This is a genomic window from Stenotrophomonas acidaminiphila, from assembly GCF_001431595.1.
In the GTDB taxonomy this organism is placed as follows: domain Bacteria; phylum Pseudomonadota; class Gammaproteobacteria; order Xanthomonadales; family Xanthomonadaceae; genus Stenotrophomonas; species Stenotrophomonas acidaminiphila.
The window spans coordinates 55293-112963 of the sequence record NZ_LDJO01000012.1 but is presented as its reverse complement, the minus strand read 5'-3'; the positions used below and the strand labels follow the sequence as shown (position 1 = coordinate 112963).

General features: G+C 69.5%; 50 protein-coding genes (2 of these 50 cut by a window edge). 24 read left to right on the top strand and 26 right to left on the bottom strand.

What is annotated here, in order from left to right; all coding sequences use genetic code 11:
* Positions 1-1535: the 3' portion of a copper resistance system multicopper oxidase gene (locus ABB33_RS03165; protein WP_056931106.1), read on the top strand. 238 nt of this gene lie to the left of the window's left edge; the window shows 1535 of its 1773 coding nt (coding positions 239-1773); its start codon lies off the left edge, out of view; its stop codon occupies positions 1533-1535.
* A gap of 131 nt (positions 1536-1666) precedes the next feature.
* On the opposite strand, the gene ABB33_RS19025 is transcribed toward ABB33_RS03165, so the two are convergent.
* Positions 1667-1993: a hypothetical protein gene (locus tag ABB33_RS19025; RefSeq protein ID WP_225546678.1), complete on the bottom strand. Its 327-nt coding sequence runs from the start codon at positions 1991-1993 to the stop codon at positions 1667-1669.
* 36 nt (positions 1994-2029) lie between these two features.
* Between ABB33_RS19025 and ABB33_RS03160 the strand changes: the two genes are divergently transcribed.
* The 3 genes from ABB33_RS03160 to gloA all read left to right on the top strand — a co-directional run bounded on the left by ABB33_RS03160 (position 2030) and on the right by gloA (position 3990).
* Complete coding sequence (locus tag ABB33_RS03160; RefSeq protein ID WP_225546677.1) at positions 2030-2797, top strand: copper resistance protein B; 768 nt, start codon at positions 2030-2032, stop codon at positions 2795-2797.
* Between the two features lie 70 nt (positions 2798-2867).
* Positions 2868-3365: a DUF411 domain-containing protein gene (locus ABB33_RS03155; RefSeq protein WP_380610047.1), complete on the top strand. Its 498-nt coding sequence runs from the start codon at positions 2868-2870 to the stop codon at positions 3363-3365.
* Positions 3366-3471: 106 nt separating this feature from the next.
* Positions 3472-3990, top strand: coding sequence for a lactoylglutathione lyase (gloA, locus tag ABB33_RS03150; protein WP_056931105.1), 519 nt, complete (start codon positions 3472-3474; stop codon positions 3988-3990).
* 95 nt (positions 3991-4085) lie between these two features.
* Here gloA and ABB33_RS03145 read toward each other — a convergent pair whose 3' ends face one another.
* From ABB33_RS03145 to ABB33_RS03120, 6 genes are all read right to left on the bottom strand, one after another.
* Positions 4086-7517: an SbcC/MukB-like Walker B domain-containing protein gene (locus tag ABB33_RS03145; RefSeq protein WP_056931104.1), complete on the bottom strand. Its 3432-nt coding sequence runs from the start codon at positions 7515-7517 to the stop codon at positions 4086-4088.
* Positions 7504-8130: a DUF4194 domain-containing protein gene (locus tag ABB33_RS03140; RefSeq protein ID WP_056931103.1), complete on the bottom strand. Its 627-nt coding sequence runs from the start codon at positions 8128-8130 to the stop codon at positions 7504-7506. Before ABB33_RS03140 ends, ABB33_RS03145 begins: the two co-directional genes overlap by 14 nt.
* Positions 8127-9587: a Wadjet anti-phage system protein JetA family protein gene (locus ABB33_RS03135; RefSeq protein ID WP_225546676.1), complete on the bottom strand. Its 1461-nt coding sequence runs from the start codon at positions 9585-9587 to the stop codon at positions 8127-8129. Before ABB33_RS03135 ends, ABB33_RS03140 begins: the two co-directional genes overlap by 4 nt.
* 149 nt (positions 9588-9736) lie before the next feature.
* Positions 9737-12352 (bottom strand): TonB-dependent receptor plug domain-containing protein, encoded by a 2616-nt coding sequence (locus ABB33_RS03130; RefSeq protein ID WP_056931102.1) that lies wholly within the window; start codon positions 12350-12352, stop codon positions 9737-9739.
* Positions 12353-12411: 59 nt separating this feature from the next.
* The gene (locus ABB33_RS03125; RefSeq protein WP_056931101.1) at positions 12412-13332 is read right to left on the bottom strand and encodes a helix-turn-helix transcriptional regulator; all 921 of its coding nucleotides are present in this window, start codon (positions 13330-13332) and stop codon (positions 12412-12414) included.
* Positions 13333-13593: 261 nt separating this feature from the next.
* On the bottom strand, positions 13594-13989 hold the full coding sequence (locus ABB33_RS03120; protein WP_056931100.1) for a hypothetical protein: 396 nt from the start codon (positions 13987-13989) through the stop codon (positions 13594-13596).
* Positions 13990-14361: 372 nt separating this feature from the next.
* Between ABB33_RS03120 and ABB33_RS03115 the strand changes: the two genes are divergently transcribed.
* The gene (locus ABB33_RS03115; protein ID WP_211260858.1) at positions 14362-16599 is read left to right on the top strand and encodes a winged helix-turn-helix domain-containing protein; all 2238 of its coding nucleotides are present in this window, start codon (positions 14362-14364) and stop codon (positions 16597-16599) included.
* Positions 16600-16801: 202 nt separating this feature from the next.
* A complete protein-coding gene (chrA, locus tag ABB33_RS03110; protein WP_056931098.1) occupies positions 16802-18028 on the top strand; it encodes a chromate efflux transporter in 1227 nt (408 codons plus the stop codon).
* A gap of 63 nt (positions 18029-18091) precedes the next feature.
* Here chrA and glmS read toward each other — a convergent pair whose 3' ends face one another.
* Positions 18092-19924 (bottom strand): glutamine--fructose-6-phosphate transaminase (isomerizing), encoded by a 1833-nt coding sequence (glmS, locus tag ABB33_RS03105; protein ID WP_056931097.1) that lies wholly within the window; start codon positions 19922-19924, stop codon positions 18092-18094.
* Between the two features lie 217 nt (positions 19925-20141).
* Here glmS and ABB33_RS03100 point away from each other — a divergent pair, with 217 nt between their 5' ends.
* From ABB33_RS03100 to ABB33_RS03040, 13 genes are all read left to right on the top strand, one after another.
* Entirely contained in the window at positions 20142-21410 is a 1269-nt protein-coding gene (locus tag ABB33_RS03100) for an efflux RND transporter periplasmic adaptor subunit (protein ID WP_056931096.1), read from the top strand.
* 46 nt (positions 21411-21456) lie between these two features.
* Positions 21457-22179, top strand: coding sequence for an ABC transporter ATP-binding protein (locus ABB33_RS03095; protein WP_056931095.1), 723 nt, complete (start codon positions 21457-21459; stop codon positions 22177-22179).
* An 18-nt stretch (positions 22180-22197) separates the two neighbouring features.
* Positions 22198-23511: an ABC transporter permease gene (locus tag ABB33_RS03090; RefSeq protein WP_056931117.1), complete on the top strand. Its 1314-nt coding sequence runs from the start codon at positions 22198-22200 to the stop codon at positions 23509-23511.
* Positions 23512-23519: 8 nt separating this feature from the next.
* Positions 23520-24737, top strand: a complete 1218-nt coding sequence (locus ABB33_RS03085) for an ABC transporter permease (protein ID WP_056931116.1) — start codon at positions 23520-23522, stop codon at positions 24735-24737.
* Between the two features lie 20 nt (positions 24738-24757).
* Positions 24758-26062, top strand: coding sequence for an ABC transporter permease (locus ABB33_RS03080; RefSeq protein ID WP_056931115.1), 1305 nt, complete (start codon positions 24758-24760; stop codon positions 26060-26062).
* 93 nt (positions 26063-26155) lie between these two features.
* Positions 26156-27379 (top strand): ABC transporter permease, encoded by a 1224-nt coding sequence (locus tag ABB33_RS03075; protein WP_056931094.1) that lies wholly within the window; start codon positions 26156-26158, stop codon positions 27377-27379.
* Between the two features lie 90 nt (positions 27380-27469).
* Entirely contained in the window at positions 27470-28783 is a 1314-nt protein-coding gene (locus ABB33_RS03070; RefSeq protein ID WP_056931093.1) for an ABC transporter permease, read from the top strand.
* A 14-nt stretch (positions 28784-28797) separates the two neighbouring features.
* Positions 28798-30015 (top strand): ABC transporter permease, encoded by a 1218-nt coding sequence (locus tag ABB33_RS03065; protein ID WP_056931092.1) that lies wholly within the window; start codon positions 28798-28800, stop codon positions 30013-30015.
* Between the two features lie 19 nt (positions 30016-30034).
* Complete coding sequence (locus ABB33_RS03060; RefSeq protein ID WP_056931091.1) at positions 30035-30517, top strand: nuclear transport factor 2 family protein; 483 nt, start codon at positions 30035-30037, stop codon at positions 30515-30517.
* A complete protein-coding gene (locus ABB33_RS03055; protein WP_056931090.1) occupies positions 30514-31848 on the top strand; it encodes an ABC transporter permease in 1335 nt (444 codons plus the stop codon). The genes ABB33_RS03060 and ABB33_RS03055 overlap by 4 nt, the downstream gene beginning before the upstream one ends.
* An 11-nt stretch (positions 31849-31859) precedes the next feature.
* On the top strand, positions 31860-33074 hold the full coding sequence (locus ABB33_RS03050; protein ID WP_056931089.1) for an ABC transporter permease: 1215 nt from the start codon (positions 31860-31862) through the stop codon (positions 33072-33074).
* Positions 33075-33116: 42 nt separating this feature from the next.
* Positions 33117-34457, top strand: a complete 1341-nt coding sequence (locus ABB33_RS03045) for a sigma-54-dependent transcriptional regulator (RefSeq protein ID WP_056931088.1) — start codon at positions 33117-33119, stop codon at positions 34455-34457.
* Between the two features lie 10 nt (positions 34458-34467).
* On the top strand, positions 34468-35814 hold the full coding sequence (locus ABB33_RS03040) for a sensor histidine kinase (RefSeq protein ID WP_082394262.1): 1347 nt from the start codon (positions 34468-34470) through the stop codon (positions 35812-35814).
* A 182-nt stretch (positions 35815-35996) separates the two neighbouring features.
* Here ABB33_RS03040 and glmU read toward each other — a convergent pair whose 3' ends face one another.
* Positions 35997-37364: a bifunctional UDP-N-acetylglucosamine diphosphorylase/glucosamine-1-phosphate N-acetyltransferase GlmU gene (gene glmU, locus ABB33_RS03035; protein ID WP_054662002.1), complete on the bottom strand. Its 1368-nt coding sequence runs from the start codon at positions 37362-37364 to the stop codon at positions 35997-35999.
* 300 nt (positions 37365-37664) lie between these two features.
* Between glmU and ABB33_RS03030 the strand changes: the two genes are divergently transcribed.
* The gene (locus ABB33_RS03030; RefSeq protein WP_054661999.1) at positions 37665-38048 is read left to right on the top strand and encodes a GtrA family protein; all 384 of its coding nucleotides are present in this window, start codon (positions 37665-37667) and stop codon (positions 38046-38048) included.
* A gap of 135 nt (positions 38049-38183) precedes the next feature.
* On the opposite strand, the gene ABB33_RS03025 is transcribed toward ABB33_RS03030, so the two are convergent.
* The 9 genes from ABB33_RS03025 to ABB33_RS02985 form a co-directional block, all read right to left on the bottom strand.
* Positions 38184-38606, bottom strand: a complete 423-nt coding sequence (locus ABB33_RS03025) for a F0F1 ATP synthase subunit epsilon (protein ID WP_054661996.1) — start codon at positions 38604-38606, stop codon at positions 38184-38186.
* An 83-nt stretch (positions 38607-38689) separates the two neighbouring features.
* A complete protein-coding gene (atpD, locus tag ABB33_RS03020; protein ID WP_054661993.1) occupies positions 38690-40096 on the bottom strand; it encodes a F0F1 ATP synthase subunit beta in 1407 nt (468 codons plus the stop codon).
* A gap of 37 nt (positions 40097-40133) precedes the next feature.
* Entirely contained in the window at positions 40134-40997 is an 864-nt protein-coding gene (gene atpG, locus ABB33_RS03015; RefSeq protein ID WP_056931087.1) for a F0F1 ATP synthase subunit gamma, read from the bottom strand.
* A 78-nt stretch (positions 40998-41075) separates the two neighbouring features.
* The gene (gene atpA, locus ABB33_RS03010; protein ID WP_054661987.1) at positions 41076-42623 is read right to left on the bottom strand and encodes a F0F1 ATP synthase subunit alpha; all 1548 of its coding nucleotides are present in this window, start codon (positions 42621-42623) and stop codon (positions 41076-41078) included.
* A 44-nt stretch (positions 42624-42667) separates the two neighbouring features.
* A complete protein-coding gene (locus ABB33_RS03005; protein ID WP_054661984.1) occupies positions 42668-43195 on the bottom strand; it encodes a F0F1 ATP synthase subunit delta in 528 nt (175 codons plus the stop codon).
* 3 nt (positions 43196-43198) lie between these two features.
* The gene (locus ABB33_RS03000) at positions 43199-43669 is read right to left on the bottom strand and encodes a F0F1 ATP synthase subunit B (RefSeq protein WP_056931086.1); all 471 of its coding nucleotides are present in this window, start codon (positions 43667-43669) and stop codon (positions 43199-43201) included.
* Between the two features lie 111 nt (positions 43670-43780).
* Positions 43781-44083, bottom strand: coding sequence for a F0F1 ATP synthase subunit C (atpE, locus tag ABB33_RS02995; protein ID WP_054661978.1), 303 nt, complete (start codon positions 44081-44083; stop codon positions 43781-43783).
* A 74-nt stretch (positions 44084-44157) separates the two neighbouring features.
* On the bottom strand, positions 44158-44955 hold the full coding sequence (atpB, locus tag ABB33_RS02990; protein ID WP_054661975.1) for a F0F1 ATP synthase subunit A: 798 nt from the start codon (positions 44953-44955) through the stop codon (positions 44158-44160).
* A gap of 27 nt (positions 44956-44982) precedes the next feature.
* A complete protein-coding gene (locus ABB33_RS02985) occupies positions 44983-45348 on the bottom strand; it encodes an ATP synthase subunit I (RefSeq protein ID WP_192301415.1) in 366 nt (121 codons plus the stop codon).
* 411 nt (positions 45349-45759) lie between these two features.
* On the opposite strand from ABB33_RS02985, the gene ABB33_RS02980 reads away from it, so the two are divergent.
* Positions 45760-46584 (top strand): hypothetical protein, encoded by an 825-nt coding sequence (locus ABB33_RS02980; protein WP_056931084.1) that lies wholly within the window; start codon positions 45760-45762, stop codon positions 46582-46584.
* A 100-nt stretch (positions 46585-46684) separates the two neighbouring features.
* Here ABB33_RS02980 and lpdA read toward each other — a convergent pair whose 3' ends face one another.
* From lpdA to ABB33_RS02965, 3 genes are all read right to left on the bottom strand, one after another.
* Positions 46685-48832 (bottom strand): dihydrolipoyl dehydrogenase, encoded by a 2148-nt coding sequence (lpdA, locus tag ABB33_RS02975; protein ID WP_082594962.1) that lies wholly within the window; start codon positions 48830-48832, stop codon positions 46685-46687.
* A gap of 17 nt (positions 48833-48849) precedes the next feature.
* On the bottom strand, positions 48850-50226 hold the full coding sequence (locus tag ABB33_RS02970; RefSeq protein WP_225546675.1) for a dihydrolipoyllysine-residue acetyltransferase: 1377 nt from the start codon (positions 50224-50226) through the stop codon (positions 48850-48852).
* Positions 50227-50386: 160 nt separating this feature from the next.
* Positions 50387-50962 (bottom strand): DNA-deoxyinosine glycosylase, encoded by a 576-nt coding sequence (locus ABB33_RS02965; protein ID WP_056931083.1) that lies wholly within the window; start codon positions 50960-50962, stop codon positions 50387-50389.
* Between the two features lie 197 nt (positions 50963-51159).
* Between ABB33_RS02965 and ABB33_RS02960 the strand changes: the two genes are divergently transcribed.
* Positions 51160-51801, top strand: coding sequence for an OmpW/AlkL family protein (locus ABB33_RS02960; RefSeq protein WP_056931082.1), 642 nt, complete (start codon positions 51160-51162; stop codon positions 51799-51801).
* Between the two features lie 90 nt (positions 51802-51891).
* Here the strand turns inward: ABB33_RS02960 and ABB33_RS02955 are convergent, their stop codons facing one another.
* The 5 genes from ABB33_RS02955 to ABB33_RS02935 all read right to left on the bottom strand — a co-directional run bounded on the left by ABB33_RS02955 (position 51892) and on the right by ABB33_RS02935 (position 56310).
* Positions 51892-52650, bottom strand: a complete 759-nt coding sequence (locus ABB33_RS02955; RefSeq protein ID WP_054661959.1) for a YiiX/YebB-like N1pC/P60 family cysteine hydrolase — start codon at positions 52648-52650, stop codon at positions 51892-51894.
* Positions 52651-52760: 110 nt separating this feature from the next.
* Positions 52761-53561: a MetQ/NlpA family ABC transporter substrate-binding protein gene (locus ABB33_RS02950; protein ID WP_054661956.1), complete on the bottom strand. Its 801-nt coding sequence runs from the start codon at positions 53559-53561 to the stop codon at positions 52761-52763.
* A gap of 28 nt (positions 53562-53589) precedes the next feature.
* A complete protein-coding gene (locus tag ABB33_RS02945) occupies positions 53590-54279 on the bottom strand; it encodes a methionine ABC transporter permease (RefSeq protein ID WP_054661953.1) in 690 nt (229 codons plus the stop codon).
* Positions 54276-55283 (bottom strand): methionine ABC transporter ATP-binding protein, encoded by a 1008-nt coding sequence (locus ABB33_RS02940; protein WP_056931081.1) that lies wholly within the window; start codon positions 55281-55283, stop codon positions 54276-54278. Before ABB33_RS02940 ends, ABB33_RS02945 begins: the two co-directional genes overlap by 4 nt.
* Positions 55284-55398: 115 nt before the next feature.
* Positions 55399-56310 carry a DMT family transporter gene (locus tag ABB33_RS02935; RefSeq protein ID WP_056931080.1) on the bottom strand — a complete coding sequence of 304 codons (912 nt, stop codon included), beginning with the start codon at positions 56308-56310 and terminating at the stop codon, positions 55399-55401.
* Positions 56311-56388: 78 nt separating this feature from the next.
* Between ABB33_RS02935 and ABB33_RS02930 the strand changes: the two genes are divergently transcribed.
* On the top strand, positions 56389-57489 hold the full coding sequence (locus tag ABB33_RS02930) for a serine hydrolase domain-containing protein (protein ID WP_056931079.1): 1101 nt from the start codon (positions 56389-56391) through the stop codon (positions 57487-57489).
* A gap of 60 nt (positions 57490-57549) precedes the next feature.
* Positions 57550-57671, top strand: the 5' portion of a protein-coding gene (locus ABB33_RS02925; protein WP_056931078.1) for a YajQ family cyclic di-GMP-binding protein. 364 nt of this gene lie beyond the right edge of the window; the window shows 122 of its 486 coding nt (coding positions 1-122); the start codon lies at positions 57550-57552; its stop codon lies off the right edge, out of view.

The following is a 57671-nucleotide window of genomic DNA, read 5'->3' as shown; positions in this document are numbered from 1 at the left end:
GTTCGCTGCCGGCCCCGATCCTGCGCTGGCGCGAGGGCGATACGGTCAGCATCCGCGTGGCCAACACGCTCGCCGACGAGATGACCTCGATCCACTGGCACGGCATCCTGCTGCCGTCCAACATGGACGGCGTGCCGGGGCTGAGCTTCGACGGCATCGCCCCCGGCGAGGCCTTCCAGTACCGCTTCCAGCTGCGCCAGTCCGGCACCTACTGGTACCACAGCCATTCGATGTTCCAGGAGCAGGCGGGCCTGTATGGCGCGCTGGTGATCGACCCGCTGGAGCCGCCGCCGTACCGCTTCGACCGCGAGCACGTGGTACTGCTTTCGGACTGGACCGACCTGGACCCGGCCGCGCTGTACCGGCGGATGAAGAAGATGCCGATGCACGACAACACCTACCAGCGCACGGCAGGCGACTTCATGCGCGACGCCCGCCGCGACGGCCTGCGCGCCACCCTCGCCGACCGTGGCATGTGGGGGCGGATGCGGATGACGCCGTCTGACCTGTCCGACATCAATGCCCACACCTATACCTACCTGATGAACGGGACCGCGCCGGCCGGCAACTGGACGGGGCTGTTCCGCAGCGGCGAGAAAGTACTGCTGCGTTTCATCAACGGCTCGGCGATGACCTACTTCGACGTGCGCATCCCGGGGCTGAAGATGACCGTGGTGGCGGCCGATGGCCAGTACATCCACCCGGTGAGCGTGGACGAGTTCCGCATCGCGGTGGCCGAGACGTTCGACGTGATCGTCGAGCCCAGCGGCCAGGACGCGTTCACGATCTTCGCCCAGGACATGGGCCGCACCGGCCACGCCTGCGGCACGCTGGCGGTGCGCCACGGCCTGCAGGCGCCGGTGCCGGCACTGGATCCGCGGCCGCTGCTGACCATGGCCGACATGGCCCACGACCACGGTGGCGGCCACGGCCAGATGCCGATGGCCCAGGGCGACCATGGCGGACATGCAGGGCATGGCGCCCACGGCGGGCATGGCATGGGCGGCAGCGCGCCCGAACACCCCCCCAGCGAGCGCGGCAACCCGCTGGTGGACATGCAGAGTTCGGCCAGTTCGCCGCGGCTGGACGACCCCGGCATCGGCCTGCGCGACAACGGCCGCAAGGTGCTTGCCTACGCCGACCTGCGCTCGCTGTTCGAGGACCCGGACGGGCGCGAACCCGGCCGCGAGATCGAGCTGCACCTGACCGGACACATGGAGAAGTTCGCCTGGAACTTCGACGGCGTCCCGTTCGCCGGTGCCGAGCCGCTGCGCCTGAACTATGGCGAGCGCATGCGCATCGTGCTGGTCAACGACACGATGATGACCCACCCCATCCACCTGCATGGCGTATGGAGCGACCTGGAGGATGCCGACGGCTGCTTCCAGGTGCGCAAGCACACCATCGACATGCCGCCCGGCACCCGGCGCAGCTACCGCGTGCGCGCCGATGCGCTGGGCCGCTGGGCGTTCCACTGCCACCTGCTGTACCACATGGAAGCGGGCATGATGCGCGAAGTGAGGATCGAGGCATGAAGACGACGACCCGATCCCTGCTGTTCATCGCCCTGGCCGCGGCCACCGGCAGCGCCGCCGCGCAGGACGCGCATGCGGGCCATCACGACCATGGAACCACCGCGAAACCGGATCCGCATGCGGGTCATGCATCAGCGGCTCCCGCCGCATCCGCGGGGAGCGACCCGCACGCCGGCCATGCCGCGCACATGCCGACGGCGAAGCCAGTCGAACCGGCGCCCGACCCGCATGCAGGCCACGGGACGCCGGCCAGCATGTCCGGTCAAGCCGGCATGCATGCAGGCCACGCCATGCCGATGGATCATGCGTCCCACGCGATGCCGCCACAGCCGGCCGCGGACCCGCATGCCGGTCACGCGATGGAGCCGCCCGCCGGAAAATCCGCGGACGGCCATGACGCCCATGCCGGGCACGACATGCATGGCGAGCATGCGCAGCCTGCCACGGTCGACACCCATGCCAGCCCCGTGCCTGCCACCTCTTCGGACGCGGACATGCACGCGGGCCATGGCGATCACGCCGGCCATGGCGCCGCGGCCATGCAGGTGCCGCGCGAGCCCATTGCCACGCCGACCGCCGCGGACCTGGCGGCGGCGTTCCCCACGCTCGCGCCGCATGCGATGCAGCATGCGCCCGGCATCAACAAGCTGGTGCTGTTCGACCACCTGGAAGCCTGGGACAACGCCCGCGGCAGCGGCCAGTCGTGGGCGGCCAAGGGCTGGGTCGGCAGCGACATCGACCGCCTGTGGCTGCGCAGCGAAGGCCAGCGCAGCGAGGGCCGGCTCGGCGAGTGGTCGCTGGACGCGCTCTATGGCCATTCCATCTCACCGTGGTGGGACCTGGTCGGCGGCGTCCGCCATGATGGCGGCGATGCGCCCGGGCTGACCCGCGCCGCCATCGGCGTGCAGGGGCTGGCGCCCTACAAGTTCGAATTCGCCGCCACCGCCTACCTGGGCGGGCCGCGCCGGGCCGAACTGGCGGTGGAGGCGGAGTACTCGCTGCTGCTGACCAACAGGCTGATCCTGCAACCGTCGCTGGAGGCCAGCGTGGCCGCCGACGACGACCCGCGCCGCGGCGTCGGCAGCGGACTGGGCCACGTCGGCGCCGGCCTGCGCCTGCGCTACGAGATCACCCGCCGCTTCGCGCCGTACGTCGGCTTCGTGCACGAACGCCGTTTCGGCCGCAGCGCCGACCTGCATCGCGATGCCGGGGAAGCCACCCGGGAATCGCGCTGGGTCGCCGGCGTGCGGTTCTGGTTCTGACCCCGTTCCCACGGCGGAACGCCGCGCGGCATTCCGCCCCCTTCAGAAGGAGATTCACATGAACACACTGCTGCACAGGACGATGGCCCTGCTGATCGTTGCCGGCTCCATCTTCGCCGTCGCCGCCTGCGATGCCGCACCGCCAGCGGCGGCGGGCAAGCCGCCGGCAGCCGGGCATGCCGCCCGGACGGCGCAGGTCGTGCACGTCCACAAGGACGCCAACTGCGGCTGCTGCAACGGCTGGATCGAGCACATGCGCGCGGCCGGTTTCACCGTGGTGGCCCATGACAGCGCCGACATGGCGGCGGTGAAGCAGCGCCTGGGCATTCCGCTGTCGCAGGCGTCGTGCCATACCGCCGAAGTCGGCGGCTACGTGCTGGAAGGCCACGTTCCGGCCGCGGACGTGCAGCGCCTGCTGCGCGAGAAGCCGGCCGCGCGTGGGCTGGTGCTGCCGGGCATGCCCATCGGGTCGCCGGGCATGGAGTCGCCCGATGGCCGCCGCGACGCGTTCACGGTCACCCTGCTCGGCAAGGACGGCACCCTGCAGCCCTACGCCCGGCACCCCTGACCGGCGCGCAACGGCGGCGGCATCCGGGAACGCGGCCCGCCGCGTTCCCGGTGCGTTGCCGCGCGCCGCTCTAGAATCGTCCCTCCCCCTCACCAGGAACAACGCCATGAGCCTGAACGCTCTCCGCCAGCAGCCCGGCGTGGCTGCGCAGCCGCCGGCCGAGACCACCGGCTTCGTCTTCAACCACACCATGCTGCGGGTCAAGGACATCACCGCTTCGCTGGATTTCTACACCCGCGTGCTCGGCTTCCGCCTGGTCGACCGGCGCGATTTCCCCGAGGCCGCGTTCAGCCTGTACTTCCTGGCGTACGTGCCGGAAGGCATGCAGGTGCCCGAGGACGACGCCGCGCGCCGGCTGTGGATGGCCGGTATGCCCGGCGTGCTGGAGCTGACCCACAACCATGGCACCGAGCACCAGGACGGCCCGGTCTACCACGACGGCAACAGCGAACCGCGCGGCTTCGGCCACATCTGCGTGTCGGTGCCGGAGCTCGAAGCGGCCTGCGCGCGCTTCGAACAGCTGGGCGTGCCGTTCCAGAAGCGCCTGCAGGACGGGCGCATGAAGAACCTGGCCTTCATCAGGGACCCGGACGGCTACTGGGTGGAGATCATCGGCAACCGCTGAGGTTGCCGTTCGCCGCGGCCGGTGCATGGGCCGCGGCGACTGCTGCGTTGCATTGCATGCCGGGCCGGCGCGTCAGCCGCGGCCCGGTGCCGGGGTCATGACGTCGCCTGCTCGCGCTCGATGCGCTCGGTCTCCGCCGCCAGCAGTTCCGGGTGCAGGTCGAACTGGTCGGACAGCAGCAGGGTACGTGCGGCCTCGGTGACCTCGATGCGCTCGGCCTGCAGCAGGTCGCCGTCGCGGAACAGTTCGATGTAGCTGTCCAGCACGCCGGACAAGGTGCCCTGGGCGGTATCCGGCGCCGCCAGCACCAGCTGCAGGCCCAGCGAGCGCAGGTAGTTGGTGGTGGCGCGTGCGTTCTGCGCGTCGATCTTGTCGCCGAACTCGTCGAGCAGGATCAGCCCCAGCCCGCCCGGCTGCGCCTCGCTCTTGCCGTAGGCCGCGGCCAGCGCGGCACCGGCGATCACATACAGCGGCGCGCGGTGTTCGCCACCGGAGCCCGAGCGCATGCGTTCGCTGAGGCTGCCGATCACCCGGTCCTCCTGGCGGATCTGCACCTCGAAGCGGAAGAAGCGGCGGTAGTCGTCCAGCGGCGAATTGGCCACGTGGGTGGCGGCCTTGTCCTCGACCAGCGCACGGAACGCCTCGGGCACCTGGCCGGCGCTCTCGAACAGCGTGTCCTCGCCACCGATGTCGGCGGCGCGCTGGATGAAGCGGTGCAGGTCGCGGAACTCCGGCACCACCTCGTAGTGGAACTGGTAGCGCTCGTTGTTGGAAAACGCCGGACTGGCGCGCAGGGTGCGGTTGAGCGTGGCGATCTGGGTCCTGAGCCGGGTGAAGTTGTCGTACAGGGTGGACGCCACGCCGGTGCGGAAGGTGTCCACCGCGGTGGCATAGGCCTGGCGCGCCTCCTCCTCGTACTGCACCAGCTCGGTGTCGCGCAGCTGGGTGAGTTCGCGCTGCAGCACGATGCGCGCCGGGCGCCAGGCGCTGGCATCGAAATCCAGTTCCAGCCCATGGTCGCGGGCGTACTGCGCCAGTCCGCTCCAGGCCTCCGGCAGCAACCGCGCCAGCTGCGCGTCGCTGTCCCTGGCACGCTCCTCGCAGCGGCGTGCGCGCTCTTCCAGCGACGGGTGCTTTTCGTCCAGTTCCTCACGCTGGCGCTCGACCCGGTTGGGGTCGACGTCCGGATCGGCGAAGGCTTCCACCGCGCGCCGCGCGACCAGCTCCTCCTGCTGGCGCAGGCCCTCGAGCAGGCCATGGGTGCGTTCGAGATTGGCCGCCGCCACGGCCTCCTGGCCGACCAGCGCATCGGCGCGCTGCTCGCAGCCGGCGAGCTGGGCATTCAGTTCGCGCAGCTGTTCGGACAGGCGCAGCAGGTCCGGGTCCAGCGCCGCCAGCCGGCTTTCCTGCGCACTGCGGTAACGCTCGGCCACCTGGCGATGCTCGAGCACGCGCTCGTGCAGCGCCTGGGCGACGGCGTCGGCATCGGCCAGCCGTGCCAGCCCGCGCTGGCAGTCGTCGGCCCGGCGCAGGCGCGGTTCGATCTGGCGCAGCGCCTGTTCGGCCTTCTCGATTTCCTCGTGCAGCACCCGCAGCCGTGCGCGGTTGTCGGACGCGCCGATGCGCAGGTCGCCCGCGGCCGGCAGGCGCAGGCGTTCGATGCTGCCGCCGCGCGCGAGCAGGCCGTCGCGGGTCAGGCCCTGGCGGCTGCGCACCAGTTCGGCCTCGGTCTCCACGCAGCGCAGCTCGCCGAGCTGGCGGCGCAGGAATGCCAATGCGTCGGCATTGACGCCTTCCAGAAGCGCGGCGACGCTGCCGCTCTCCGGCTCGTCGGCGCCACGCGACCTGCGTGCATGGCTGGACAGTGCCAGCTTGACGCCATACACCGAGCGCCCGCCGGACAGGCCACGGTACAGCTTGACCGCGCGTTCCTCGTCCTTGTCCGGGATCAGCAGCGCCTCGACGTTGCTGCGCAGGTACCCCTCGATGGCGTGCTGCCAGGTCGCGTCGGTGACCCGCACCAGGTCGCACACCGGGCGCGCGTCGATGCCGGCATCGCGCAGGTAGCTCATCAACCGCACGGTATCCGGGTTCAGCTCGGCCTGGCCGGCAGCCAGCCGCTTCTGGTTCTGGCGCGCGGTTTCCAGCGCATCGCGCGCCTTGTCGTGCGCGGCATGCAGCTGGCGCGCATGGCGGTCGACACGCTCGCGCAGCGGCGCGGCCGCATGCAGCGCCTGGCGGGCGCGCGCGAACAGGTCTTGCGGAGCCCAGGGCAGCGCGTCCTCGGCGGCCAGCGCCGACAGTTCGGCGTGCCAGACATCCCACGCTTCGCGCGCGGCGGCCAGCGCGGTGCTGTCGACGTCGTCGAGCGCGAGCGCATCGAGCTGGCGGAACTGCTCGCGCACGAAGCCGACTTCGCGCACCAGGTCCTTCTTCAGCTGGGCAAGGCGGTCGCGGTCGCGGCCGGCCAGTTCGTCCAGCTGCGCCTGCTCGCCGTAGCCGGCACTGCCCTGCAGGCGTGCGTTGGCGCGGGCCTGTTCCTCGCGCAGGGTGTCGCGTTCGACACGGGTATCGGCAAGGCGGCGGCGGGTATCGGCCAGCGTGTTCTCCGCGGCGGCGAGCGCGCCTTCGGCCTGGTCCAGTTGCTCGCTGTACAGGTCGCGGGCGTACTCGGCGGCCAGTGCGCGCGCCGAGGCGGCGCGGGTGGCCTGCGCGGCGATCTTCTCGTACTGGCGCTCGGCGCCTTCGGCGGCGTCGATGCGCTGGCGGACCTGCTCGATCTTCTCCTTGATCTGGCGGAAGCTGTCCAGCAGCGCGCGGAAGCGGGCGATGTCGGTGGGCCGGTCCTCGGCCACCAGGGTACGCACGAACAGGTCCACGTCCTCGACGCGCTGCAGGTTCAGCGCGTTGAGGAAGGCCTTGCGGTAGGCATTGAGGTCGGGGTTGGCCGCCGGGCTGGCGCGCAGGCGCAGCAGCAGGTCGCGCAGGAACCGCTCGGCATTGGGATGCAGCTGCGGCGTTTCGCCTGCGTCCTTGCAGCGGCGGGCGATGTGCTCGCGGAAAGTGTTCCAGGCCAACGGCAGTTCCTTGCCCTTGACCTGCTCCAGGTGTTCGTCCAGCTCCAGCGCCACCCCGGGCAGCAGGTACAGCCCGTGCGTGCGGTGTTCGGGTTCATCGACCGAGGCGCCGAGCGCGATGCCGGCGGTCAGCGGCACGCCGGTCTCGGTGTCGCGGAACACCAGCGAGATGTAGGTGGTGGCGGTGCGCCGCTTGCGCCCTTCCTCGCCGCTGCGGAACACGCCCAGGCAGTAGTCGCGGATGGTGCGCGCGCGGTGGCTGCCGCCGGCCTGCGCGTTGAAGCGGATGCGGCTGCGGTCGCCGCCCAGCAGGACGATCTGCAGGGCGTCGAGCAGCGCGCTCTTTCCGGCGCCGTTGGGCGCGATGATGGCGCTGGTCGCGTCCAGCTGCAGGCTCTGCGCCTCGAACAGGAAGAACTGGACCAGGTGGATGCGTTCAAGCTGCTGCATCGTCGTCCTCCACGCCCGCGTCGCCCGCCTCGTCGCGGTTGTGCTGGTCCAGGCGCTGCAGCCATTGCTCGCCGACGATCTCGACGATGGCCGGGCGCACGCGCAGGTGGAACGGCTGCGGGTCGTCGCCTTCGGACTCCACCAGCCGGCACACGCCCCAGCGCCTGAGCGTGCGCGCCAGCGCGCGCAGCGCGCCCACGTCCGGCATCGCGCGGCCGGTCAGCGCCTGCCAGCTTTCCTGCAGGTCCGGCAGTTCCACCACCACTTCGCCGTGGTCCTCGATCAGGCCCTGGCGCATGGCCTCGTCGTAGCGCTGGCGCAGCACCAGCAGGGCCAGGGTTTCGTCCAGCGTCACCGGCGTACCTTCGCCATGCGCCGGCAGCGCCACCACGTAGCGGTAGTGGGCGTTGCGCTCCAGGCGGATGCCCAGCGGCTCCAGCGCGGCGACGAAATCGGGGTAATGGTCTTCCACCAGGTGGTAGGCCACGCGCGAACGCGTGTCGGCGGCGTACAGCACCTGCTCGGTGACCAGGCGGTAGGCGGCGCGCTCGAAGTCCTGCACGGCGTAGGTGCCGTTGGACATCTGGCTCAGGGTGTTCCAGCTGCGTTTCATGCGGTTTCCGGGAGTTTTGCGCCGACCCGCAGGATGCGGAAGCGCGGGCCGCGCAGGTAATCGTTGTCGTCGCCATCGCCGGCATCGAGCAGCTCGACGCGGAAGCCGCGCAGCAGCCGGCCGAGCGGATCCTCGCGGCGCAGGCCGCCGCTGCGGTTGCCGCGCAGGGCGAGCGTGAGCAGGGTCTGGTAGGCGCGCAGGTCCTCGATGCTGGCGATGTCCAGCCGTGCCGAGTCGATCGCCGCGCCCTGCTGCAGGTGGCGGCCGACGTAGCGCGCCATGTCCTCGGCGTTGACCAGGCGCGCGCGCTTCATCCGCCGCAGCAGCGACAGCCGCGCCAGCTGCTCGGGGGTCGGCGGCGTGGTGGCGTTGGCGCTGCGCGGAATCGGCGCCGGCTTGCGGTGCGGCGGGCGCAGGCGCGCCTCGTCCATCAGCGGCCCCGGCGCCACCGGCAGCCGCAGCGCGTCCTCCGGCGCCGACAGCACGCCGCGGCAGGCGCGGCGCAGCAGCACGTCGAGCCGGTCGGGTGCGCGCAGGCGGTAGTCGAGGAATGCCAGCGCGCGGCGGTTGGCCTGGCGGATGTCCTCGTCCAGGCGGGCCAGGTATTCGTCGATGCGTTCCAGCTCGCGCAGCCGCCCCAGGCTGCGCGACAGCCGCTGCTGGGCGCGCGCGGCGTCGCCACCGGTCACGTGCTCGCCGTACCAGGCCACCAGCGCTTCGCGCTGCGCGCCGGACTCGAGCTGCTGCACCATCGCCAGGATCGAGCTGCGCCGCGCCATCGGGTGGTCGGCGCGGTGCAACTCGGCGTAGTCGCCGATGAACAGCTGGCCGACGTAGCGCTCGAACCACTGCCGGGCGAACTGCGCGGTGGTCTCGGCCTTGCTCAGTTCCGGCATCAGGTCGCGTACCTGCAGGCTCATCGAGGCCAGCGACACCAGCAGGCGCCGCGCCTGGTCGGCGGCCTCGTCGAGGATGCCGCCATCCAGGCGGCCTTCGGCGACCTGCTGCAGCTGCAGCTCCACCGAACGCATCTTGGCCGAGACGAAGGTCGGGCCATGCTCGCTGAACTCCACCAGGGTGGACAGCAGCTGCGCCACCATCGGCGGCATGGTCACCATCTCGCGCGCGCCGATGCGTTCCTGGCGCAGCCAGCCGGCGGCGCGGAAGCGGTCGTGGATGGCGCCGGCACGCATGTTCAGCGGCGCGTCCGGGGCCTGGCCGTCCTCGTCTTCCCACGGGTCGTCGGTGAGCAGGTAGCGCTCGATCGCGGCGGTGATCTCGCGGCGCGGAAAGCCGTGGCTGGGCGGCACCGGCGCGTCCGGGCCGAAGAACTCGTCGAACATCCGGCACAGCAGCGACCAGTAGTTCTGGCGGTTGGCCGAGGCCAGCGGGCCGAAGATGCCGGCGGGTACGACCGAGAACAGCGGCGGGGTGGTCGTGGCGATGGTGGTGGTCAAAACGTCGGGGTCCTGCAGCTTCCTGCCGTGCGGCGGCGATTGTGGCATATCGCCGCCGCCGGCGGCCCCCGGGGCGGGGGCTTGCCGGGGCCGCAGCGACGACGGGCGCCACAGGGGCGCCCGTCGCGGGAAACGGCCCGGGCGGCGGCTCAGAACTTCTGCGTGTAGCGCAGGTAGAGGATGCGGCCGTAGGCGTTGTACAGGTTGAAGTTCCAGGGCCGGCCGTCGGTTTCGACCAGCTGCGGGTAGCGGTTGCCCACGTTGTTGGCGCCCAGGGTGATGCCGGCGTTCCACGGCGCCTTGTAGGTCAGCGCCAGGTCATGGGTGACATAGCTGCCCACGTGCGTGCCCGGGTCGCCGGCCAGGAAACCGAAGGTCGGCTTGACCCCGGGGTTGCGCTGGTCGCCGATGTAGTTGACGTTCCAGTTTACGCTCCAGTCCCCGTGGCTCCAGATGTTGCGCAGGCTGCCACGCATCTCCGGGGCGGCCGCCCAGCCCAGCCGGTCCTTGACCGTGGCCCCGTCGGTCACCTTGAACTCCAGCACGCGCGCCACCTGCAGCCAGCTCTCCAGCCGGCCCCAGCCACCGCCGTCGAAGCGGCCGCGCAGGTTCAGGTCCAGGCCGCGGGTGCTGAGGTCGCCCTCGTTGGCATAGGCGGTGTTGATCTCGCGGATGGAGCCGTTGGCGCGGCGCTCCACCGAGGTGCCGGCCGGCAGCGGCAGCCCATGGTTGTCGAATTCGACCAGCTCCTGGTACTCGATCAGGCGGATGCGGTCGTCGATCCTGATGTGGTAGTAGTCCAGGGTCAGGTTCAACCAGTCCAGCGGGTCCCAGGCCAGGCCCAGGCTGTACTGGCGGGAATGCTCGGAGCCCAGCGCGGGGTTGCCGCTGGACCAGGTATCGACCTGGTAGCTGACGTCCTTGCTGACCGGACCATCGGCGATGCCGTCGTTGTTGGCGTCGCCGCCGCACTCGGCGGACGAATAGCCCACCGCCAGGCAGCTGCGGTAGTCCTGCACGTGCTCGGCCGAGAACGAACGCTTTGCATGGATGCTGTTGAGGTTGGGTGCGCGGAAGCCCTTGCCGGCCGAGCCACGCAGGGTCAGGTTGGGCAGCGGCTGCCAGCGCAGCGAAACCTTGGGCGACAGGTCGCCGCCGTAGTCGCTGTAGCGGTCGTAGCGGGCGGCCAGGGTGAAATCGAACCCCTCCATCACCGGCAGCAGCCATTCGGCGAAGGCCGCCTGCACGCGGCGGCTGCCGGCGGCCGAGTTGCCCGACGAACCGGCCACGGCGCCGGCTTCGGACAGCGAATCGTAGGTGTCGGCGTAGTCCTCGCTGCGCGACTCCAGGCCGAACGCCACCGCCGAGCGCCCGCCGGCCATGTCGAACAGGTCCAGGCTGGCGTTGGCATAGAGCTCGTCGATGACGAACTTGCCCTCGCGGCTGGTGGTGGTGGTGAAGCCCTTGATGACCTCGTCCGGGTTGCCGAACGGATCGCGCAGGTTGTAGCGGCCGTCGGCCGCGGCCGCCTCGGCCAGGGCGGTGACGATGTAGCCGCGTCCCTGGTCGCGCAGGCGAGCGTCACTGCGGCGCACGCCGGCATCAATGCTGAGCCGGTCGTTGACCTGCCAGTCCATGCCGACACCCAGGTCGAGCACAGTGTTGTCGATGTAATTGTCGCGGTTTCCGGCCGCCGCATAGCGGTGGTAGATGAAGGCGCCCAGGCCGTCGCCGGGCACCGGGTCGTTGGGCGAGTCCTCGGCCACGTAGAGCACCCCGGGCGTCGGTGCGTAGCGGCCGAAGCTGCTGGCGTGGCTGTAGCTGGCGGTGGAGTACAGCGACACCGCGTCGTTGACCTGCAGCGTGCCGCGCGCGAACAGCGCCTTGTTCTTGATCGAGGCCTCGTTGGCGGCCACCGCGTTGTAGTCGTAGACACAGTTCCTGCCGTTCATCCAGAAATTCGGATCCTTGCAGGCATAGCCCGGCAGCGCACCACCGGCATCGCCCTCCTCGCCCGGGCTGGTCGCGCTCTCGAAGTAGAAGTTGTTGCCATAGGGCGAGCTGCCGCGCGTGCCGCCGCCGAGCTGGTCGCGGGTGAACACGATGCCGCGCGCGTTGTAGGACGCACCGAACATCAGGTTGCCGCGCTCGCCGGAAGTGCCGAACAGGATCGATCCTTCTTCGGTGTCGCCGCCGGCCACGTCGGGCGAGCCCCTGCCGATGCGCAGTTCGGCACCATCGAAATCCTTGCGCAGGATGATGTTGACCACGCCGCCGATGGCGTCCGAACCGTACAGCGCCGAGGCACCGTCGGACAGCACCTCGATACGCTCCACCGCCGCCATGGGGATGGTGTTGAGGTCGGCATTGCTGCCCAGCGACGGGGCGTATGGCGCGCGGCGACCGTCGACCAGCACCAGGGTGCGGTCGGAGCCGATGCCGCGCAGGTTGACGTCGGACACGCCCTGGGCACTGCTGCCCGAGCGCGGGCTGAAGTTGCCGAACGAAGCAAAGGTGGTGTCGCGCAGCACGTCGGCCACCGAGACATGGCCACTGGCGTCGATCGCGGCGCGGTCGATCACGGTGACCGGCACCGCGCCCTCGACGTCGGCGCGCTTGATGCGCGAGCCGGTGACCTCGATCCGGTCCAGGCTGCGCACGTCCGGCTGCGACTGCGCCAGGGAAGCGAACGGGACCAGTGCGGCGGCGATTCCCAGCGGGAGCACGGCCAGCCGGACGGCCGGCTTGGAACAGCGATGTTTCACGGATTTCTCTCCTGGTGATGTTAGTGAGGCGTTAACGCCACACGACGTTAATAAGCCGCTCACGCCACTGCGCCGCATGCCCTGTCCATTGGGTTTGCAGGGTCTGTCGACAGCGCCCGAGCGCCACTGCGGTACAGCGACGGCGACACGCCGAAACGGGTGCGGAACGCACGCGAGAAGCTGCAGTTGTTCTCGAAGCCGCTGGCCGCTCCCACCTCGGTGATGGACAGCGACGTATCGCGGATCAGGCGCGCGCTGCTGGCCAGCCGCAGCCGCACCGACGTGGCCTGTGGGCATTCGCCGTAGACCGCGCGGAAGGTCTTGGTGAAGTACCAGACCGACATGCTGCTGAGTTCGGCCAGCTCGCCGATCCTGACCACCCGGTGGGTATGCCCTTCGATGTACTGCAGCGCGCGCTGCATGCGTGCATAGACCTGGCGCCGGTGCGACAGCGAACGCCCCGGGCAACGCGCGATCAGCGCCTGCTGGCCCTGCTGCAGCCCGGCCAGCGCGCGCAGCAGCCGCTCCACCTGCCAGCGGTCGGCAAGCGTGGCCTGCATGCCCCGGGCCGGCCGCCCCAGCACCGCATGCCAGCGACGCGCCAGCAACCGCCGCGCCAGCGCCGGTACGGTGCCGCGGCCCGGGAACAGCGCCAGCTGCGGCGAGCGCAGCAACTGCATCTGCAGGGCGGCCGGCAGCACCAGCCCGACGGCGATGGTGCGCTCGCCGGCGTGCAGCAGCGGGTGGGCGCCGCGGTCGAAGTGGATCCACTGGCCGGCGTCGAGCCGGAATGTCCCGACACGCGCGACGATGTCCAGGCCACCCCTGAGCACCAGCCAGAACGACGCCTCGGCACCGCCGAGCGCGAGGCTGGCGCCGCGCGCGAGCGTCGCCAGCAACGGCACGTCGGCATCGCCTCCACGCTCCAGTTGCCGCGTATCACCGCGGTCGAGCCACATCACCTGCACTTGCACCTGCATGACCACTCCTTTCTAGGAACTGGTCATCTGTTTGCGCGTTCGCGCCCTGAAATGCCGGAAATGTGGCCGAAATCTTTCCGAAATCCGGGGGTTTCGCTGGCGGGCCGGCAGACAGTGCGTCCGCATGGCGGACAGGCGGACACCGCGGACACCCGCGCCGGTGCTGGATGGATTCCGCTTCCGGCGTCCGCGGCGGACACACGAACGCGCAGGCCCGCACCAGAACGGTGCGGGCCTGCGCTTCCGGCAAGCAGTGCGGGATCAGTTGCGCCGGCGTGCGTGGCGCCTGTACTCGGCCTCGTCGATGGCTTGCATTTTCTGGACCGCGCAGCGCCCGGTCCGGTTGCTGACCACGCTGCCCTGGCTGCAGACCACGTTCTCACGGCCATCGGTGGCGATCACGATGCTGGAGCTCCTCATCATCGCGTCACAGTAGCGACCGAAGTCGAGGCGGAGATACGTGCCTTCATCGGCGATGACCATGCCCTCGCCGCCCGCACGCGCGGCCTTGTACTGGCCGGACAGGGTGACGCAGGACGGGGGCGCGGCGTCACCCTGCTTGCCAGCCGCCAACGCGTCCGCCGGCAGCATGGCGGCGGACGCGGCCAGGCCCAGGACGATCATCAGATATCGGTACATGGTGCTTTCCTTCTTCATGCCGTGCCCGGCATGGGCACGGATGCAAGGCTAGACAGCGCGCACCGCCGCCGAATCTGCTTTAAGTCGCGATGACCAAGGGCCGGGGATGACGCCAAGGCATGCAAACAATGCGGCCACGGGCGCACGTGGCGCAGTGCAAACACATCGCCTGGCTGAACGCATGCGCGCGACCTGACCAAAGGCACATGCCGCTGCGCCGCTGGCGACAGCATCCTCGGGCCGTGATGGAACCGGCGCCGCGGCGCGGCATCGCATCGGATGGATGCGGGCCGCTTGCCGCATGTGCGCTGCGCGCCATCTCCATGATCAGGGCGGGGCATGCTGGCCAAGCCTGCACACGGGCAGACCGGCAGAATGGAAGAGCAGGCAGTGAGTGGCGTAGGTGATACCGGCAACGCGGCGCGAGCGCGGATGCCCGCGCGTGCGATCCTGCGCGTGGGCGACCACGACATCGACCTGGACCGCCGCAACGTGGTCTCGCGCATCGACGGCGGATCGCGGCGGGTGACGCGCAAATCGCTGCAGGTGTTGCGGGTACTCGTGGATGAGGCAGGCAACGTGGTGAGCCGCGAAACGCTGCTGGCACGCGTATGGCCGGACACGCTGCCCACCGACGACGTGCTGACCCAGGCCATCGCCCTGCTGCGCAAGGCGTTCGGCGACGATCGCGGCGCCCCGCGCTACATCGAGACCATCGCCAGGGGCGGCTACCGCCTGCTGGCGGCGCATGCCTGGCTGGCGGCTCCGGCCGCGATCGCCGAGCCGGCGCCCGACGCCGCCGCGGATGCCCCTGTGACCGCCGCGGCGGACCCCACGCCGGCAGCAGCTGCCGTCGTCCGGCGCGGATGGCGGCGATGGTGGCCGCTGGCCGCGGCAGTCCTCCTGCTGGCGGCGGCGCTGGTGCTGCCTGCACGGTTCGCACGCAACGCCGTACCTGCGGCGGCGGGCCCCGCGCGCGAAGCGTCGCTACAGTACCGCGCCATCGTTTCCTCGCCCGAGCAGGAAACCGCGCCGCGCCTGTCGCCGGATGGCACGCAACTGCTGTTCGCACGCCAGGATCCGCCCGCTGGCGGGCAACGCCTGTACCTCCAGCGCACGTCGCAGGCCAGCGCGCAGCCGTTCACCTTCCCCGCCGGCGGGGAACAGGACAGCCTGCCGGCGTGGTCGCGCGATGGCCGCCAGATCGCGTTCGTGCGCAGGTCCAACCACGGCTGCCACTTCATGCTGGCCGCGGCCGACGGCGGCAACGCACGCGTGGCCGGCCCCTGCGCGGGCCGCGACACGCAGCCGTTCGACTGGACGCCCGATGGCAGCGCGCTGGTGGCCGGCGGCATGCGCGCGGACAACGGCAGCGCCCTGCACCGGCTCGACCTGGCCAGCGCACGCTGGCACGCGCTGGCCTACGACGTCGACCGCGACGCCATCGACTCGCTGCCACGCCACTCGCCCGATGGCCGCTGGCTCGGCTTCCGCCGCGGCACCACGCTGGCCGACCTGTGGCTCATGCCCGCGGCCGGCGGCACGCCACGCCGCGTCACCTCCCTGCGCGGCGACATCCGCGGCTGGAGCTGGCTGCCCGACAGCAGCGGTCTCGTCTTCAGCCTGGTCAAGGATGAAGTCCGGCTGTTCCGCGTCGACCTGGCCGGCGGCGCGCCGGTGCCGTTGCCGGTACTGGCCGGCGGCAACCCGACCTACCCCGACATCGCCGCCAGGCATTGGTCGATGGTGTTCGAGATCGACCGCCTGCGCAGCGGCATGTTCCGCTTCCGCACCGATGGCAGCGGCGGCGGCGAGCCGGTGTTCGCGTCCAGCGGCGTGGACCTCACCCCCGGCATCTCGGCCGACGGCAGCACCCTGGCCTTCGTTTCCGACCGCAGCCTGCACGCGCAGCTGTGGATCGGCCAGCCGGCGCATCCGCAGACGCTGCGCGCGGTCGCGGGCCTGGTGCCGGTACCGCGCCATCCGCCGGTATGGTCCGGCGACGGCCGCAGGCTGCTGGTGATCGGCCGCGGTGACGGCGGCGACCGCCTGTTCGAGGTCGAGGTCGGCAGCGACACGGTGAAGCCGCTGCCGGTACCGGCGCCGTCGCCGGCCTTCGCTGCCTACACCGACCGCGCCGACCGCCTGCTGGTGGGCACCGACGCCGGCAAGGGCCGCCTGCAGCTGCTGCTCTATTCGCTGCCGGACTGGCGCCGCATCGCTTCGCTGGACGACGTGGCCGTCGCCCGCCATGACCCGGTCGGGCGCCGGGTCTGCTTCACCCGGCCGGCGCGGACCGGCCTGTGGTGCGCCGACCTGCAGCTGCAGTCGGTCGTCCAGTACGACAGCCGTCTCCCGGACGCGGCCCATTACCGCGAGTGGAGCATCGTCGCCGGAACGCCGTACTACAGCGGGCCGGTCGATGGCTGCAGGACCGCCTGGCTGTCGCTCGGCGACAAGCATCCGGTGGGCGGCACGCGGCGCTGCCTGATCGCCGCGCAGGCCACGCTGGCCGGTTCCAGCAGCGTCGATGGCGAGGGCCGCTGGTTGTACGCGTCATTGCCGCTGGAGCACGACATCGACGTCGGCTGGACCTCGCTGCAGGCGTGGGCCACGACCGCGCGGTAACGGCATGCGACCGCCGCCGGGCGGACCGGCCGGTGGGCGGGGGAGTTCGGCGGACACGCCTGTCACCTGCCTGCGCTAAGGTCGGGCACCACCTTGCCAACGCGCCCCGCCATGCCCGCCACCGGTTCCCCCGCTGCCACCTGCCGGCCCCCGTCGCATCGGCGCCGCACCGGCAACACAACGGCGTCGCTACGGAACCGCCATGGCACCTGAAGCCGGCACGCCAGGCGGCAACCCGGCCACCGATGCCCGCGAAAGCGCCTGGGGCGTGTTCCTGGTGTTCCTGCGCCTGGGCCTGACCGCATTCGGCGGGCCGGTCGCGCACCTGGGTTACTTCCACGCCGAGTTCGTGACCCGACGGCGCTGGCTGGACCCGCGCGGCTACGCCGACCTCGTGGCGCTGTGCCAGTTCCTGCCGGGGCCGGCCAGCAGCCAGGTGGGCATGGCGCTGGGCCTGTCGCGGTGCGGGTACCGTGGCGCATTCGCCGCCTGGGCCGGCTTCACCCTGCCATCGGCCATCGCCCTGATCGTCCTCGCGCGGTTCCTGGCCGGATATCCGGGGGTGATTCCCTCCGGCGTACTGCACGGGCTCAAGATCGTGGCGGTCGCGGTGGTGGCGCAGGCGGTCTGGAACATGGGCCGGAACCTGTACGCCGGCGGTGCATGGGCGGCGCTCGTGCTGGCGGCGGCCGCGATCGCCCTGCGCGTCCCTTCGGCCTGGGTGCAGCCGGGCCTGATCGCCGGCGCCGCGCTGGCCGGGGTGCTGCTGTTCAGGCCGACACCGGCGTGCGGATCCGGCGCGTGGACGATCCCCGTGGGGCGTGGCGCCGGTGCGCTGTGGCTGGCGCTGTTCTTCGTCCTGCTGGGGGCATTGCCACTGCTCGCCGCGCTGCTGCCCGGCCAGGCCGTCGCCGAGGCCAGCGCGTTCTTCCGCGCCGGCGCACTGGTGTTCGGCGGCGGCCACGTGGTGCTGCCGCTGCTGCAGGCGGCGGTGGTAGCACCGGGCTGGGTCGACAACGACGCCTTCCTCGCCGGCTACGGCGCGGCGCAGGCGATGCCCGGGCCGCTGTTCGCGTTCGCGGCCTTCCTCGGCGCGTCCATGCAGGCGCCACCGTCGGGCTGGAGCGGCGGCGTGCTGTGCCTGCTGGCGATCTTCGCCCCGTCCTTCCTGCTGGTCGCAGGCGCGCTGCCGTTCTGGAACCGGCTGCGCGGCAACGCACGCATGCGCGCCGCGCTGAGCGGCATCAACGCGGCGGTGGTCGGACTGCTGCTGGCCGCGCTCTACGACCCGGTGTGGACCGGCGCCATCCATGCGCCGCGGGATATCGCGCTGGCGCTGGCCGCCCTGGCCGCACTGGCGCTGTGGAAACTGCCGCCGTGGCTGGTGGTGACCGGCTGCGGCGTCGCGGGCGCGATGCTGGACCTGTAGCGCCCCGGCGGCCGCAGGCGGGGTTCCGCCGCGGCCACCGCGTCGCCGGGCACCCGGCCGCGCTTATTCCACGGTGACGCTCTTGGCCAGGTTGCGCGGCTTGTCCACGTCGGTGCCGCGCGCCAGGGCGGCGTGGTAGGCCAGCAGCTGCACCGGGATGGTGTGCACCACCGGACTGAGCACGCCGGCGTTGCGCGGGGTGCGGATCACGTGCACGCCGTCGGAGGCGGTGAAGTTGCTGTCCTGGTCGGCGAACACGAACAGCTCGCCGCCACGCGCGCGCACTTCCTGCATGTTGGATTTCACTTTCTCCAGCAGGCTGTCGTTGGGGGCGATCACCACCACCGGCATCTCCGCGTCCACCAGTGCCAGCGGCCCGTGCTTGAGCTCGCCGGCCGGGTACGCCTCGGCATGGATGTAGGAGATTTCCTTGAGCTTGAGCGCGCCTTCCAGCGCGATCGGGTAGTGCAGGCCGCGGCCGAGGAACAGCGCGTTGGCCTTGCCGGCGAAGCGCTCGGCCCAGGCGACGATCTGCGGCTCCAGGTTCAGCACGTGCTGCACGCTGCCCGGCAGGTGCCGCAGCTGCTCCAGGTAGTCGGCTTCCTGCGCGGCGTCGACCCGGCCGTGCAGCCGGCCCAGCACCACCGCCAGCTGGAACAGTGCCGCCAGCTGGGTGGTGAAGGCCTTGGTCGAGGCCACGCCGATCTCGGCACCGGCACGGGTATAGCAGACCAGTTCGCTGGCGCGCGGGATCGCGCTCTCGGGCACGTTGCAGATCGACAGCGTGTGCACGTGCCCCAGCGACTTGGCGTACTTCAGCGCCTCCATCGTGTCCAGGGTTTCGCCGGACTGCGAAATGGTCACCACCAGGTGCTTCGGGTTGGCGTAGGCGGCGCGGTAGCGGTACTCGCTGGCGATCTCCACGCTGCACGGCAGCCCGGCGATGGCCTCGATCCAGTAGCGTGCGGTCAGCCCCGCGTAATAGCTGGTGCCGCAGGCCAGGATCTGCACGCCCTCGATGCCGGCCAGCACCGTTCCGGCGTTGCGGCCGAACAGCGTGGCGGGGAAACCGCCGGCGTCGATGGCGGCCTCGATGGTGTCGCCCAGCGCGCGCGGCTGCTCGTGGATTTCCTTCTGCATGAAGTGGCGGTAGGGGCCCAGCTCCAGCGATGCCAGCGACACGTCGGACAGGTGCTCCTCGCGCCGCACCGGCATGTCGTCGGGGCCGAACACGCGCACTCCGGCGCGGGTCAGCTCGGCGGTGTCTCCCTCTTCCAGGAACATCACCCGGCGGGTCGCCTGGAGCACCGCCGACACGTCCGAAGCGACGAAGTTCTCGCCCTCGCCCAGGCCCACCAGCAACGGGCAGCCCATGCGCGCGACCACCATCCGCTCCGGCTCCTTGCGGCTGATCACCGCCAGCGCATACGCACCGGTCAACTCCTTCACCGCCCGTTGCAGGGCACCCAGCAGGTCGTCATGGTCGGCCTGCAGGTGGTGGTGGATCAGGTGCGCGATGACCTCGGTATCGGTCTGCGACTCGAACGTGTAGCCCAGCGCACGCAGGCGCTCGCGCTGGGCCTCGTGGTTCTCGATGATGCCGTTGTGCACCAGCGCCACGCCGTGGCTGATGTGCGGGTGGGCGTTGGATTCGGTGACGCCGCCATGGGTGGCCCAGCGGGTGTGGCCGATGCCCAGCGTCGCGCTGAAGCCTTCGGCCGCGGCCGCCCTTTCCATCTCGGCCACGCGGCCGGTCCGGCGCACGCGGTGGATATCACGGTCATCGAGCACGGCGATGCCGGACGAATCGTAGCCCCGGTACTCCAGCCGCTTCAGTCCTTCGATCAGTACCGGTACCACGTCGCGATCCGCGATCGCTCCCACAATGCCGCACATAGTCCACCCGCCTGGAATCACAGGCGGACATTCTAGGTCAGCTGCTTCGGACATCCACGGGACAACTGCCGGACACGCGCCCGCGGACACTGTCCGCGCCGGTGTCCGCGGACACCCGGACACTACTTCGCACGGAAATTAATTGTTGTTTTTCATGCACATGGATGTTGGCACGGGACCTGCTTAACGGATACCAACTCTTCCAGCGAAGCCGACGATGATCCGCGACACCTCCGCACAGGACCAGACAATCTCCCAGCGCTCCCAGCCGCAGTGGCGCCGCTGGCTGTGGCCGGCCGTGGCCACGGTCGTGGTGCTGGCGGGCATCGGCTTCGTCGCCAAGGGCTGGCTGGGCGGCTCGCGCTCGTTCGATGGCGCGCGCCTGCGCATCGCCACCGTCGGCCGCGGCGACCTGGTACGCGACATCGCCGCCGACGGCCGCGTGATCGCCGCCAACAGCCCGGTGCTGTACGCGATCTCCGCCGGCACCGTGACCCTGAAGGTGGTGGCCGGCGACGTGGTCAAGCAGGGCCAGGAGCTGGCGGTGATCGACAGCCCGGAACTGCGCAGCAAGCTGGCGCAGGAACAGGCCACCCTGGCCGGCCTGGAAGCCGAGGCCGGGCGCGCCGCGCTCGACGCCACCCTGGCCCGCGCCACCGCCAGCAAGGTCACCGACCAGGCCGCCATCGACCGCCAGGCCGCCGCCCGCGACCTGGAGCGCTACCAGCGCGGTTTCGACGGCGGCGCGGTGCCGCAGGTCAACCTGGCCAAGGCGCAGGACGACCTGAAGAAGGCCGAGATCACCCTGCAGCACGCGCGCAGCGATGCCGCGCTGCAGAGCCAGGGTGCGGACCTGGACGCGCGCAACAAGCGCCTGCTCGCCAACCGCCAGCAGGCGGTGGTGGACGAAGTGCAGCGGCAGGTCGACGCACTCACCCTGCGCGCGCCGTTCGATGGCCAGGTCGGCCAGGTGCAGGCCACCCAGCACACCCAGGTCGCGGCCAACGCGCCGATCCTGGGCGTGGTCGACCTGTCGCGCTTCGAGATCGAGATCAAGGTGCCCGAGAGCTTCGCCCGCGATCTGGCGATCGGCATGCCGGCCCAGCTCACCAGTGGCTCCGGCCAGCCGTTCCCGGGCGAGATCTCCGCGGTCTCGCCGGAAGTGGTCAACGGCGAGGTCGTGGCCCGCATCCGCTTCTCCGACAAGCAGCCCGAAGGCCTGCGCCAGAGCCAGCGCATGAGCGCGCGCATCCTGCTCGACACCCGCAAGAACGTGGTCAAGGTCGAGCGCGGCCCGTTCGTCGAGCAGTCCGGCGGCCGCTACGCCTGGGTGGTCAGCGGCAGCACCGCCAGCCGCCGCCCGGTGCAGTTCGGCGTCAGCAGCCTGGGCGAGGTCGAGATCGTCTCCGGCCTGCAGCCGGGCGAGAAGGTCGTCGTTTCCGGTACCGACCTGTTCGGCGACGCCGAACGCGTTTCCATCAACTGATTCCCCCGCCCCTTCACGCATTCCCTTCCCAGCGCAGGAACTTCCCATGCTCCAGATGCAATCCGTCTCCAAGGTCTTCCGCACCGAACAGGTCGAAACCCACGCGTTGCGCTCGCTCGATCTGCACGTGCGCGAAGGCGAGTTCGTCGCCGTCACCGGCCCGTCCGGCTCGGGCAAGACCACCTTCCTCAACATCGCCGGCCTGCTGGAGACCTTCACCAGCGGCAAGTACCTGCTCGACGGCCAGGACGTCAGCCACCTGGGCGACGACGCCCGCTCGCGCCTGCGCAACCAGAAGATCGGCTTCATCTTCCAGGGCTTCAACCTGATCCCCGACCTGAACCTGTTCGACAACGTCGACGTGCCGCTGCGCTACCGCGGCATGCCGTCGGCCGAGCGCCGCGAGCGCATCGAGAAGGCGCTGAGCAGCGTCGGCCTGGGCTCGCGCATGAAGCACTACCCGGCCGAACTGTCAGGCGGCCAGCAGCAGCGCGCCGCCATCGCCCGCGCCCTGGCCGGCAGCCCGCGCCTGCTGCTGGCCGACGAACCGACCGGCAACCTCGACACGCAGATGGCACGCGGCGTCATGGAGCTGCTGGAGGAGATCAACAGCCAGGGCACCACCATCGTCATGGTGACCCACGATCCGGAACTGGCCGCGCGCGCGCAGCGCAACGTGCACATCGTCGACGGCCAGGCCACCGACCTGCTGCGCGAACCGTCGCTGGGCCGCGCCGTGGCCGCGGTCGAAACGGCCATCCAGGACTGAGGCACGGACATGCTGTCGCTGCTCCCCTACTACCTCGGACAGGGCCTGCGCAGCCTTCGCCGCACGCCGGTGCTCACCGGGCTGATGGTGCTGTCCATCGCCATGGGCATCGGCGCGGCGATGACGACCCTGACCGTGCGGCACCTGCTTTCCGGTGATCCGCTGCCCGGGCGCAGCCAGCACATCTACTACCCGCAGATCGATGCGACGCCCAGCGAGGAACCGCGTCCCAACCCGCTGGACATGCTCGACTACACCACGGCCGTGGACCTGTGGCGCGCCGCCAGGGCCGACCGCCAGGCACTGGTGGTGGACAGTCCGGTCAAGCTGCAGGCACCGGACAGCGGCGAGCCGGCGAGCATGCTTTCCACCACCGCCGATTTCTTCCCGATGTTCCAGGTGCCGATGGCCTGGGGCAGCGGCTGGTCGGCCGAGGACGACGAACGCCGCGCGCGCGTGGCGGTGATCTCCTGGGACCTCAACCAGCACCTGTTCGGCGGCACCGACAGCACCGGGAAGATGCTGCGCATCCGCGGCAGCGACGTGCGCATCGTCGGCGTGCTCGCACCATGGCGGCCGTCGCCGCAGTTCTACACGGTGGCCGGCGGCCGCTTCGCCCAGGGCGACACCGCGTCGTACTACGCCAAGCCCGAGGACGTGATGGTGCCGTTCTTCACCGGCCTGCAGCTCAACGCCGGCAACTTCCGCCAGTTCACCTGCTGGGCGCTGCCCGAGCGCCCGGGCCACCTGGAGAACTCGCCCTGCGTGTGGCTGCAGCTGTGGGTGCAGCTGGACGACAGCACCAAGGTCGCCGGCTACCGCCAGTTCATGGACGGCTACGTGCGCCAGCAGCACGAGCTGGGCCGCATCCGCCAGACCGACAACGTGCGCCTGCCGAGCCTGATGCAGTGGCTGGACTACAACGGCGCGGTGCCGCGCGATGCGCGCCTGCAGTCGTGGCTGGCGCTGGCCTTCCTCGGCATCTGCCTGTTCAACACCGTCGGCCTGCTGCTGGCCAAGTTCCTGCGCCGCAGTGGCGAGATCGGCGTGCTGCGCGCGCTGGGCGCCACCCGCAGCATGGTGTTCATGCAGTGCCTGGTCGAAGCGGCGCTGATCGGCCTGGCCGGTGGCCTGGCCGGGCTGGGCCTGACCCTGCTGGGGCTGTGGAACGTGCGCCAGCAACCGCTGGAGTACGCCGACATGGTGCACCTGGACCTGCCGATGCTGGCCCTCACCTTCGCCCTGGCCGTGGCCGCCACGCTGCTTGCCGGCGTGCTGCCGGCGCTGCGCGCCAGCCGGATCGATCCCGCCCTGCAGGTCAAGTCGCTGTGAGCATGAGCATGGACATCAAACCCATCCTGGCGACCCTGACCCGGCACCGCGTCTCGGCGCTGCTGATCACGCTTGAGATCGCCCTGGCCTGCGCGGTGCTGTGCAACGCCCTGTTCATGGCGGTGTCGCGCATCGACCTGATCGGCCTGGACAGCGGCGTGGACGAAGCGTCGCTGGCCACGCTGTCGCTGAACGACTGCGAAGGCTGCAACCCCGCCGATATCAACGGCCGCTGGCTCGACCTGCTGCGCCGCCAACCGGGCGTGCAGGCCGCCGGCGTGGTCAACAGCCTGCCGTTCGCGCAGCGCGCCGGCGCCGCCGGCGTCACCCTGGACCCGGAAGGCAAGCGCTTCGGCGGCGTGCCGCACTTCTACACCTTCGACCCCGGCGCGATCCAGGCGCTGGGGCTGGTGCCGGTGCAGGGCCGTGCCTTCACCGCCGCCGACTACCAGCCGGTCGAGAACTTCCTGCCGGCCAACGCGCAGGTGTGGATCACCCGCGATTTCGCCGAGCACCTGTGGCCCGGCGAGAACCCGCTCGGCCGTGAGTTCTGGATGAGCACCTTCCATCTGACCGTGGCCGGCATCGTCGACCACTTCGCGGTGCCCAATCCCGGCCGCAGCGAAGGCGGCGTCGCGGCGGCGCAGTGGTCGGTGATCGTGCCGGTGGCCACCGATGCGCAGAGCGGCACCTACGTGGTGCGTGCCGATCCGCGCGACCTGCCCGGAATCGTGCAGACCGCGGTGGCCGCCGCGCCGACCCTGGTGCCCGAAGCCATCCTCAACCGCGAGTACAGCACCACCCTGGCCGAACTGCGCCACCGCTATTTCACCCAGGACCGCGCCATGACCCGGCTGCTGCTGGGCGTGTGCCTGGCGATGCTGCTGGTCACCGCGCTGGGCATCGTCGGCCTGGCCAGCTTCTGGGTGCAGCAGCGCACCCGGCAGATCGGCATCCGCCGCGCGCTCGGCGCCACCCGGCGCCAGGTGGTGGCCTATTTCCAGACCGAAAACCTGCTGCTGAGCGCCGCAGGCATCGTGCTGGGCATGCTGCTGGCCTATGCCGGCAACCAGGTGCTGATGCACTACTTCGAGACCGCGCGGCTGCCGCTGCTGTACCTGCCGCTCGGCGCCATCGCCCTGTTCGCGCTCGGCCAGGCAGCCGTCATCGGCCCGGCACTGCGCGCCGCCACCGTTCCGCCCATCGTCGCCACCCGCGGTCAGTGACCGCCCGCAAGGACCCGTCCATGTTCGCCTACTACTTCAAACTGGCGCTGCGCAGCTTCCGTCGCAACAAGGTGCTCACCGCGTTGATGGTACTGGCCATCGCGCTCGGCATCGGCGCGGCGATGACCACCCTGACCGTGTTCAAGGTGCTGTCCGGCGACCCCATCCCGCACAAGAGCGAGCGCCTGTTCTATGTGCAGCTCGATCCCTACACCAAGGAAGGCTACAAGCCGGGCGAAGAGCCGGAGCAGCAGCTGACCCGCTTCGATGCCGAGGAACTGCTGCGGCAGAAGAAGGCCCCGCGGCAGGCGATGATGACCGGCGGCGACGGCATCGTCGATCCGCGCGTGGATGCGCTCAAGCCGTTCAGCGTGAGCGCGCGTTACACCTCCGCCGATTTCTTCCCGATGTTCGACACGCCGTTCCTGTACGGGCAGGGCTGGAGCGGCGCCGAGGACAGCGGCCACGCCCGGGTGGCGGTGATCAGCCGCAACCTCAACGAGAAGCTGTTCAAGGGCGGGAACAGCGTCGGCCGCGAGGTGCTGTTCGAAGGCCATCCGCTGCGCATCGTCGGCGTGCTCGACACCTGGTCGCCGCAGCCGCTGTTCTACGACGTGTTCGTCGGCAAGTACGACCGCAAGGAAGAAGTGCTGCTGCCGTTCTCCACCTCGCGCGACCTGAAGCTGGACCGCAGCGGCAACATGAACTGCTTTGGCCGCGAGATCGTCAACGACGCCACCGCGCTGAACGTGCCCTGCGCCTGGATCCAGTACTGGGTGGAACTGGACTCGGCCGGCGATGCCGGCACGTTCAAGACCTACCTGGACAACTACTCCGACCAGCAGCGCGCCGCCGGCCGCTTCGAGCGCCCGGCCAATACCCGCCTGCGCAATGTGATGCAGTGGATGGACTACCGCGGCGTGGTGCCCGGCGACGTGCGCCTGCAGATGTGGCTGGCGTTCGGCTTCCTGCTGGTGTGCCTGGTCAACACCGTGGGCCTGCTGCTGGCCAAGTTCCTGCGCCGCAGCGGCGAGATCGGCGTGCGCCGGGCGCTCGGCGCCAGCCGCGGCGAAATCTTCAAGCAGTGCCTGGTCGAAGCCGGCACCGTCGGCCTGGCCGGCGGCCTGCTCGGCCTGCTGTTCGCGCTCGCCGGACTGTGGGCGGTGCGGCAGCGCCCGGCCGAGTACGCGTCGCTGGCGCACCTGGACGGCTCGATGCTGCTGCTGACCTTCGCCATGGCCATCTTCGCCAGCCTGCTGGCCGGCCTCCTGCCGGCATGGCGAGCGATGCAGGTGACCCCGGCGCTGCAGCTCAAGAGCCAGTAAGGCTGGAACGACTGGAGGGGTGGCGAGCAGGTCCGACCGGCTCTCCGCCCGCTTCCCACCCCTCGTTTTTTTCTTCCGCTTCCGGAGAACCCCATGGAAATCCGCCCCATCCTCTCCACGCTGGCGCGCCACAAGATGGCGGCTGCGCTGATCGTGCTGGAGATCGCGCTGAGCTGCGCCATCATCTGCAACGCACTGTTCATCGTCACCCAGCGCCTGGAGACGCTGAACCTGGCCAGCGGCATGGACGATGACCGCCTGGTCGAGATCGCCCTGAGCGGCATCGGCCAGCAGACCGACGCCGATGCCCGTACCGCCGAGGACCTGGCGTCGCTGCGCGCCATCGCCGGCGTCGAACGCGTGGCCATCACCAACCAGCTGCCGTTCCAGAACGGCAGCTGGAACACCTCGCTCTCGCTCAGTGCCGAGCAGGAAGTCCCCACTCTCAGTGCCACCCAGTACATGTTCAGCGAAGGCGCGCTGGCGTCCATGGGGCTGAAGCTGGTCGCCGGCCGCGACTTCAACGCCGACGAATACAAGAGCAACGATGAGCTGAGCAAGATCGAGGATGTCAGCAACCTGTCCTCGGCCATCATCCTGAGCAAGGCTGCCGCCGACAAGATGTTCCCGGAAGGCGACGCGATCGGGAAAACCGTGTACATGGCCAACATCCCGCTGACCATCGTCGGCGTGGTCGGCACCCTGCTGCGGCCGAACATGATGGGCGGCAACCGCACGTTCTCGGTGATCTTCCCGATCCGCATGAACTTCTCCAACGGCGGCCGCTACCTGATCCGGGTCAGCGACCCGGCACGCCGCGCCGAAGTGCTCGAACAGGCACTGGCCGCGCTGGACAAGAACGATCCCAACCGCCTGGTCTGGCGCAAGCAGACCTACGAAGAGGGCCGCGCCAGCTACTTCGCCAACGACCGCGACATGATCGGCCTGCTGCTGATCGTCAGCGCCCTGCTGCTGCTGGTGACCGCACTGGGCATCGTCGGCCTGGCCAGCTTCTGGGTACAGCAGCGCACCAAGCAGATCGGCATCCGCCGCGCGCTCGGCGCGACCAAGGGCCAGATCCTGCGCTACTTCCAGACCGAGAACTTCCTGCTGGCCACGATCGGCATCATCGTCGGCATGCTGCTGGCCTACCTGCTGAACCAGTGGCTGATGGGGCGCTACGAACTGCCGCGCCTGCCGCTGCTGTACCTGCCGGTCGGCGCCGCCGCGCTGTGGCTGCTAGGCCAGCTGGCGGTGTTCGGCCCGGCACGCCGCGCCGCGGCGATCCCGCCGGCCGTCGCCACCCGCAGCACCTGATCACGGACGTCCCTGCCCGCATGGGCAGGGGACGGACGCCCCGCCCCGGCACATCCAGCCCCCTGGCAATACCGCGATACAGGAGCCTACATGCTCGGTTACTACCTGCAGCTCGCGCTGCGGAGCTTTGGCCGCAACAAGGTGCTGACCACCCTGATGGTGGTGACGATCGGCATCGGCATCGGCGCGGCGATGACCACGCTCACGCTGTACAAGGTGCTGTCCGGCGACCCGATACCGGAAAAGAGCACGCGCCTGTTCTACCCGCGGCTGGAGCCGCGCACGCTCGGCCGCGACGTCAGCCTGGACCCGGAGCCGATGGACCAGCTGACCCGCTTCGACGCCGAGGAACTGCTGCGGCAGAAGCGCGGCGTGCGCCAGGCCATGATGAGCGCCGGCTCGGTGACCATCCTGCCCGAAGGCACCGCGGCGCAGCCCTTCCGCGCCTCATCGCGCTACACCTCGGCCGATTTCTTCACCATGTTCAACGCGCCGCTGCACGCCGGCCGCGGGTGGAGCGCGGACGATGACGGTGCCCGCGCGCGGGTCGCGGTGATCGGCTCCAAACTGGCCGGGAAGCTGTTCGGCGACGCCGATCCGGTCGGACGCGAGATCCACCTGTCGCAGGGCGTGCTGCGCGTCATCGGGGTGATGGACGAGTGGACGCTCAACCCGCGCTTCTACGACCTGAGCAACCGCCGCTTCGGTGGCGGCGAGCAGCTGTTCCTGCCGTTCTCCACCTCGCGCGACATGCGCCTGCCGACCCAGGGCAGCATGAACTGCTGGGGCAACAGCAACACGGACGCGGAGGGTGCGCGCGGACTCAACGCACCGTGTGCCTGGATACAGTACTGGGTGGAACTGGAATCGCCCGGGCAGGCCGCCGACTACCGCAAGTACCTGGCCGACTATTCGGACCAGCAGCGCGCCGCCGGCCGTTTCGAGCGCCCGGCCAACGTGCGCCTGGACGACGTCATGGGCTGGCTCGACTACAACCGCGTGGTACCCAACGACGTACGCATGCAGATGTGGCTGGCGTTCGGCTTCCTGCTGGTGTGCCTGCTCAACACCGTCGGCCTGCTGCTGGCCAAGTTCCTGCGCCGCAGCGGCGAGATCGGCGTGCGCCGGGCACTCGGCGCCGCGCGTGGCGACATCTTCCGCCAATGCCTGGCCGAGGCCGGCGCCATCGGCCTGGCCGGCGGACTGCTCGGCCTGGGCTTCGCCGCGCTGGGTCTGTGGCTGATCCGCCAGCAGCCGGACGATTACGCGCGGCTGGCGCAGATGGACACCGCCACGTTGCTGCTGACCGTCGCCCTGGCGCTGGGCGCCAGCCTGCTTGCCGGCCTGTTGCCGGCGTGGCGCGCGATGCAGGTGCCGCCGGCGCTGCAGCTCAAGAGCCAATAGGGAGAGCAAGACCCATGGAAATCCGTCCCATCCTCTCGATCCTGATGCGGCACAAGACCGCCGCGGCGCTGATCGTGCTGGAGATCGCACTGAGCTGCGCGATCATCTGCAACGCGATCTTCGTGATCGGCCACCGCACCGGGGAGATGCGCCGCGACAGCGGCATCGTCGAGGACGAGCTGGTCTACCTCAGCGTCAGCAGCCTGCAACCGGACCGCAACCGCGATGCGATGCGGCGCGAGGACACCGCCACCCTGTCCGCCGTGCCCGGGGTCCGCTCGGTCACCAGCGTCAACCAGCTGCCCTACGGCGACAATGTCTGGGCATCGGGCATCAACCTGCGCCCGGGCCAGGCCGACGCCATCCTCACCGCCTCCAACTACATGGACGATGGCGGCCTGCTGCCCACCCTGGGCCTGCGCGTGGTCGAGGGCCGCGGCTTCAACCCGGACGAGTACCAGGGCCAGGACGCCCTGGACGTACCGGGCCAGACGCCGCAGGTGCCCGCCGTGCTGCTGAGCCGCGCGCTGGCGGCGCGGCTGTTCCCGGGGCGGAGCGCGGTCGGCCAGGACATCTACGTATGGGGCGATGCGCCCAGCCGCGTGGTCGGCGTGGTCGACCGGCTGATCGCGCCCGGGCGCGGGCGCATGTTCGAGGACAGCTTCCACACCATGATCTTCCCGTTGTGGGTGTCCAACGGCGGTTATGTGCTGCGCACCGATCCGGCGCGCCGCGACGAGGTGCTGAAGGCCGCGGTGGCCGCGCTCAACCGCGCCGATCCGAACCGGATCATCGACACCCGGACAACGGTCAGCGAGATGCGCCGTGATTTCTACAGCCGCGACCGCGCGGTGATCTGGCTGCTGGTGAGCGTGTGCGTCGCGCTGCTGGCGGTCACCGCCTTCGGCATCGTCGGCCTGGCAAGCTTCTGGGTACAGCAGCGCACCCGCCAGATCGGCATCCGCCGCGCGCTGGGCGCCACCCGCACCCAGATCCTGCGCTACTTCCAGGCCGAGAACTTCGTGCTCACCAGCACCGGCATCCTGCTGGGCGTGCTGCTGGCCTACACCTTGAACCTCACCCTGATGCGCCAGTACGAGCTGCCGCGCCTGCCGCTGGCCTACATCCCGGCCAGCGCGCTGGTGCTGTGGCTGCTGGGCCAGGTCGCCGTGTTCGGCCCGGCGCGCCGCGCCGCGGCAATCCCGCCCGCCGTCGCCACCCGCAGCGCCTGACCGGCGCAGGAGAACCACCATGAAACCCCTGCTGTACCTGTTGCCCCTGCTGCTGGCGGCGCCCGCCGCCCCGGCGCTGGCGGACGACGACCTGGCCACCACCATCGCCGCGCTGGACCACGCCGTGTTCGACAGCTTCAACCGTTGCCAGGATCCGGCGCAGCTGGAGCGGCACGCCGGTTACTTCGACCCGGCGGTCGAGTTCTACCACGACACCGGCGGCGTCACCTGGACCCGCGAGGCCATGCTCGACAACACCCGCAGGCACGCCTGCGGCCGCTACACCCGCGAACTGATCGACGGCAGCCTGCAGGTGTTCCCGATCAAGGACTTCGGCGCCATCGCCCAGGGCAGCCACCGCTTCTGCGACACCGCCAGCGGCACGTGCGAGGGGCTGGCCGACTTCGTCATGCTCTGGCACCTGCACGATGGCCGATGGTCGATCACCCGCGTGCTGAGCTATGGCCACCGCGCGGCCCACCCACCTGCCGCGCAACCATGAACTACACGCTGGAGACCGGCATGCGCGGCTGCCTGCGGCATCCGCGGACGATGCTGCTGGCGATCCTGACCCTGGCGCTGGGACTGGCGTCGGTGATGACCATGCTGACCCTGTTGTCGGTGCTGTCGGCCGATCCGCTGCCCGGCATCAGTCACAAGCTGCACATCGCCTGGGCCGATTCGCGACCGGCGCCCCGCAGCGGCGAGGACGACAGCACCGACGGCACTGGCGCAAGCGTGCCGCCGTTATGGAAACTGGACGACGTGCAGGCCATGCGCAGCCAGCGGGCAGATATCCGCCAGGCGGGGCTGCTGACCGCTCCGCTGTCGGTGGCCAATGCCGACGGCAGCAACACCCGCACGGCATCGGCAGTACTGGCAGTGGGACCGATGCTGCAGATGTTCGGGGTGCCCCTGCGTCACGGCCGTACCTGGACCCCGGCCGAGGAACAGGCGCGCGCGCCGGTGGTGGTGATCAGCCGCGCGTTGAGCCTGCGGCTGCTCGGCCGCGAGGACGGCACCGGCGCCGCCATTCGACTTGGCCGCCATACGTTCCGGGTGATCGGAATCAGCGAGCGCTGGGCGCCACGCCCGCGGCCGCACTTCCTGCCCGGCAACGATCCCGGCTGGAAGGGGGACGGCGACGAGATCTTCGTGCCCGCGATGGCCGCGGTTGAAGCGGGGGCGGAGATAACCAGCACCCGGCAATGCGATGGCGGTGGCTTCGACGGCTTCCGCTTCGACGAGATCAACGTCGGCAACTGCCGTTGGCTGGTGCTGTGGGCCGAGCTGCAGGACGACGCACAACGCGAGGCATACGCCCACAGCCTGCAGGCATTCGCGGCGCAGCGTCGTGCCAGCGGTGCCTTTGAACGCGCTGCGTACACGAATCTGCGGCCAATGGCCGAATGGCTGCGCTTCAATCGTGTGGTACCCGATAGCGTGCGCCTGAACCTGTGGCTTGCTGCCGGCCTGCTGATGCTGTGCCTGGTCAACGTCGCCGGGCTGCTGGCTGCGCGCTTCCTGCGGCGTGCCGGCGAGCACGGCGTGCGCCGCGTACTCGGTGCGCCACGCCGCTCGATCATCGCCGCCTGCCTGGTGGAAGCCGGCCTGGCCGGGCTGCTGGGTGGCGTATGCGCCCTGCCGCTGACACTGGCGGGCCTGTGGCTGATGCGCCAACAAGGAGAGGCGTACGCGCCACTGGCGCGCTTCAGTCCCGCACTGTTCATCGTCCTGCTGGCCCTGGCACTGCTCACCGGCCTGTTGGTGGGATTGCTGCCTGCGGTGCGCGCGGCCCGGCAGGAGCCGGCGCTGCAGGTCAAGACGCTCTAAGGAGGACCGGCATGTTCCCTCTGTTGTCCGCGCTGCGTCGCAACCCGCTGATGCCACGCCTGATCGTGCTGCAGGTCATGGTGGCCTGCGCGATTCTCTGCAACACGCTGTTCCTGCTCGGCCAGCAAGCGGCCCCGCTACTGGTCGACGATGGACTGGCCGGAGACGAACTGGTGATCGTCGACCAGGTGGTCAGCCGCGGCGCCCCCTGGACACCTGCGCAGGTCCGCGCCGGCCGCGATGCACTGGCATCCATTCCCGGCGTACACGCCGCCAGCGCCGCGTCGGGCATACCAATGCGCCAGACCCTGACCCTGACGTTCGACCTCAAGTCTGCCGGCGGCCCGACACTGACGACCACCGGCTACATCGGTGAGCGCCTGCTGGATACCTTCGGCCTGCGCCTGACCCGGGGCCGCGACTTCCTGGACACCGAGTACCGCGACATCAACATGTCCAACGACATGCGCACCCCGATCATCATCACCGAAGCGCTCGCACGGGAACTTCTGGGGGACGGCGACCCCGTCGGTGCGACGCTGAGCTCGGGCGACGGCAGCGGCAGCTACACCGTGGTCGGCGTCGTCGCCCACCTCATGCGCTACCAGTTGTCGGAGCTTGACGACGGCAAAGCCGAATACTCGGTGATCATTCCCGGCATCCTTGCCGGCATGCCCATCGCCAGCTATGTGCTGCGTACCGCTCCGGAGAACCGCGAAGCGGTGCGTGCACAGGTGGCGCAGGTGCTTGAACAGAGCTTTGCCGGGCAACTGGTGCCGGGCATCGAGCCGGTCGTGGCCGACTACGAACGCCTGCGGGACGACGGGCTGCGTACCCGCCGCGCCGCGGTCTGGCTGCTGTCCACGGTCAATGCGGTGGTCGCCACGATCACGCTGATCGGCATCGCCAGCCTGAGTGGCTACTGGATCCAGCAACGGACGCGCCAGATAGGCATACGCCGCGCGCTGGGAGCCACCCGCGGGCAGATCCTGCGTCATTTCCTGGCTGAGAACCTGGTACTGGTCGGTGTGGGGTTGGCGCTGGGGCTACTCCTGGCACTGGGCATCAACCACTGGCTGATGCAGCATTACGAGTTGGCACGGCTGCCGTTACCCTACCTGCCGGCGGCGGCGGTGTTGCTGCTGGCGCTGGGGCAGCTGGCGGTCGCCGGTCCGGCGCACCGCGCCGCGGGGCTGCCACCTGCAAGCGCGGCCCGCAGTGTGTAAGGCCGGCGCTTCCCCAACCCTTTCTTTCCTGCAAGGCCCCGAATGCCGCAGATACTGATCATCGACGACAACGCCGCCGTGGCCACCGCGCTGGACGTGCTGTTCTCGCTGCACGACATCGAGACGCGCCACGCGTGCTCGCCCGAGCAGGGGTTGGCGATGCTCGCCGAACAGGAGTTCGACCTGGTCATCCAGGACATGAACTTCACCGCCGACACCACCTCCGGCGAGGAGGGGCAGGTGCTGTTCCGGCAGATCCGCGACAGCTGGCCGGACCTGCCGGTGATCCTGCTTACCGCCTGGACCCACCTGGACAGCGCGGTGGAACTGGTCAAGGCCGGTGCCGCCGACTACCTGGCCAAGCCCTGGGACGACGGGCGCCTGCTGACCACGGTCAACAACCTGCTGGAACTGGCCGAGACCCGCCGCGAACTGAGCCGCCGCCGCCAGCGCGAGCTGAAGCAGCGCCAGAGCCTGCACGAACGCTACGACCTGGCCGGGGTGGTGTTCGCCGACCCGGCCAGCGAGCGCGTGATCAGCCTGGCCTGCCAGGTCGCGCGCTCGGACCTGCCGGTGCTGATCACCGGCCCCAACGGCGCCGGCAAGGAGAAGATCGCCGAGATCATCCAGGCCAACTCCGGCAAGCGCGGCGGCGCGTTCGTCGCGCTCAACTGCGGCGCGATCCCGGCCGAGCTGATCGAGGCCGAGCTGTTCGGCGCCGAGGCCGGCGCCTACACCGGCGCCAACAAGGCGCGCGAGGGCAAGTTCGAGGCCGCCGACGGCGGCACCCTGTTCCTGGACGAGATCGGCAACCTGTCGCTGGCCGGGCAGATGAAGCTGCTGCGCGTGCTCGAGACCGGCCGCTTCGAGCGCCTGGGTTCCAACCGCGAGCGCCAGGTGAAGGTGCGCGTGGTCAGCGCCACCAACGCCGACCTGCCGGCGATGATCCGCGACGGCAGCTTCCGCGAGGACCTCTATTACCGCCTCAATACGGTGGAACTGGCGTTGCCGGCACTGGCCGAGCGCCGCGAGGACATCCTGCCGCTGGCCCGCCACTTCCTCGGCGACGAGGGCAAGCCGCTGTCGCCGCAGGCCGCGCAGGCGCTGCAGCGGCACACCTGGCCCGGCAACGTGCGCGAGCTGCGCAACGTGATCCAGCGCGCCTGCCTGCTCGCGCAGGGGCCGCGGATCGAAGTGGCCGACCTCAACCTGCCGCGCGCGCCGCAGCGGCCCATCGCGCAGGCCGACGAGCCGGACCGCGCGCGCATCATCGGCGCCCTGGAACGTGCCGGCGGGGTCATCGCCCAGGCCGCGGCGGACCTGGGCCTGAGCCGCCAGGCGCTGTACCGGCGCATGGACCGCCATGGCATTCCGCGCGAATGACACGCCCATGCTGAAAACCCGCTCCTTCACCTTCCGCCTGTTCCTGCGCCTGTTGCCGGTGCTGGCGCTGGCCGCGGCGCTGCCGTGGCTGCTGGCCTACTGGATGGACCGCGGCTGGGTGGTCACCGTGGTTTCCACGGTGCTGCTGCTGTCGCTGATGTGGTGGACGCTGCGCCGCGCCACCGCGCCGATCCGTTCGCTGCTGCGCTCGCTGGCAGGCATCACCAGCAGCTACCGGGACGGCGAGTACAACTTCGGCGTGCACTGGCGCGGCGACGACGAGCTGGCGCAGCTGGTGAAGGCGCATGCCGAACTCGGCGACGTACTGCGCGAACAGCGCCAGTCGCTGGTGCAGCGCGAACTGCTGCTCGACACCATGGTGCAGAACACGCCGGTGGCGATGCTGCTGCTGGCCGACGGCGGCGATGGCGTCCAGCGCGTGGCGTTCTCCAACATCTCCGCGCGCAAGCTGCTGCACGGCGGCTGGAAGCTGGAAGGCAAGCGCATGCACGAGCTGCTGGAGAACATGCCGGTGGAACTGCGCAATGCCATCGCCCGCGGCGGCGACAGCCTGTTCGCGGTGCGCGAGGCCGACGGCGACGAGGACGACGAGCAGATCTACCACCTGTCGCGCCGCAGCTTCCACCTCAACGGCCGTCCGCACGACCTGCTGCTGCTGCGCCTGCTCACCGCCGAGCTGCGGCGGCAGGAAGTACAGACCTGGAAGAAGGTCATCCGGGTCATCAGCCACGAGCTCAACAACTCGCTGGCGCCGATCGCCTCGCTCGCGCATTCCGGCGCCGAACTGGTGCGGCGCGGGCGCATCGACCGGCTGGAGGACATCTTCGGCACGGTCGAGGAGCGCGCACGCCACCTGGAGGGCTTCATCCGTGGCTACGCACGCTTCGCCAAGCTGCCGCAGCCGCAGCTGCAGACCATCGCGTGGGCGCCGTTCCTGCGCGGGCTGCAGCAGCAGATCCCGTTCCGCATGGTGCCGCCGCCCGATGACCTGTGCAGCCGCATCGATCCGGCGCAGTTCTCGCAGGCGCTGCTCAACCTGCTCAAGAACGCGCACGAGGCCAGCAGCGACAACGGCGTGACCGACGACACGGTCGAGGTCAGGATGGCGCGGTTGCCGCATTGGCTGCGCATCGAGGTGCTGGACCGCGGCACCGGCATGAACGAAGCGGTGCTGCAGAACGCGTTGATGCCGTTCTATTCGACCAAGCGCAACGGCACCGGCCTGGGCCTGGCGCTGACCCGCGAGATCATCGAGGCGCATGACGGCCGCATCTCGCTGCAGAACCGCAACGACGGCGGCCTGTGCGTGACCCTCCTGCTGCCCACCAGCGGCTGAGCCGCGCGCGGCGCCACGCCGGGGCGCGCGGTTCGGTGCCCGCCACCGCCGTCATCGGCGCCCTGCCCGCTTCCCGCTTCCCGCCTGCCGGTACGCCGGGCGACCGCGGCGGCACCGGGCCACGCAACGCTTGCCGGGGGACGGGCCGCGGTGCGCCGACCGCCCTGCCACGGTGGCGGCGATCAGACCTTCTTCTGCGGACGCTTCCAGCCTTCGATGGTCTGCTGGCGGCTGCGCGCCACCGTCAACCGGTCCGCCGGCGCGTCACGGGTGACCACCGAACCGGCGGCGATGGTGGCGCCGTCGCCCAGCGACACCGGTGCGACCAGCGCGCTGTTGGAACCGACGAACACGCGGTCGCCGATGCGGGTCTGGAACTTGTTCACGCCATCGTAGTTGCAGGTGATGGTGCCCGCGCCGATGTTGCTGCCGCTGCCGATCACCGCGTCGCCCAGGTAGGTCAGGTGATTGGCCTTGCTGCCCTTGCCCAGCGTCGCGTTCTTGGTCTCCACGAAGTTGCCCACGTGCACGCCGTCGGCCAGCACCGTGCCGGGGCGCAGCCGCGCGAACGGGCCGATCTGCGCGGCGCCCTCGCTGACCACGCCCTCCAGGTCGCAGTGCGGGCGCACCTGGGTGCCGGCGCCGAGGCGGACGTCCTTCAGCCGCACGAAGGCGCCGATGGTGACGCCATCGCCCAGCTCGACCTCACCCTCCAGCACCACGTTGGCATCGATCTGCACGTCGCGCCCGGCCTTGACCGTGCCGCGCTGGTCCAGGCGTGCCGGGTCCAGGAGGCGCACGCCCTGCTCGCACAGCGCACGCGCCGCGCGCAGCTGCCAGGCGCGTTCGAGCTGGGCCAGCTGCCAGGGATCGTTGGCGCCTTCGGCTTCCTGCGGGTCGGCCACGTGCACCAGCAGCGCCGGCGTGTACTCGGCCGCAGCCGCGGCGAACACATCGGTCAGGTAGTACTCGCCCTGCGCGTTGGCGTTGGACAGGCCGGACAGCCAGCGCCGCAGCGCGGTGGATTCGGCGGTGATGATGCCGGTGTTCACCGTGCGGATGCGCTTGTGTTCGTCGTCGGCATCCTTCTGCTCGACGATGGCCGCGACCTTGCCTTCGGCATCGCGCACGATGCGGCCGTAGCCACTGGGGTCGTCGAGTTCGGCCACCAGCACCGCGAGCCGGGGCGCGTCGTGCAGCAGCGCGCGCAGGGTATCGGCACGGATCAGCGGCACGTCGCCGTACAGCACCAGCACCTGCGCGGTGTCCGGCACGGCCGGCATCGCCTGCAGCACGGCATGGCCGGTGCCCAGCTGCTGCACCTGCTCGGCCCAGGCCAGGTCGTCCTGGCCGGCGAAGGCGGCACGCACGGCTTCGCCGCCGTGGCCATGCACCACGTGGATGCCGGCAGGCTGCAGCTGTCGCGCGGTCTCGATCACGTGCGCCAGCATCGGCCGCCCCGCGACCGGCTGCAGCACCTTGGGCAGGGCCGACTTCATGCGCTTGCCGGCGCCGGCGGCGAGGATGATGACGTGCAGCGGTTGGCTCATCGGCGGATTTCCGGTAATCGATGCAGGGATTCTAAGAATGCGCCGGCAGGCCGTCGAGCGCGATGGCGCGGCATGTCCCGGATGTGCGTGGCAGGCAGGCGGCGCGCCCGGCGCCGGACCTGCGCCGCCACTGCACGATCACGGCGGGAGACCCGCTGCATGGATGCCGTTGCAATCGCGATGGGCAGCCACGGTCGCCGTCGCTGCCGGCGTTTGGCACGTGCCCCACTACTCCGCCTCGGACATGCGGCCGTCGCCAGCGGGTAGCATGGGCGTCTTTCCGTGTCCGCGTTCACCCTGATGACCCTGTTGCGACAAGGCGGCCGCTATATCGCCGCCGGCCTGATGCAGCTGCTGCTGGACTGGCTGGTGTTCGTGGCGGCCACCGCCGCCGGCCTGCCGCCCGTGCCGGGCAACCTGCTCGGGCGCGGCAGCGGCGCATTGCTGGGGTTCTGGCTCAATGGCCGCTACACGTTCCCGCGCGACGACGGACGCCGCCACGGGTGGCGCCACTTCGCCCGGTTCCTCGCGCTGTGGCTGCTGATGACCGCCGCCAGCAGCGGGCTGCTGGCATGGACCACGGATACGCTGGGGCTGCAGATGGCGTGGCTGGCCAAGCCGCTGGTGGAAGGCGGGCTGGCGGTGCTGAACTTCTTCCTGCTGCGCCACGTGGTCTACCGCTGAGCCGGCCCACGCAGGCAAGGCGGGCGCTTCGACGGCATGCCGGTCGCGCGTGCCCGCGGCTGCCGGTGCAGGGGGCGCGCAAATGAAAAACGCCGGGCAAGCCCGGCGTTCCTCGTTACCTTGACCGCAGCGCGCTCAGTGCTTGAGGTTGCGGCGCAGGCGTTCCAGCGCCTGCAGCTGGGCGGTGACTTCGGCCAGGCGCTGCTGCGCCTCGGCCAGCTCCATGGCTTCGCCACGGTTGGCCAGCACGCGCTCGGCTTCTTCCTTGGCCTTGCGTACCGCGGCCTCGTCGATGTCGGTGGCGCGGATGGCGGTGTCGGCCAGCACGGTCACGACCTGCGGCTGCACTTCCAGGATGCCGCCGGAGATGGCGAAGTCCAGGTGCTCGCCGGCGGCGGTGGTGACCACGACCTTGCCCGGCTTCAGGCGGGTGATCAGCGGCGCATGCTTGGGCGCGATGCCCAGCTCGCCCAGTTCACCGGTGGCCACGACCAGGGTGGCTTCGCCGCTGAAGATCTGCTGCTCGGCACTGACGATGTCGCAACGGATGGTGCTCATGGAACTCTCTTCGCCTGGTTGGGTGGGCCTGCGCCCACCGCAGGATGCCGCAGAGGCGGAGCGGACTCCGCCTCACGCCGGAATTAGGCCTTTTCGGCCATCTTCTTGGCCTTCTCGACCGCTTCTTCGATGCCGCCGACCATGTAGAACGCCTGCTCCGGCAGGTGGTCGTACTCGCCGTCGACGATGCCCTTGAAGCCGCGGATGGTTTCCTTCAGCGGCACGTACTTGCCCGGCGAGCCGGTGAACACTTCGGCCACGTGGAACGGCTGGCTGAAGAAGCGCTCGATCTTGCGCGCGCGCGACACGGCCTGCTTGTCTTCCTCGGACAGTTCGTCCATGCCCAGGATGGCGATGATGTCCTTCAGCTCCTTGTACTTCTGCAGGGTCTGCTGGACGCGCTGGGCGGTGTCGTAGTGCTCGTTGCCGATGACCTGCGGGTCCATCTGGCGCGAGGTCGAGTCCAGCGGGTCGACCGCCGGGTAGATGCCCAGCGAGGCGATCGAACGCGACAGGGTCACGGTCGAGTCCAGGTGGGCGAAGGTGGTGGCCGGCGACGGGTCGGTCAGGTCGTCCGCGGGCACGTACACGGCCTGGATCGAGGTGATCGAACCGGTCTTGGTCGAGGTGATGCGCTCCTGCAGGACGCCCATTTCCTCGGCCAGGGTCGGCTGGTAGCCCACCGCCGACGGCATGCGGCCCAGCAGCGCCGACACTTCGGTACCGGCCAGCGTGTAGCGGTAGATGTTGTCGACGAACAGCAGCACGTCCTTGCCCTTGCCGTTGGCGTCCTTCTCGTCGCGGAAGTACTCGGCCATGGTCAGGCCGGTCAGGGCGACGCGCAGACGGTTGCCCGGCGGCTCGTTCATCTGGCCGTACACCATCGCCACCTTGTCCAGGACGTTGGAGTCCTTCATCTCGTGGTAGAAGTCGTTGCCCTCGCGGGTACGCTCGCCCACGCCGGCGAACACGGACAGACCCGAGTGCGCCTTGGCGATGTTGTTGATCAGTTCCATCATGTTGACGGTCTTGCCGACGCCGGCGCCGCCGAACAGGCCGACCTTGCCGCCCTTGGCGAACGGGCACATCAGGTCGATGACCTTGATGCCGGTTTCCAGCAACTCGGTCGAGGAGGACTGGTCTTCGTACGACGGCGCGGCGCGGTGGATTTCCCACGAATCGGACGCGGCGACCGGGCCGGCCTCGTCGATCGGGCGGCCCAGCACGTCCATGATGCGGCCCAGGGTGCCGGCACCGACCGGCACCGAGATGGCGCGGCCGGTGTTGTTGGCGATCAGGCCGCGCTTCAGGCCGTCGGTGGAACCCAGCGCGATGGCGCGGACGATGCCGTCGCCCAGCTGCTGCTGGACTTCCAAGGTGATGTCGGTGTTGTCGACCTTCAGCGCGTCGTACACCTTCGGCACGTCGCTGCGCGGGAATTCGACGTCGACGACGGCGCCGATGATCTGAACGATCTTGCCCTGACTCATTGCTGCATCCTCTAATTAAATGCTTTGACTGTGCGCGTCAGACTGCTGCCGCGCCGCCGACGATTTCGGAGATTTCCTGGGTGATCGCTGCCTGGCGGGCCTTGTTGTAGACCAGCTGCAGGGTTCCGATCAGCTTGTTCGCGTTGTCGCTTGCCGCCTTCATCGCCACCATGCGTGCCGCGTGCTCGGAAGCAACGTTCTCCAGCACGGCCTGGTACACCAGCGACTCGATGTAGCGCGTGATCACGTGCTCAAGCACGGTCGCGGCATCGGGTTCGTACAGGTAGTCCCAGTCGTGCGAGGCGACCTGCGTCTCGCTGGCCGGCAACGGCAGCAGCTGGTCGAAGGACGCCTTCTGCGTCATCGTGTTGATGAAGCGGTTGTAGACCAGGTACACGCGGTCGACCTTGCCTTCGGTGAAGGCGTCGAGCATCACCTTGATCACGCCGATCAGCGTCTCCAGCTTCGGCTGGTCGCCGATGTGGGTGACGCTGCCGACCATGTTCACGTTGACCCGGCGGAAGAACACGCTGGCCTTCTGGCCGACGGTCACCATGTCGATCTCGGCGCCCTTTTCCTGCCAGCCGCGCATTTCGGCCACGGCCTTGCGGAACAGGTTGTTGTTCAGGCCGCCGGCCAGGCCGCGATCGGAGGAGATCACGATGTAGCCCACGCGCTTGACGTCTTCGCGCTCGACCAGGAACGGATGCTGGAAGTCGGTGCTGGCCTGGGCCAGGTGGCCGATCACCTGCTTCATCGCCTGCGCGTACGGACGCGAGGTCTTCATCCGATCCTGCGCCTTGCGGATCTTGGAGGCGGAGACCATCTCGAGCGCGCGCGTCACCTTGCGGGTGTTCTGCACGCTCTTGATCTTGGTTTTGATTTCGCGTCCGCTTGCCATCTCTTATTCCCATGAAGCGGGGGCCTTCCCCCGCTGTGTCACAGTGAAGCGGGGCCAGGGCCCCGCTCTACGTGCGGCTTACCAGCTGCCGGTGGTCTTGAACTCGGAGATGCCCTTCTTGAAGGCGGCTTCGATCTCGTCGTTCCAGGCGCCGCTGGCGTTGATCTTGGCGGTCAGCTCGCCGGCGGTGTTGGCGAAGTGGGCGTGCAGGCCCTCTTCGAACGCCAGCAGCTTGTTGACCGGCACGTCGTCCAGGTAACCCTCGTTGACGGCGTAGATCGACAGCGCCTGGTTGGCGATGGACATCGGCGCGTACTGCTTCTGCTTCATCAGCTCGGTGACGCGCTGGCCGCGCTCGAGCTGCTTGCGGGTGGCTTCGTCCAGGTCCGAGGCGAACTGCGCGAACGCCGCCAGCTCGCGGTACTGCGCCAGCGAGATGCGGATGCCGCCGGACAGCTTCTTGATGATCTTGGTCTGGGCCGAGCCGCCGACGCGCGACACCGAGATACCGGCGTTCACGGCCGGGCGGATGCCGGCGTTGAACAGGTCGGTTTCCAGGAAGATCTGGCCGTCGGTGATCGAGATCACGTTGGTCGGGACGAACGCGGACACGTCGCCGGCCTGGGTCTCGATGATCGGCAGCGCGGTCAGCGAACCGGTCTTGCCGGTGACCTTGCCTTCGGTGAACTTCTCGACGTACTCCTCGGACACGCGGGCAGCGCGTTCGAGCAGGCGCGAGTGCAGGTAGAACACGTCGCCCGGGTAGGCTTCGCGGCCCGGCGGACGCTTCAGCAGCAGCGAGATCTGGCGGTAGGCCACGGCCTGCTTGGACAGGTCGTCGTACACGATCAGGGCGTCTTCGCCGCGATCCATGAAGTACTCGCCCATGGTGCAGCCGGAGTAGGCGCTGATGTACTGCATCGCGGCCGACTCGGAAGCCGTGGCGGCCACGACCACGGTGTGGGCCAGCGCGCCGTTCTCTTCCAGCTTGCGCACGATGTTGGCCACGGTCGAGGCCTTCTGGCCGATCGCGACGTACACGCACTTGATGCCGGTGCCCTTCTGGTTGATCACCGCGTCGATCGCCATGGCGGTCTTGCCGGTCTGGCGGTCACCGATGATCAGCTCGCGCTGGCCGCGGCCGATCGGGATCATCGAGTCGACCGACTTGTAACCGGTCTGCACCGGCTGGTCGACCGACTTGCGCCAGATCACGCCCGGGGCAACGCGCTCCACCGGTGCGGTCAGCGAGGTGCCCAGCGGGCCCTTGCCGTCGATCGGCTCGCCCAGCGCGTTGACCACGCGGCCGAGCATTTCCGGACCCACCGGCACTTCCAGGATGCGGCCGGTGGTCTTGGCCACGTCGCCTTCGCGCAGGTGCTCGTAGTCGCCCAGCACCACGGCGCCGACCGAGTCGCGCTCCAGATTCAGCGCCAGCGCGTAGGTGTTGTTCGGCAGCTCGATCATTTCGCCCTGCATCACGTCGGCCAGGCCGTAGATGCGCACGATGCCGTCGGACACCGAGGTCACGGTGCCTTCGTTGCGCGATTCCGCGGACAGCGCGACCTTCTCGATGCGGTTCTTGATCAGTTCGCTGATTTCGGAGGGGTTGAGCGTGGTAGCCATCGTCAAGTCCTAGTGCCGGCGATCAAGCCGGACGATAAGTGAATTCAGTTTGCGAGCGCGGTCTGCAGGCGCGACAGCTTGCCCTTGAGCGAACCATCGATGACCACGTCGCCGGCATCGATCACGGCGCCGCCGATCAGCGAAGCGTCCACCGCGGTCGAGACCTCGACGTCGCGGCCGAAACGCCTGCGCAGCGCGAGCTTGATCTTTTCCAGTTCGTCGGCCGAAAGCGCGGCCGCCGAGGTGACGGTGGCCTTGACCACGTTCTCGGCTTCGGCGCGCAGCTGGTCGAACAGGCCGGCGATTTCCGGCAGCTGCTGCAGGCGGTGCGACTCGGCCAGCAGGGTCAGGAAGCGGCCGTAGGTTTCACCCGCCGCTTCCGGGGCCAACAGGGCCACGGCGTCGCCGCGGGCCAGCTCCGGATTGGACAGCAGGGCCGACACGCGCGGATCGGCGGCAACGCGGGCGGAGAACGCAAGCGCTTCCGACCACGGCGCGAACTTGCCTTCCTCGCGCGCAATCGCAAACGCGGCGCGGGCATACGGGCGGGCAAGCGTGAGGGCCTGGCTCATCTATCAGATCTCCGCGGCCAGCTCGTCGAGCAGCGCCTTGTGGGCGTTGGCGTCGATTTCGCGTTTGAGCAGCTTCTCGGCACCGGTCACGGCCAGCGCGGACACCTGCTTGCGCAGGTCTTCGCGGGCGCGGTTGGCGGCGGCGTCGATTTCAGCCTGGGCCAGGTCTTTCTGGCGGTTGGCTTCGGCGATGGCTTCGTTCTTGGCGGCCTCGACGATCTGGTTGGCGCGGGCGTGGGCCTGGTCGATGATCTCGTTGGCCTTGCCACGGGCTTCCTTCAGCGCCTCGTTGACCTTCACTTCCGCCTGGGCCAGGTCTTTCTGGCTGCGGTCGGCAGCGGCGAGGCCTTCAGCGATCTTCTGCTGGCGCTCTTCGATGGCCTTCATCAGCGGCGGCCAGATCTTGGTCGCGATGATCCAGATCAGCGCGGCAAAGGCCAGTGCCTGTGCAAAGAGGGTGAGATTGATATTCATGGGTTAGCTCGATCGCTGGTGTCGGGGTGGTTGCGCCGCCGTGGCGGCGCAACCGGACCTTCATCCGAAGCCGGATGCCGTCAGGCACCCGGCCGTCTCACTTCAGCTGGATCAGCCCGCCAGCTTGGCGGCTTCGGCCAGCAGGGCAGCGGCCAGCGGGTTGGCGAAGGCCAGCAGCAGGCCGACGGCGACCGAGATGATGAACGCGGCGTCGATCAGGCCGGCGGTGATGAACATGCGGACCTGCAGGACCGGGATCAGTTCCGGCTGGCGGGCAGCCGATTCCAGGAACTTACCAGCCATGATGGCCAGACCCAGACCGGCGCCCAGCGCGGCCAGGCCGATCATGATGCCGACGGCAAGGGCGGTGGAGCTCTGAACTTGGGCGAGATTGGTCAGGACGGCGAAGTACATGGTTTTCTCCGAGAACTATGGGTAGCTAAGGGTGATGAAACGGATGAAGGTTGGAACTGGTTGAAGCTTGTAGCTTAGTGGCTGTCTTCCGACAGGCTCAGGTACACGATCGACAGCATCATGAAGATGAAGGCCTGCAGCGGAATCACCAACAGGTGGAACAGCATCCAGCCCAGGCCGAATACGCCACCGGCAACAGCACCGAACACGCCGGCGCCGCCCAGCACCCAGATCAGCAGGAAGACGATCTCGCCGCCGAACATGTTGCCGAACAGTCGCATCGCCAGGGAGATCGGCTTGCTCAGCCACTCGACGATGTTGAGGATCAGGTTGAACGGCATCATCCACTTGCCGAACGGGGCGGTCAGGAACTCCTTGACGAAGCCGACCAGGCCCTTGGAACTGAGCGAGAAGAAGACCATCAGGAAGAACACGCTGATCGACATGCCCAAGGTGGCATTGACGTCGGCGGTCGGCACCGGCTTCCAGTAGTGGACGCCCGCCCATTCCAGCGGCTTGGCGATGAAGTCGGCCGGGATCATCTTGATGAGGTTCATCAACAGGATCCAGAAGAAGATGGTGATCGCGATCGGCGTCACCAGCTTGCTCTTGCCGTGGTAGGTGTCCTTGGCCTGGCGGTCAACGAACTCCAGGCAGATCTCGACGAACGCCTGCCACTTGCCCGGCACGCCGGCGGTGGCCTTGCGGGTGGCCATCCAGAAGGCGAACACCATCAGCAGGCCCATCAGCACCGCGGTGACGACGGTATCGACGTGGATGGTCCAGAAGCTGCCGCCGTCCCCGACCTTGGCGGTCAGGTTCTGCAGGTGATGCTGGATATAGGTGGTAGGGGTTAGAGCCTCGCCCGCCATGAGTCCGGATACCTTTTATGAATTCGATCAACGCCTGGCCAGAGCCAGAACCTGGAACATCAGCGCCACTGGAATCGCCGCCAGCAGCGCCAAGGGAGGAAGCCGCCACCAGACGAACGCCATTGCCAGCACGGCGACAACCAGCACGATCTTCAGCGCGAACCCCAGGAACATGCGGATCATCGCCGAACCGGCGGCCTGAACGCCGCCGCCGAGCCCCACCCATGCCGCCAGCACCGTCCCCGCCACCACCGCCGCGCCTGAAACCAGCGCACCGAGGGCGTACTTCGGCCCCACCAGCAGGAAGGCCAGCGCCAGGACAACCACTGCGACCAGCGGGTACACCGCGGCACGCAGCATCAGCCGCCGACCCGCATCAACGGAGTTCAGCACGTGGAATGTCCTGCTTCATGGAACAAGGAGATCTGGGCGGCGCCAGGGGGCGCCTCGTCGAGCCGCGAAAGTATAGCAGCGGGACATTTTGCGAGACAACCGCCACAAGCCGCCCCCGGCGGATCGCAAGTTGTGGCATTTACTGGATTTTTCGGCTGGGCCGGGTTAGGACGGGCAAATCCCGTTTTTGCGCCGCAGCATGCGGAACTTCGGCCGCGGCGGCGGGTCACACATGCACGTCCGCCGCCATTACCTCGTCGATGTGCGCGACGGACGCACAGGGCGAGGTGGCCCGCCCAGGGCCACCTCGCCGCATTTTGCACACCGCGTGCACTCCGCGGTCACGCAGGTGCCACATCGCTTCGGCCACGGTAGCCGCTCCCTGATTTCCTACACGGAGCGAACCGAACGATGCGCCTCCCCCCGCACCTCACGACCTGCGCGTCCTGCGCGCTTGCCCTGGCCCTGCTGCAGGCCGCGCCCGCCCACGCCGCGGACGGCGATCCGCGCTTCACGCTGCGCCTGGGCGCGATGAACATCGATTCGTCCAATACCCTGCGCGGCAGCGGCACGGTCGGTGGCCAGGAACTGGCCTTCGACGAGGATTTCGACCTCGGCGGCAAGGAATGGGAGCCGCGCGTGGACGGCCTGTTCCGCATCAGCGAGCGGCAGCGGCTGATCTTCGATTACTTCCGCTACGACAAGGACCGCCGCCAGGCGCTGGGCGAGAGCATCAGCTTCGACGGCACCACGGTGCCGGCCGGCAGCTTCGTCAAGGGCAACCTGAAGTACCAGGTGGCCAGCCTGGTCTATGACTACGCGGTGGTCGACGGCGAGCGCTTCGACCTCGGCCTGCAGCTCGGCGCCGAGTACGCCAAGGTGGACGCCAACGCCTATGCCGATCTCGGCCAGCTGTACCAGGGCCAGGTGCTCGACGAGAAGACCGACGGCATCGCCCCGGTGGTCGGCGCGCGCCTGACCTTCACCCCGTCCGAGCACTGGCTGATCAACCTGCAGGGCCAGTACCTCAACACGCGCTGGGGCAACTTCGATGACTACGAAGGCGACCTGAGCCGCGCCAACGCCATCGTGCAGTACAACGTCAACCCGAACTTCGGCATCTTCGCCGGCTACGACTGGTTCAAGCTCGACGTAGACCGCAAGGGAAGCGATGGGCTCATCGGCCTGAAGCAGGAATTCAAGGGCCCGCTGGTGGGCGTGAGCCTGTCGTTCTGACCCGGCCGCGCGCGCCACCACCGGTGGCGTGCTTTCCGCCGGAGCCAGGAACAACGACGCCCCGGCGAAGGGGCGTCGTGACGATCACGGCGTATGCCGCTTACTTCTTCTTCGGGATGTACAGGTCGGTGATGGTGCCGTCGTAGATTTCCGAAGCCATCGCCACCGATTCGCTCAGCGTCGGGTGGGCGTGGATGGTGTGGCCGATGTCCTCGGCCTCGGCGCCCATCTCGATGGCCAGTCCGATCTCGGCCAGCAGTTCGCCGGCATGCACGCCGACGATGGCGCCGCCGATCACGCGGTGGGTTTCCTCGTCGAACACCAGCTTGGTGAAGCCCTCGGTGCGGCCGATGCCGATGGCGCGGCCGCTGGCCGCCCACGGGAACTTGGCCACGCCGACCTTCAGCCCCTTGGCCTTGGCCTCGGTCTCGGTGACGCCGACCCAGGCGATCTCCGGGTTGGTGTAGGCCACCGACGGAATCACCCGCGCCACCCACTCCTTCTTCTCGCCGAAGGCGACTTCCGCGGCCAGCTTGCCCTCGTGCGTGGCCTTGTGCGCCAGCATCGGGTTACCGACGATGTCGCCGATGGCGAAGATGTGCGGGACGTTGGTGCGCATCTGCCGGTCGACCGGGATGAAGCCACGCTCGATCACTTCCACGCCGGCCTTGTCGGCATCGATCTTCTTGCCGTTCGGCGCGCGGCCCACGGCCACCAGCACGCGGTCGAAGGTGCCGCTCTGCATCGCCGGCTTCTCGCCCTCGGTGGCGGCCTCGAAGGTCACGGTGATGCCCTTCTTGTCGGCGGTGACGCCCGACGCCCTGGTCTTCAGGTGCACTTCGATGCCCTGCTTCTTCAGGCGCTCGGCCAGCGGCTTGACCAGGTCCTTGTCGGCACCCGGCATCAGCTGGTCCATGAACTCGACCACGGTGACCTGGGCGCCCAGCGCGCTGTACACGGTGGCCATTTCCAGGCCGATGATGCCGCCGCCGACGACCAGCAGCGACTTCGGCACTTCGGCCAGTTCCAGCGCGTCGGTGGAATCCATCACGCGCTTGTCGTCCCACGGGAAGTTCGGCAGCTTCACCGCCTGCGAGCCGGCGGCGATGATGCACTGCTCGAAGCGCAGCAGCTGGGTCTTGCCGTCGTCGCCGGTGATCTCCAGCTCGTTGGCCGAAACGAACTTGGCCACGCCCTGCACGGTGCGCACCTTGCGCTGCCTGGCCATGCCGGCCAGGCCCTTGGTCAGCTGGCCGACGACCTTTTCCTTGTACTCGCGCAGCTTGTCCAGGGTGATCTTCGGCTTGCCGAAGGCGATGCCCAGCTCATCGGCATGCGCGGCATGGTCGATGATCTCGGCCGCATGCAGCAGCGCCTTGGACGGGATGCAGCCGACGTTGAGGCAGACGCCGCCGAGGCTGGCGTAGCGCTCGACCAGCACCGTGTCCATGCCCAGGTCGGCCGAACGGAACGCGGCGGTATAGCCGCCCGGGCCGGCGCCCAGCACCACCATCCGGCATTCGATGTCGGCGGCGCGGCCGGTCGACGGCAGCGCGCGGGCGGCCACGGCCGGGTCCGGCGCGCGGTGCGACGGGGTCACCGGCGGCCTGCTGCCCGGCGCCACGTTGCCGGCGCCGGCCGCGGGCGTGGCGCCCTGCGCGTCCAGCACCACCACCACGTCGCCCTCGGACAGCTTGTCGCCGAGCTTGACCTTGATCTCCTTGACCACGCCGGCGGCGGTGGACGGCACTTCCAGCGTGGCCTTGTCCGATTCCAGCGTCACCAGCCCCTGGTCCTTCTTCACCGTATCGCCCACGGCCACCAGGATCTCGATCACCGGCACGCCGCTGTAGTCGCCGATGTCCGGCACCTTGACCTCGACCGGGCCGGTTGCGGCCGCGGTGGCCGGCGCACTGACCGCCGCCGGAGCGGCCGCGGCGGCCGGCTGCGCGGCGGGAGCGCGGGTCGCGGCCGGGGCAGCGGCGGGCGCCGGCGTGGCAGCCGCGCCTTCGGCCTCCAGCACCACCACCACGTCGCCCTCGGACAGCTTGTCGTCGAGCTTGACCTTGATCTCCTTGACCACGCCGGCGGCGGTGGACGGCACTTCCAGCGTCGCCTTGTCCGACTCCAGCGTCACCAGGCCCTGGTCCTTGGCCACCGTGTCGCCCACGGCCACCAGGATCTCGATCACCGGCACGTTGCTGTAATCGCCGATGTCGGGGACTTTGACTTCAATCGTGTTCGCCATCTTTCAAGTCCTCGGGATCAGAGCAGCACGCGGCGCATGTCGGCCAGCACCTGCGACAGGTACGTGGTGAAGCGCGCGGCCAGGGCGCCGTCGATGACGCGGTGGTCGTAGCTCAGCGACAGCGGCAGCAGCAGCTTCGGTGCGAATTCCCTGCCGTTCCAGACCGGCTGGATCGACGACTTGGAGACGCCGAGGATGGCCACTTCCGGGGCGTTGACGATCGGGGTGAACGCGGTGCCGCCGATGCCGCCCAGCGAGCTGATCGAGAAGCAGCCGCCGCTCATGTCGGCCGGGCCCAGCTTGCCGTCGCGCGCCTTCTTGGCCAGCTCGCCGGTTTCCTGCGCGATCTGCACCACGCCCTTCTTGTCCACGTCGCGGATGACCGGCACGACCAGGCCGTTCGGCGTGTCGGCGGCAAAGCCGATGTGGAAGTACTTCTTCAGGGTCAGGTTCTCGCCGCTGGCATCCAGCGAGGCGTTGAACTCGGGGAACTTCTTCAGCGCCGCGGCGCTGGCCTTGATCAGGAACGCGAGCATGGTCAGCTTGATGCCGGCCTTCTCGTTTTCCTTGTTCAGCGCCACGCGCAGGGCTTCCAGCTCGGTGATGTCGGCCTGGTCGAACTGGGTGACGTGCGGGATCATCGCCCAGTTGCGCGCCAGGTTGGCGCCGGAGATCTTCTTGATCCGCGACAGCGGCTGCACTTCGGTCTCGCCGAACTTGGCGAAGTCCACCTTCGGCCACGGCAGCAGGTTCAGGCCACCGCCGGCGGCGGCCGCGGAACCGGCCACGGCGGCACCACCGCCGGTCAATGCGCCCTTGACGAACTTCTGCACGTCGGCCTTGGTGATGCGGCCACCCTTCTCGGTGCCGGCCACCTGGGCCAGGTCCACGCCCAGCTCGCGGGCGAACACGCGCACCGCCGGGCTGGCATAGGGCACGTTGGACGGCAGCACGCCTTCGGCATTGAACTGCACCGGCGGGCTGGCCGGCCTGGTCGCAGCCAGCACGGATTCCTGGGCGATCTCGCGCTGGGCCAGCTTGTCCGCCACCGGGGCCACGGCCACCGGCTCGACCCTGGCGCCGGTCTCGGCGGTCGGCTCGACCTTGGCAGGCGCAGCCGGCGCGGCGGCGGCGGCAGGCTTTGCGCCCTCCTCGGCCACTTCGATCAGCGCCACGACCTTGCCCTCGGACAGGGTGTCGCCGACCTTGACCTTGATTTCCCTGACCACGCCGGCCACGGCCGACGGCACTTCCATCGTGGCCTTGTCCGATTCCAGCGTCACCAGACCCTGGTCCTTCACGACCGTATCACCGACGGCGACCAGCACTTCGATCACCGGGATGTCGCTGTAGTCACCGATATCGGGGACAACTGCTTCCTTGATTTCGGCCATGAAACTACTCCAGCAACAGTGAGGGAAACTCCTATTGTGGCGCCAGTGCGCCGCAGCGCCAACCGCCGCCCTTGGATTCGCCTACGTATGTCCGCGGACAAGGACGGGCCATGGCATGCCGGCCGTGGGCGCGGCCGCCCGCCACGCGGGCATCGCCGGGCTACCGCTGTCCCGGCCTGTCCCGGCAGCCAGGTGCCGGGGAAATGGACTGTTCCGCCACCGGCAACCACGGCGCCAGCCGGCGCCATTCATCCAGCAGCCGCGCGAACGACCAGGCGGCGTTGGCCGGGCTGGTGGACGGCAGCGCCAGCACGGTCAATCCATGTCCGGCCGGCAGCGCGGGCGCGACGTGGCGCTCGAACGCCTGCGCCGCCGCGGCGCCGTTGCAGGCAATGGCCTGCAGCCGCGGCAACTCCCGCACCAGCGCCGGCACCGCGTTGGCGACCTCGCTGCCGCGGACGATGGCCGCATCCAGGCTGCCGCGTCGCCGGCAACGGCCGATCACGTCCCACAGCCCGACGCCGGCCTGCTGCAGCCGGGCCAGCCGCTGCGCGGGGTCCAGCTGCGGGTCGAAGCCGCACAGCGCGCCCATCAGCGGCCAGAAGCGATTGCGTGGATGCGCGTAGTAACGCGCCGCCTGCAGCGAGGCCATGCCCGGCATCGAGCCGAGCACGAGCACGCGGCAGCGCGCATTCACCTGCGCAGGCAGCCCCTGCAGCACCGTTTCGTTCGTCACGCGCGATCCAACTCCATGAATGGTTTTCCGGCGCCCGCCACCGGCGTTCCGGACCTTGCGCCATTTTCGCTGAACGTCATCGCGCACGCGCCACCACGCGTACGCATCGATTCATGCTGCCTTGGCGAGGATGGGCGCGCCCCGAACGAGGGCCTCGATAACAACGCAATCCCGAGAGCACTACGAGGAGTCACCCCATGCGTACCATCAAGATCATGAGCTTCGCCGTCCTCGGCGCCCTGGCGCTGTCGCCGGCCGCGTTCGCGCAGGATGCCGGCGCCGACACCGCGTCCGGCAAGCGCTTCGCCGTCGTCGGCGGCGTGACCCTGCTGCAGCCCAAGAGCGGCCCGGCCACCGGCATCGACAAGGTCGACGGCGGCCCGGCGCCGACGCTCAGCGCCAGCTATTACTTCAACGACAACGTCGCCGTCGAGCTGTGGGGCGCGGCCGACAAGTTCGACCATCGCGTGCGCACCAGCGGCGGCGCCAAGGCCGGCACCGTCGAGCAGCAGCCGCTGGCGCTGAGCGCCCAGTACCACTTCGGCGCCGCCGACAACGTGTTCCGTCCGTTCGTGGGCGCCGGCTATTACCAGTCCAATTTCACCAACGAGAAGATCGACGGCCTGGCCGCCAGCGGCGACCATGTCGGCCTGCGCACCGCCAAGGGCGCGATCGGCACGGTCGGCGTGGACATGAACATCAACTCCACCTGGTTCGCCCGTGCCGACGCACGCTACATGCATGCGCGCCCGGAACTGAGCGTGGCCGGTGCCGGCACCGGCGAGAAGCTGAAGCTGGACCCGTGGACCGTGGGCTTCGGTATCGGCGCCCGCTTCTGACCCGGGCCAGGGCCCGCGTTGCCGGCAGGCACGGATCGTCCGCGATCCGTGCCTGTCGCGTTCATGGCGCCCGGGCGGGCGCCGGCGGCCTCACGGGGTGCCGTCCTCGCCCCATTGCAGGGTGCGGTAGTCGAAGCCCATCTGCAGGCGCGGCTTGACGATCTCGAAGAACGGCGACACGTCGAAATCGCGCGGCGTGTAGAGGCTGTAGTTGCGGATATGCAGTATCTCGCGCTGCTGCTGGCGCCCGCCGGCATGGCCGAGCACGGTCTCGATCTCGGGCAGGATCGGGTAGCGGATCGACTCGAACGCCTGGGCCAGCAGGGTCGAGCAAATGGCCTTGGTCGGCTCGCCGCTGCCCAGCGCGATCATCCGCCGGCGCATGTGCCCGGGCACCGGCGGCAGGATCAGGTAGCGCGCCAGGTCGAACACGTTCTTCAGGTCGTAGCTGTAGCCGATGCGCGCGCGCATGAAGCCGACCAGCTGGTCGATCACCGGCGGCGGCAGTCCGTGCGGACGGCAGATGCGGGTATGCCCGTCGGTGAAGGCGTCCAGCGGCACGCGCCGCACCCCCGCCTCCACGTCCACGTCGATCAGCATCGGCCGCCGCGGCCCGCCCGCTTCCAGCGCCTCCTCGCCGATATACAGCGCGGCATGCGACCAGGTGGACTGGGTGAGGTACTTGATCACGGTGGAAAAGCGGCTGTTGCCTTCCACCAGCAGCACGTCGCCACGCCGCAGGGTGCGCGCCAGCAGCTGCGGGCCGCTGGTGGGCGGGTGCGCCTGGCGGCGTCGCGGCTGGGCCAGGAAATGCGCCATGCGACGCCCGGCGAAACGCAGCAACCCCATCGGCAAGCTCCCCTGGAACGGAGCATGAGCCTAACGGCAGCGGCGCGATGCCGCCAAATCGCGCGCGCCGGCGCAGTGCGCCCGCGCCGGGGCGGGCGCAGCGGCCATCCTCAGAACGCCGGCAACACCGCGCCCTGGTACTTGCTCTGGATGAAGGCCTTCACTTCCGGACCGGTCAGCGCCTTGGCCAGCTTCTGCACGCGCGGGTCGTCGCGGTTGTCCGGGCGCGCGACCAGGAAGTTCACGTACGGCGAATCCTTGCTCTCGATCGCCAGCGCGTCACGGGTCGGCTCGAGCCCGGCGTCGAGCGCATAGTTGGTGTTGATCAGCGCCAGGTCGACCTGGTCGAGCACGCGCGGCAGCATCGCCGAGTCCAGCTCGCGGAACTTGAGCTGCTTCGGGTTGTCGATGATGTCGCGCTGGGTGGACAGCGCGTTGGACGGATCCTTCAGCTTGATGACGCCGGCCTTGTCCAGCAGGATCAGCGCGCGGCTGTTGTTGCTCGGGTCATTGGGGATGACCACGTCGGCGCCGGCCGGCAGCTCGGCCAGCGACTTGACCCGGCGCGAGTACGCACCGAACGGCTCGATGTGCACGCCGACCACGGTCACCAGCTGGGTCTTGCGGTCGCGGTTGTAGGCATCCAGGTACGGCTCGGTCTGGAAATAGTTGGCGTCGACCTGCTTCTGCACCAGCTGGTCGTTGGGCTGCACGTAGTCGTTGAACACACGCACGTCCAGGGTGACGCCCTGCTTTTCCAGGATCGGCTTGACCACTTGCAGGATCTCGGCATGCGGCACCGCGGTGGCGGCCACCACCAGCCTGGACTCGTCGGTGGCGGGCTTGCCGCAGGCCGCCAGCGCCAACACGGCGGCAGCGGCGAGCAACGGGCGGAACAGGGAAGTCTTCATCGGGATTCCAGTGCGGGAAGGGGGCCGCTCAGCGGCGAGTGTAGTGGCGCACCAGCCGGTCGCCCAGCATCTGCAGCAGCTGTACCAGCACCAGCAGCAGCACCACCGTGACCAGCGCCACGTCGGTGTGCGAACGCTGGTAGCCGTCGCGGAAGGCCAGGTCGCCGAGTCCGCCCGAGCCGATGGCGCCGCCCATTGCGGTGAAGCCGATCAGGGCGATGGTGGTGACCGTGGCGCCGGCGATCAGGCCCGGCCGCGCTTCGGGCAGCAGCACCTTGAACACCAGTTGCGCGGTGGTGGCGCCCATGGCCTGGCTGGCCTCGATCACGCCGCGGTCCACTTCGCGCAGCGCGGTCTCGACCAGCCGCGCATAGAACGGCGCGGCGCCGACCACCAGGGGCAGGATCGCGCCACGCACGCCCAGCGATGTGCCCATCAGCGCCAGCGTCAGCGGGATCAGCACGATCATCAGGATGATGAAGGGCACCGAACGCAGCACGTTCACCAGCAGCGCGGTGACGCCGTACAGCAGCGGGCGGCGGTGCAGCTGCGGCGAGCCGGTGAGGAACAGCAGCACGCCCAGCGGCAGGCCGATGGCCATGGTCAGCGGCAGCGAGCCGGCCAGCATCAGCAGCGTGTCGATGGTGGCCTGGCCGATGTCGGCCCACTTGCCCGCATCCAGGTGGCGGAAGAAACCGCCGGCGGTGGCGACGATCATCGACGCAGTTCCTCCACATGCACGCCGGCCTCGACGAAGCCGGCCTGGGCCGCGTTCTGGTCGCCGCCCACCAGGGCCACGGTCAGCTGCCCGTAGGGCGTGTCCTTGATCCGGTCGATGCGGCCGGACAGGATGTTGTAGTCCACCCCGGTCTGCCGCGCGATGCGGCCCAGCAGCGGTTCGTAGGTACCGTCGCCGAGGAAGGTCAGGCGCACGATGCGCCCGCCCACGGCGGCGAAATCGCGGTGCAGCTCACCTTCGTCCACGTGCTCGGATTCGGAGACGAAACGGCGCGTGGTGGGGTGCTGCGGGTGCAGGAACACCTCGCTGACCGGCCCGCTCTCGACCAGGTGGCCGGCATCGAGCACCGCCACGCGGTCGCAGACCCGGCGGATCACGTCCATCTCGTGAGTGATCAGCACGATGGTCAGGCCCAGCTCGCGGTTGATCCTGGACAGCAGCGCCAGCACCGAGGCGGTGGTCTGCGGGTCGAGCGCGCTGGTGGCCTCGTCGCACAGCAGGATCTTCGGCCCGGTGGCCAGCGCGCGGGCGATGCCCACCCGCTGCTTCTGCCCGCCGGACAGCTGCGCCGGGTACTTGGCCGCGTGCGCCTCCAGGCCGACGGTATGCAGCAGCTCGGCCACGCGCGCGTCGATCCGCGCCTTCGGCGTGCCGGCCAGCTCCAGCGGAAACGCGACGTTGCCGGCCACGGTGCGCGCCGACAGCAGGTTGAAGTGCTGGAAGATCATGCCGATGCGCCGGCGCAGCGCGCGCATGCCATCGGCATCGAGCGCGGCGGCGTCCTGGCCGTCGATCAGCACGCGGCCGCCACTGGGCTCCTCGAGGCGGTTGATCAGGCGGATCAGGGTCGACTTGCCGGCGCCGGAGTGGCCGATGATGCCGAACACCTCGCCGGCGCCGATGGTCAGGTCGAGCGGATGCAGCGCGGTGATCGCGCGGCCGTCCACGGCATAGGATTTGTGCAGGTTCTGGAACTCGATCACGGCCAGGGCGGGTGGACGGACGGAAGGGCGGCAAGCCTAGCAGCGCCGCGGCCGCGGCGCCCGCACGGGCAGCGGGAATCTTATTCCTTTTGGTTCTATGCGGACCGGCCGGCGTTCAGGGATGGTCCACCTGCCCGGCCCGCCGCGCATGCTGTACCCGCTCGCGGTGCAGCAGGTACAGGCCGCTGGCGACGATGATCGCCGCACCGATCCAGGTCATCCGGTCCGGCAGCACGCCCCACAGCAGCAGGTCCCAGCCGATCACCCAGACCAGGCCGGTGTACTCCAGCGGCGCGATCATCGACGCCTGGCCCAGCTGGAAGGCGCGGGTCAGCGCGATCTGGCCCAGCGCGCCGGCCAGGCCCATGCCTGCGATCAGCCCTGCGTGCCGCCACTGCAGCGGCTGCCACTGCGGCCAGGCCAGCAGCCCGGCGCCGATCGCCATGATCAGCAGGAACCACACCACCATCGCCTGCGGGGTGTCGGTACGGGTCAACAGGCTCACCGTCACCGCCGCGATCGCGTAGGCGGTGGCCGCCAGCAGCACCATCAGCCCCGGCAGCGAGATGAAGCCGTCCATGCCCGGGCGCAGCACCACCAGCACCCCGACCAGGCCGACGCCGATCGCGACCCAGCGCCGCGGCCCCACCCGCTCGCCCAGCAGCGGCACCGACAGCGCGGCCACCAGCAGCGGTGCGACGAAATAGATCGAATAGGCGGTGGACAGCGGCAGGCTGCGCAGCGCGTAGACGAAGCAGCCGATCATGGCCATGCCCAGCGCGCCGCGCAGCAGGTGCAGGCCCCAGCGCACCGGGATCAGCGAGCGCGGCCCGGCGGTGGCCAGCACCCACACCAGCACGAACGGCAGCGAGGCGGCGCCGCGCAGCATGGTCACCTGCAGGGTCGGATAGCCGGCCGACAGCAGCTTCATGCCGGCATCCATCAGCGAGAAGAAGGCGACGGCCGACAGCATCCACGCCACGGCGGCGGCGGGGGAGCGCGAGACAGAGGGGGAAGAAACGGACATGGCGCGATTATCGCAGGCCGTGCCGGTACCCGCTGCGCTGCCGCTATGCTCGCCCCATCTTCCGCCGGAGCCGGACGCATGCCTGCCACTTCCATCCCGCTTCGCCCGCTGGCCGCGCTGGCCCTGTCCCTGGCCTGCACGACGGTGGCCGCGCAGGCGCCTTCGGCCACCGACCTGGCGCGGCTGGACGGCTTCGTCCTCGGGCTGGAGACCGCCGGACGCTTTTCCGGCGTGGTGCTGGTCGCGCACGACGGCAAGGTGGTGTTCGAGAAGGCCTACGGCCCGCGCGACGAGAATGGCGGTGCACCACTGCGTGTCGACGACCGCCTGAACCTGGCCTCGGCCGGCAAGATGTTCACCAGCGTGGCGATCCTGCAGCAGGTCGCCGCCGGCCGCCTCACCCTGGACAGTCGCGTCGGCGAGGTGCTGCCGGACTACCCCAACCGTGCCTTCGCCGACACCGTGACGGTGCGCCAGCTGCTCACCCATACCGCCGGCGCGGGCGACGTCGATGAACTGTTCGGCGCCACGCATGCGGCCGAACGCACGCGGCTGCGCACGCCGGCCGACATCATCGCCCTGCACGGCAACCGGCCGCCGGAGTTCGCGCCGGGTACGCAGCAGAAATACGGCAACTACGGCTACGTGGTGCTGGGGCGCATGGTCGAGGTGCTGTCCGGGCAGGATTTCGAGTCCTACATCCGCACGCATGTGCTGGCACCGGCTGCGATGTCGCGCACCGGCTTCGTCGACTGCGACGATCCGGCACCGGACCTGGCGGTGGGCTATGCAGAAGTCGAAGGCAAGCGCGTGCGCAACTGCGCCACGCTGCCGGTGCGCGGTTTCGCCGCCGGCGGGCAGGTGGCGCCGGCCGGCGACCTGCTGCGCTTCGTGCAGGCACTGGTCGACGGCCGGCTGCTGCCCCAGCCGCTGTTCAGGCAGGCGACCACGCCGCAGCGCGAGTTCATGGGCCTTGGCTTCTTCGCCACCGGCTACGGCGAGGGCGTGCCCGAACGCGATTTCCGCTGGGGCCACGGCGGCAGCGCCGACGGCATCTGCACGGACGTGCGCACCTACCCGCATACCGGCGAAACGGTGATCGTGCTGTCCAACAGGGACGCCCCGGCCTGCTACGCGGCAGCCAACCTGCTGCATGCGCAGTGGAAGCAGGCGCGCTGACCACGGCCCTCCCGGGCGATGGCCTAGAATGGCCGCTGTTTTTCCGCCAGGAGCTTCCCCATGCCTTCCTTCGACGTCGTGTCCGAAGTCGACAAGCACGAACTTACCAACGCCATCGACCAGGCCAACCGCGAGCTGTCCACGCGCTTCGATTTCAAGGGCGTGGACGCGAAGTTCGAGCA

Excerpts from the sequence above, each read along its gene's own strand:
- ABB33_RS19025 (WP_225546678.1), bottom strand. The coding sequence starts at position 1,993 with ATGGGTGTCGACCGTGGCAGGCTGCGCATGCTCGCCATGCATGTCGTG.
- ABB33_RS03160 (WP_225546677.1), top strand. The coding sequence starts at position 2,030 with ATGCACGCGGGCCATGGCGATCACGCCGGCCATGGCGCCGCGGCCATG.
- gloA (WP_056931105.1), top strand. The coding sequence starts at position 3,472 with ATGAGCCTGAACGCTCTCCGCCAGCAGCCCGGCGTGGCTGCGCAGCCG.
- ABB33_RS03145 (WP_056931104.1), bottom strand. The coding sequence starts at position 7,517 with ATGCAGCAGCTTGAACGCATCCACCTGGTCCAGTTCTTCCTGTTCGAG.
- ABB33_RS03140 (WP_056931103.1), bottom strand. The coding sequence starts at position 8,130 with ATGAAACGCAGCTGGAACACCCTGAGCCAGATGTCCAACGGCACCTAC.
- ABB33_RS03125 (WP_056931101.1), bottom strand. The coding sequence starts at position 13,332 with ATGCAGGTGCAAGTGCAGGTGATGTGGCTCGACCGCGGTGATACGCGG.
- ABB33_RS03120 (WP_056931100.1), bottom strand. The coding sequence starts at position 13,989 with ATGAAGAAGGAAAGCACCATGTACCGATATCTGATGATCGTCCTGGGC.
- chrA (WP_056931098.1), top strand. The coding sequence starts at position 16,802 with ATGGCACCTGAAGCCGGCACGCCAGGCGGCAACCCGGCCACCGATGCC.
- glmS (WP_056931097.1), bottom strand. The coding sequence starts at position 19,924 with ATGTGCGGCATTGTGGGAGCGATCGCGGATCGCGACGTGGTACCGGTA.
- ABB33_RS03100 (WP_056931096.1), top strand. The coding sequence starts at position 20,142 with ATGATCCGCGACACCTCCGCACAGGACCAGACAATCTCCCAGCGCTCC.
- ABB33_RS03095 (WP_056931095.1), top strand. The coding sequence starts at position 21,457 with ATGCTCCAGATGCAATCCGTCTCCAAGGTCTTCCGCACCGAACAGGTC.
- ABB33_RS03085 (WP_056931116.1), top strand. The coding sequence starts at position 23,520 with ATGGACATCAAACCCATCCTGGCGACCCTGACCCGGCACCGCGTCTCG.
- ABB33_RS03080 (WP_056931115.1), top strand. The coding sequence starts at position 24,758 with ATGTTCGCCTACTACTTCAAACTGGCGCTGCGCAGCTTCCGTCGCAAC.
- ABB33_RS03075 (WP_056931094.1), top strand. The coding sequence starts at position 26,156 with ATGGAAATCCGCCCCATCCTCTCCACGCTGGCGCGCCACAAGATGGCG.
- ABB33_RS03070 (WP_056931093.1), top strand. The coding sequence starts at position 27,470 with ATGCTCGGTTACTACCTGCAGCTCGCGCTGCGGAGCTTTGGCCGCAAC.
- ABB33_RS03065 (WP_056931092.1), top strand. The coding sequence starts at position 28,798 with ATGGAAATCCGTCCCATCCTCTCGATCCTGATGCGGCACAAGACCGCC.
- ABB33_RS03060 (WP_056931091.1), top strand. The coding sequence starts at position 30,035 with ATGAAACCCCTGCTGTACCTGTTGCCCCTGCTGCTGGCGGCGCCCGCC.
- ABB33_RS03055 (WP_056931090.1), top strand. The coding sequence starts at position 30,514 with ATGAACTACACGCTGGAGACCGGCATGCGCGGCTGCCTGCGGCATCCG.
- ABB33_RS03050 (WP_056931089.1), top strand. The coding sequence starts at position 31,860 with ATGTTCCCTCTGTTGTCCGCGCTGCGTCGCAACCCGCTGATGCCACGC.
- ABB33_RS03045 (WP_056931088.1), top strand. The coding sequence starts at position 33,117 with ATGCCGCAGATACTGATCATCGACGACAACGCCGCCGTGGCCACCGCG.
- glmU (WP_054662002.1), bottom strand. The coding sequence starts at position 37,364 with ATGAGCCAACCGCTGCACGTCATCATCCTCGCCGCCGGCGCCGGCAAG.
- ABB33_RS03030 (WP_054661999.1), top strand. The coding sequence starts at position 37,665 with ATGACCCTGTTGCGACAAGGCGGCCGCTATATCGCCGCCGGCCTGATG.
- ABB33_RS03025 (WP_054661996.1), bottom strand. The coding sequence starts at position 38,606 with ATGAGCACCATCCGTTGCGACATCGTCAGTGCCGAGCAGCAGATCTTC.
- atpD (WP_054661993.1), bottom strand. The coding sequence starts at position 40,096 with ATGAGTCAGGGCAAGATCGTTCAGATCATCGGCGCCGTCGTCGACGTC.
- atpG (WP_056931087.1), bottom strand. The coding sequence starts at position 40,997 with ATGGCAAGCGGACGCGAAATCAAAACCAAGATCAAGAGCGTGCAGAAC.
- atpA (WP_054661987.1), bottom strand. The coding sequence starts at position 42,623 with ATGGCTACCACGCTCAACCCCTCCGAAATCAGCGAACTGATCAAGAAC.
- ABB33_RS03005 (WP_054661984.1), bottom strand. The coding sequence starts at position 43,195 with ATGAGCCAGGCCCTCACGCTTGCCCGCCCGTATGCCCGCGCCGCGTTT.
- ABB33_RS03000 (WP_056931086.1), bottom strand. The coding sequence starts at position 43,669 with ATGAATATCAATCTCACCCTCTTTGCACAGGCACTGGCCTTTGCCGCG.
- atpE (WP_054661978.1), bottom strand. The coding sequence starts at position 44,083 with ATGTACTTCGCCGTCCTGACCAATCTCGCCCAAGTTCAGAGCTCCACC.
- atpB (WP_054661975.1), bottom strand. The coding sequence starts at position 44,955 with ATGGCGGGCGAGGCTCTAACCCCTACCACCTATATCCAGCATCACCTG.
- ABB33_RS02980 (WP_056931084.1), top strand. The coding sequence starts at position 45,760 with ATGCGCCTCCCCCCGCACCTCACGACCTGCGCGTCCTGCGCGCTTGCC.
- lpdA (WP_082594962.1), bottom strand. The coding sequence starts at position 48,832 with ATGGCGAACACGATTGAAGTCAAAGTCCCCGACATCGGCGATTACAGC.
- ABB33_RS02970 (WP_225546675.1), bottom strand. The coding sequence starts at position 50,226 with ATGGCCGAAATCAAGGAAGCAGTTGTCCCCGATATCGGTGACTACAGC.
- ABB33_RS02960 (WP_056931082.1), top strand. The coding sequence starts at position 51,160 with ATGCGTACCATCAAGATCATGAGCTTCGCCGTCCTCGGCGCCCTGGCG.
- ABB33_RS02955 (WP_054661959.1), bottom strand. The coding sequence starts at position 52,650 with ATGGGGTTGCTGCGTTTCGCCGGGCGTCGCATGGCGCATTTCCTGGCC.
- ABB33_RS02950 (WP_054661956.1), bottom strand. The coding sequence starts at position 53,561 with ATGAAGACTTCCCTGTTCCGCCCGTTGCTCGCCGCTGCCGCCGTGTTG.
- ABB33_RS02945 (WP_054661953.1), bottom strand. The coding sequence starts at position 54,279 with ATGATCGTCGCCACCGCCGGCGGTTTCTTCCGCCACCTGGATGCGGGC.
- ABB33_RS02935 (WP_056931080.1), bottom strand. The coding sequence starts at position 56,310 with ATGTCCGTTTCTTCCCCCTCTGTCTCGCGCTCCCCCGCCGCCGCCGTG.
- ABB33_RS02930 (WP_056931079.1), top strand. The coding sequence starts at position 56,389 with ATGCCTGCCACTTCCATCCCGCTTCGCCCGCTGGCCGCGCTGGCCCTG.